Source organism: Leifsonia sp. 2TAF2 (assembly GCF_052115085.1).
Taxonomy (GTDB): Bacteria; Actinomycetota; Actinomycetes; order Actinomycetales; family Microbacteriaceae; genus Leifsonia.
The window spans coordinates 1968698-2023795 of the sequence record NZ_JBFRFY010000001.1 but is presented as its reverse complement, the minus strand read 5'-3'; the positions used below and the strand labels follow the sequence as shown (position 1 = coordinate 2023795).

At 70.1% G+C, this 55098-nt stretch carries 56 protein-coding genes, 2 tRNA genes and 1 riboswitch (1 of these 59 running past the window's edge); of the genes, 37 read left to right on the top strand and 21 right to left on the bottom strand.

What is annotated here, in order from left to right; all coding sequences use genetic code 11:
• On the bottom strand, window positions 1-653 hold the 5' end (the start) of the coding sequence (locus tag AB4Z18_RS09765) for an alpha-1,4-glucan--maltose-1-phosphate maltosyltransferase (RefSeq protein WP_441783003.1). 1330 nt of this gene lie to the left of the window's left edge; 653 of the gene's 1983 nt are visible here — the first part of the coding sequence; it begins with the start codon at window positions 651-653; its stop codon lies beyond the left edge, outside the window.
• Window positions 654-872: 219 nt separating this feature from the next.
• Between AB4Z18_RS09765 and glgP the strand changes: the two genes are divergently transcribed.
• Entirely contained in the window at window positions 873-3446 is a 2574-nt protein-coding gene (glgP, locus tag AB4Z18_RS09760) for an alpha-glucan family phosphorylase (protein WP_441782484.1), read from the top strand.
• A 114-nt stretch (window positions 3447-3560) separates the two neighbouring features.
• Here the strand turns inward: glgP and AB4Z18_RS09755 are convergent, their stop codons facing one another.
• Genes AB4Z18_RS09755 through glgX form a run of 3 tightly spaced genes read right to left on the bottom strand, consistent with a single transcriptional unit; the run spans window position 3561 to window position 6723 of the window.
• Entirely contained in the window at window positions 3561-4118 is a 558-nt protein-coding gene (locus AB4Z18_RS09755; protein WP_441782483.1) for a GNAT family N-acetyltransferase, read from the bottom strand.
• A complete protein-coding gene (gene ybaK, locus AB4Z18_RS09750; RefSeq protein WP_441782482.1) occupies window positions 4115-4603 on the bottom strand; it encodes a Cys-tRNA(Pro) deacylase in 489 nt (162 codons plus the stop codon). The genes AB4Z18_RS09755 and ybaK overlap by 4 nt, the downstream gene beginning before the upstream one ends.
• Window positions 4603-6723, bottom strand: coding sequence for a glycogen debranching protein GlgX (glgX, locus tag AB4Z18_RS09745; RefSeq protein WP_441782481.1), 2121 nt, complete (start codon window positions 6721-6723; stop codon window positions 4603-4605). Before glgX ends, ybaK begins: the two co-directional genes overlap by 1 nt.
• Before the next feature lie 47 nt (window positions 6724-6770).
• Between glgX and AB4Z18_RS09740 the strand changes: the two genes are divergently transcribed.
• The 10 genes from AB4Z18_RS09740 (at window position 6771) to gatB (ending at window position 20877) form a co-directional block, all read left to right on the top strand.
• Window positions 6771-7949: a cysteine desulfurase family protein gene (locus tag AB4Z18_RS09740; protein ID WP_441782480.1), complete on the top strand. Its 1179-nt coding sequence runs from the start codon at window positions 6771-6773 to the stop codon at window positions 7947-7949.
• A 46-nt stretch (window positions 7950-7995) separates the two neighbouring features.
• Entirely contained in the window at window positions 7996-9096 is a 1101-nt protein-coding gene (gene mnmA, locus AB4Z18_RS09735; RefSeq protein ID WP_441782479.1) for a tRNA 2-thiouridine(34) synthase MnmA, read from the top strand.
• Window positions 9097-9169: 73 nt separating this feature from the next.
• On the top strand, window positions 9170-9811 hold the full coding sequence (locus AB4Z18_RS09730; RefSeq protein ID WP_441782478.1) for a hypothetical protein: 642 nt from the start codon (window positions 9170-9172) through the stop codon (window positions 9809-9811).
• Between the two features lie 168 nt (window positions 9812-9979).
• Complete coding sequence (locus AB4Z18_RS09725) at window positions 9980-11707, top strand: beta-propeller fold lactonase family protein (RefSeq protein WP_441782477.1); 1728 nt, start codon at window positions 9980-9982, stop codon at window positions 11705-11707.
• Window positions 11708-11750: 43 nt separating this feature from the next.
• On the top strand, window positions 11751-14006 hold the full coding sequence (gene ligA / locus AB4Z18_RS09720) for an NAD-dependent DNA ligase LigA (RefSeq protein ID WP_441782476.1): 2256 nt from the start codon (window positions 11751-11753) through the stop codon (window positions 14004-14006).
• Window positions 14007-14239: 233 nt separating this feature from the next.
• The gene (locus AB4Z18_RS09715) at window positions 14240-15592 is read left to right on the top strand and encodes an alpha/beta hydrolase (protein ID WP_441782475.1); all 1353 of its coding nucleotides are present in this window, start codon (window positions 14240-14242) and stop codon (window positions 15590-15592) included.
• A 66-nt stretch (window positions 15593-15658) separates the two neighbouring features.
• Window positions 15659-17419: an alkaline phosphatase family protein gene (locus AB4Z18_RS09710; protein WP_441782474.1), complete on the top strand. Its 1761-nt coding sequence runs from the start codon at window positions 15659-15661 to the stop codon at window positions 17417-17419.
• A gap of 68 nt (window positions 17420-17487) precedes the next feature.
• Window positions 17488-17799 carry an Asp-tRNA(Asn)/Glu-tRNA(Gln) amidotransferase subunit GatC gene (gene gatC / locus AB4Z18_RS09705; RefSeq protein ID WP_441782473.1) on the top strand — a complete coding sequence of 104 codons (312 nt, stop codon included), beginning with the start codon at window positions 17488-17490 and terminating at the stop codon, window positions 17797-17799.
• 4 nt (window positions 17800-17803) lie between these two features.
• On the top strand, window positions 17804-19351 hold the full coding sequence (gene gatA, locus AB4Z18_RS09700) for an Asp-tRNA(Asn)/Glu-tRNA(Gln) amidotransferase subunit GatA (protein ID WP_441782472.1): 1548 nt from the start codon (window positions 17804-17806) through the stop codon (window positions 19349-19351).
• Window positions 19351-20877 carry an Asp-tRNA(Asn)/Glu-tRNA(Gln) amidotransferase subunit GatB gene (gene gatB, locus AB4Z18_RS09695; RefSeq protein WP_441782471.1) on the top strand — a complete coding sequence of 509 codons (1527 nt, stop codon included), beginning with the start codon at window positions 19351-19353 and terminating at the stop codon, window positions 20875-20877. The genes gatA and gatB overlap by 1 nt, the downstream gene beginning before the upstream one ends.
• A gap of 51 nt (window positions 20878-20928) precedes the next feature.
• Here the strand turns inward: gatB and AB4Z18_RS09690 are convergent, their stop codons facing one another.
• Entirely contained in the window at window positions 20929-21531 is a 603-nt protein-coding gene (locus AB4Z18_RS09690) for a hypothetical protein (protein WP_441782470.1), read from the bottom strand.
• Window positions 21532-21622: 91 nt separating this feature from the next.
• Between AB4Z18_RS09690 and AB4Z18_RS09685 the strand changes: the two genes are divergently transcribed.
• Genes AB4Z18_RS09685 through AB4Z18_RS09675 form a run of 3 tightly spaced genes read left to right on the top strand, consistent with a single transcriptional unit; the run spans window position 21623 to window position 23662 of the window.
• Window positions 21623-22180 carry a YbaK/EbsC family protein gene (locus AB4Z18_RS09685; protein ID WP_441782469.1) on the top strand — a complete coding sequence of 186 codons (558 nt, stop codon included), beginning with the start codon at window positions 21623-21625 and terminating at the stop codon, window positions 22178-22180.
• A gap of 10 nt (window positions 22181-22190) precedes the next feature.
• Window positions 22191-23108: an oxygenase MpaB family protein gene (locus AB4Z18_RS09680; protein WP_441782468.1), complete on the top strand. Its 918-nt coding sequence runs from the start codon at window positions 22191-22193 to the stop codon at window positions 23106-23108.
• A gap of 26 nt (window positions 23109-23134) precedes the next feature.
• On the top strand, window positions 23135-23662 hold the full coding sequence (locus AB4Z18_RS09675; RefSeq protein ID WP_441782467.1) for a PaaI family thioesterase: 528 nt from the start codon (window positions 23135-23137) through the stop codon (window positions 23660-23662).
• A 14-nt stretch (window positions 23663-23676) separates the two neighbouring features.
• On the opposite strand, the gene AB4Z18_RS09670 is transcribed toward AB4Z18_RS09675, so the two are convergent.
• A complete protein-coding gene (locus tag AB4Z18_RS09670) occupies window positions 23677-25407 on the bottom strand; it encodes a long-chain-fatty-acid--CoA ligase (RefSeq protein ID WP_441782466.1) in 1731 nt (576 codons plus the stop codon).
• 10 nt (window positions 25408-25417) lie between these two features.
• Window positions 25418-26080, bottom strand: coding sequence for an SDR family oxidoreductase (locus AB4Z18_RS09665; RefSeq protein WP_441782465.1), 663 nt, complete (start codon window positions 26078-26080; stop codon window positions 25418-25420).
• A gap of 97 nt (window positions 26081-26177) precedes the next feature.
• Between AB4Z18_RS09665 and AB4Z18_RS09660 the strand changes: the two genes are divergently transcribed.
• The 4 genes from AB4Z18_RS09660 (at window position 26178) to AB4Z18_RS09645 (ending at window position 28489) form a co-directional block, all read left to right on the top strand.
• Window positions 26178-26492 (top strand): DUF6412 domain-containing protein, encoded by a 315-nt coding sequence (locus AB4Z18_RS09660; protein ID WP_441782464.1) that lies wholly within the window; start codon window positions 26178-26180, stop codon window positions 26490-26492.
• An 87-nt stretch (window positions 26493-26579) separates the two neighbouring features.
• Window positions 26580-27353: a YidC/Oxa1 family membrane protein insertase gene (locus AB4Z18_RS09655; RefSeq protein WP_441783002.1), complete on the top strand. Its 774-nt coding sequence runs from the start codon at window positions 26580-26582 to the stop codon at window positions 27351-27353.
• Between the two features lie 35 nt (window positions 27354-27388).
• Window positions 27389-27712 (top strand): hypothetical protein, encoded by a 324-nt coding sequence (locus AB4Z18_RS09650; protein WP_441782463.1) that lies wholly within the window; start codon window positions 27389-27391, stop codon window positions 27710-27712.
• A gap of 81 nt (window positions 27713-27793) precedes the next feature.
• Window positions 27794-28489: a hypothetical protein gene (locus tag AB4Z18_RS09645; RefSeq protein ID WP_441782462.1), complete on the top strand. Its 696-nt coding sequence runs from the start codon at window positions 27794-27796 to the stop codon at window positions 28487-28489.
• 135 nt (window positions 28490-28624) lie between these two features.
• On the opposite strand, the gene AB4Z18_RS09640 is transcribed toward AB4Z18_RS09645, so the two are convergent.
• Window positions 28625-29629, bottom strand: a complete 1005-nt coding sequence (locus AB4Z18_RS09640) for an aldo/keto reductase family protein (protein WP_441782461.1) — start codon at window positions 29627-29629, stop codon at window positions 28625-28627.
• Between the two features lie 172 nt (window positions 29630-29801).
• On the opposite strand from AB4Z18_RS09640, the gene AB4Z18_RS09635 reads away from it, so the two are divergent.
• From AB4Z18_RS09635 to AB4Z18_RS09605, 7 genes are all read left to right on the top strand, one after another.
• Window positions 29802-31076 carry a DNA polymerase IV gene (locus AB4Z18_RS09635; protein ID WP_441782460.1) on the top strand — a complete coding sequence of 425 codons (1275 nt, stop codon included), beginning with the start codon at window positions 29802-29804 and terminating at the stop codon, window positions 31074-31076.
• A gap of 43 nt (window positions 31077-31119) precedes the next feature.
• Window positions 31120-31452 carry a spore germination protein GerW family protein gene (locus tag AB4Z18_RS09630; RefSeq protein WP_441782459.1) on the top strand — a complete coding sequence of 111 codons (333 nt, stop codon included), beginning with the start codon at window positions 31120-31122 and terminating at the stop codon, window positions 31450-31452.
• Between the two features lie 25 nt (window positions 31453-31477).
• Window positions 31478-31588, top strand: a riboswitch (TPP riboswitch).
• Between the two features lie 33 nt (window positions 31589-31621).
• Complete coding sequence (locus tag AB4Z18_RS09625; RefSeq protein WP_441782458.1) at window positions 31622-32245, top strand: ECF transporter S component; 624 nt, start codon at window positions 31622-31624, stop codon at window positions 32243-32245.
• On the top strand, window positions 32242-33759 hold the full coding sequence (locus AB4Z18_RS09620) for an ABC transporter ATP-binding protein (RefSeq protein ID WP_441782457.1): 1518 nt from the start codon (window positions 32242-32244) through the stop codon (window positions 33757-33759). Before AB4Z18_RS09625 ends, AB4Z18_RS09620 begins: the two co-directional genes overlap by 4 nt.
• Window positions 33756-34535 (top strand): energy-coupling factor transporter transmembrane component T family protein, encoded by a 780-nt coding sequence (locus tag AB4Z18_RS09615; protein ID WP_441782456.1) that lies wholly within the window; start codon window positions 33756-33758, stop codon window positions 34533-34535. The genes AB4Z18_RS09620 and AB4Z18_RS09615 overlap by 4 nt, the downstream gene beginning before the upstream one ends.
• Window positions 34519-35175 carry an ATP-binding protein gene (locus tag AB4Z18_RS09610; protein WP_441782455.1) on the top strand — a complete coding sequence of 219 codons (657 nt, stop codon included), beginning with the start codon at window positions 34519-34521 and terminating at the stop codon, window positions 35173-35175. Before AB4Z18_RS09615 ends, AB4Z18_RS09610 begins: the two co-directional genes overlap by 17 nt.
• The gene (locus AB4Z18_RS09605; protein WP_441782454.1) at window positions 35172-35450 is read left to right on the top strand and encodes a hypothetical protein; all 279 of its coding nucleotides are present in this window, start codon (window positions 35172-35174) and stop codon (window positions 35448-35450) included. Before AB4Z18_RS09610 ends, AB4Z18_RS09605 begins: the two co-directional genes overlap by 4 nt.
• A gap of 33 nt (window positions 35451-35483) precedes the next feature.
• Here the strand turns inward: AB4Z18_RS09605 and AB4Z18_RS09600 are convergent, their stop codons facing one another.
• The 4 genes from AB4Z18_RS09600 to AB4Z18_RS09585 all read right to left on the bottom strand — a co-directional run bounded on the left by AB4Z18_RS09600 (window position 35484) and on the right by AB4Z18_RS09585 (window position 39369).
• The gene (locus AB4Z18_RS09600) at window positions 35484-35837 is read right to left on the bottom strand and encodes a metallopeptidase family protein (protein ID WP_441782453.1); all 354 of its coding nucleotides are present in this window, start codon (window positions 35835-35837) and stop codon (window positions 35484-35486) included.
• Between the two features lie 7 nt (window positions 35838-35844).
• Entirely contained in the window at window positions 35845-36936 is a 1092-nt protein-coding gene (locus tag AB4Z18_RS09595; RefSeq protein WP_441782452.1) for a hypothetical protein, read from the bottom strand.
• Between the two features lie 45 nt (window positions 36937-36981).
• Window positions 36982-37785 carry a hypothetical protein gene (locus AB4Z18_RS09590; protein ID WP_441782451.1) on the bottom strand — a complete coding sequence of 268 codons (804 nt, stop codon included), beginning with the start codon at window positions 37783-37785 and terminating at the stop codon, window positions 36982-36984.
• A gap of 336 nt (window positions 37786-38121) precedes the next feature.
• Window positions 38122-39369: an MFS transporter gene (locus AB4Z18_RS09585; RefSeq protein ID WP_441782450.1), complete on the bottom strand. Its 1248-nt coding sequence runs from the start codon at window positions 39367-39369 to the stop codon at window positions 38122-38124.
• Window positions 39370-39444: 75 nt separating this feature from the next.
• Here AB4Z18_RS09585 and AB4Z18_RS09580 point away from each other — a divergent pair, with 75 nt between their 5' ends.
• Window positions 39445-40029 carry an ArsR/SmtB family transcription factor gene (locus AB4Z18_RS09580; RefSeq protein WP_441782449.1) on the top strand — a complete coding sequence of 195 codons (585 nt, stop codon included), beginning with the start codon at window positions 39445-39447 and terminating at the stop codon, window positions 40027-40029.
• Here the strand turns inward: AB4Z18_RS09580 and AB4Z18_RS09575 are convergent.
• From AB4Z18_RS09575 to AB4Z18_RS09565, 3 genes are all read right to left on the bottom strand, one after another.
• Window positions 40022-40097 (bottom strand) — tRNA-His (locus tag AB4Z18_RS09575). The genes AB4Z18_RS09580 and AB4Z18_RS09575 overlap by 8 nt on opposite strands.
• Before the next feature lie 46 nt (window positions 40098-40143).
• Entirely contained in the window at window positions 40144-40767 is a 624-nt protein-coding gene (orn, locus tag AB4Z18_RS09570) for an oligoribonuclease (protein WP_441782448.1), read from the bottom strand.
• A 10-nt stretch (window positions 40768-40777) separates the two neighbouring features.
• A complete protein-coding gene (locus AB4Z18_RS09565) occupies window positions 40778-41584 on the bottom strand; it encodes an SGNH/GDSL hydrolase family protein (RefSeq protein ID WP_441782447.1) in 807 nt (268 codons plus the stop codon).
• A gap of 95 nt (window positions 41585-41679) precedes the next feature.
• On the opposite strand from AB4Z18_RS09565, the gene AB4Z18_RS09560 reads away from it, so the two are divergent.
• The gene (locus AB4Z18_RS09560; RefSeq protein ID WP_441782446.1) at window positions 41680-41982 is read left to right on the top strand and encodes a thioredoxin domain-containing protein; all 303 of its coding nucleotides are present in this window, start codon (window positions 41680-41682) and stop codon (window positions 41980-41982) included.
• Between the two features lie 100 nt (window positions 41983-42082).
• On the opposite strand, the gene AB4Z18_RS09555 is transcribed toward AB4Z18_RS09560, so the two are convergent.
• Both AB4Z18_RS09555 and AB4Z18_RS09550 read right to left on the bottom strand, forming a co-directional pair.
• Window positions 42083-42155 (bottom strand) — tRNA-Arg (locus AB4Z18_RS09555).
• Window positions 42156-42193: 38 nt separating this feature from the next.
• Window positions 42194-43498 carry an MFS transporter gene (locus AB4Z18_RS09550; RefSeq protein ID WP_441783001.1) on the bottom strand — a complete coding sequence of 435 codons (1305 nt, stop codon included), beginning with the start codon at window positions 43496-43498 and terminating at the stop codon, window positions 42194-42196.
• 165 nt (window positions 43499-43663) lie between these two features.
• Here AB4Z18_RS09550 and AB4Z18_RS09545 point away from each other — a divergent pair, with 165 nt between their 5' ends.
• The gene (locus tag AB4Z18_RS09545) at window positions 43664-44518 is read left to right on the top strand and encodes a LysR substrate-binding domain-containing protein (protein WP_441782445.1); all 855 of its coding nucleotides are present in this window, start codon (window positions 43664-43666) and stop codon (window positions 44516-44518) included.
• A gap of 35 nt (window positions 44519-44553) precedes the next feature.
• Here the strand turns inward: AB4Z18_RS09545 and AB4Z18_RS09540 are convergent, their stop codons facing one another.
• Window positions 44554-45774: a cation:proton antiporter gene (locus tag AB4Z18_RS09540; protein WP_441782444.1), complete on the bottom strand. Its 1221-nt coding sequence runs from the start codon at window positions 45772-45774 to the stop codon at window positions 44554-44556.
• A 107-nt stretch (window positions 45775-45881) separates the two neighbouring features.
• On the opposite strand from AB4Z18_RS09540, the gene nadE reads away from it, so the two are divergent.
• On the top strand, window positions 45882-46721 hold the full coding sequence (nadE, locus tag AB4Z18_RS09535) for an ammonia-dependent NAD(+) synthetase (RefSeq protein WP_441782443.1): 840 nt from the start codon (window positions 45882-45884) through the stop codon (window positions 46719-46721).
• Between the two features lie 87 nt (window positions 46722-46808).
• On the opposite strand, the gene AB4Z18_RS09530 is transcribed toward nadE, so the two are convergent.
• Window positions 46809-47513, bottom strand: a complete 705-nt coding sequence (locus tag AB4Z18_RS09530) for a hypothetical protein (RefSeq protein WP_441782442.1) — start codon at window positions 47511-47513, stop codon at window positions 46809-46811.
• Between the two features lie 127 nt (window positions 47514-47640).
• Here AB4Z18_RS09530 and msrA point away from each other — a divergent pair, with 127 nt between their 5' ends.
• The 5 genes from msrA to AB4Z18_RS09505 all read left to right on the top strand — a co-directional run bounded on the left by msrA (window position 47641) and on the right by AB4Z18_RS09505 (window position 51530).
• The gene (msrA, locus tag AB4Z18_RS09525; protein ID WP_441782441.1) at window positions 47641-48165 is read left to right on the top strand and encodes a peptide-methionine (S)-S-oxide reductase MsrA; all 525 of its coding nucleotides are present in this window, start codon (window positions 47641-47643) and stop codon (window positions 48163-48165) included.
• Between the two features lie 126 nt (window positions 48166-48291).
• Window positions 48292-48753 (top strand): single-stranded DNA-binding protein, encoded by a 462-nt coding sequence (locus AB4Z18_RS09520; protein WP_441782440.1) that lies wholly within the window; start codon window positions 48292-48294, stop codon window positions 48751-48753.
• Window positions 48754-48763: 10 nt separating this feature from the next.
• Window positions 48764-49282: a DUF6993 domain-containing protein gene (locus AB4Z18_RS09515; RefSeq protein WP_441782439.1), complete on the top strand. Its 519-nt coding sequence runs from the start codon at window positions 48764-48766 to the stop codon at window positions 49280-49282.
• A gap of 66 nt (window positions 49283-49348) precedes the next feature.
• A complete protein-coding gene (ettA, locus tag AB4Z18_RS09510; protein WP_441782438.1) occupies window positions 49349-51031 on the top strand; it encodes an energy-dependent translational throttle protein EttA in 1683 nt (560 codons plus the stop codon).
• 10 nt (window positions 51032-51041) lie between these two features.
• Entirely contained in the window at window positions 51042-51530 is a 489-nt protein-coding gene (locus AB4Z18_RS09505) for an acyl-CoA thioesterase (protein ID WP_441782437.1), read from the top strand.
• Between the two features lie 38 nt (window positions 51531-51568).
• Here AB4Z18_RS09505 and AB4Z18_RS09500 read toward each other — a convergent pair whose 3' ends face one another.
• Window positions 51569-51997, bottom strand: a complete 429-nt coding sequence (locus AB4Z18_RS09500; RefSeq protein ID WP_441782436.1) for a ubiquinol-cytochrome c reductase iron-sulfur subunit — start codon at window positions 51995-51997, stop codon at window positions 51569-51571.
• A 78-nt stretch (window positions 51998-52075) separates the two neighbouring features.
• Here AB4Z18_RS09500 and AB4Z18_RS09495 point away from each other — a divergent pair, with 78 nt between their 5' ends.
• Window positions 52076-52633: a sigma-70 family RNA polymerase sigma factor gene (locus AB4Z18_RS09495; protein WP_441782435.1), complete on the top strand. Its 558-nt coding sequence runs from the start codon at window positions 52076-52078 to the stop codon at window positions 52631-52633.
• A complete protein-coding gene (locus AB4Z18_RS09490; protein ID WP_441782434.1) occupies window positions 52630-53352 on the top strand; it encodes an anti-sigma factor family protein in 723 nt (240 codons plus the stop codon). Before AB4Z18_RS09495 ends, AB4Z18_RS09490 begins: the two co-directional genes overlap by 4 nt.
• A gap of 26 nt (window positions 53353-53378) precedes the next feature.
• Here the strand turns inward: AB4Z18_RS09490 and AB4Z18_RS09485 are convergent, their stop codons facing one another.
• Entirely contained in the window at window positions 53379-54254 is an 876-nt protein-coding gene (locus tag AB4Z18_RS09485; RefSeq protein ID WP_441782433.1) for an acyl-CoA thioesterase, read from the bottom strand.
• Between the two features lie 42 nt (window positions 54255-54296).
• Between AB4Z18_RS09485 and AB4Z18_RS09480 the strand changes: the two genes are divergently transcribed.
• Window positions 54297-54995, top strand: a complete 699-nt coding sequence (locus AB4Z18_RS09480) for a hypothetical protein (protein ID WP_441782432.1) — start codon at window positions 54297-54299, stop codon at window positions 54993-54995.
• Window positions 54996-55098 lie beyond the last annotated feature (103 nt).

Sequence of the window (55098 nt, the reverse complement as noted above, 5' to 3'; positions counted from 1 at the left end):
GACTGCCAGGAGCCGTCCGCGAGTTTCTTCGCGCCCTCGGACCGGGGGAAGAACTCGTACCAGCTGCCGACCCCGGCGCGCGTCCGCTCCACCTGGATGGCGCGCGTCGCAGAGAGTGTCGGGAGGCTGACCACGGGCCGCTCGGTGAGGACCTGCTGGATGCGCTCGTCGATCGAGGCGGCGAACCGCTCATCCACTGGCCTCTTGGTGTCCGCCACGACCTTCGCCGCCTCGGAGAGGTGCCGGCGCTCGGCCGTACTGCGACGCTTGTCCTTCGAGGCCCGGAGAAGCAGTTCGCGGCCCATCTCCAGCATCAGGTCGACGTCGATTCCGGCGGGGACCTTCACCTCGGCGTTGTGCCGCCAGGTCGCATACTCGTCGGCGTAGGCCTGGACCCGGTAACGCCAGAGGCCGGTCTGCTCGAGCTGCACCTCCACCTCCCACCGGTCGGTGCCGGGAGTGAGCGGGCGCATGTGGTGCTCGGTCTGCACACCGGCAGGGTCGAGCAGGATGAGGTCGACGCCGATCTTGTCGTGCCCTTCCCGGAACGCCGTCGCGCGGAACGGGATGACCTCGCCGCTGAACGCGGTCGCGGCCCAGAGCCCCTCATCCACTTGGGGGGAGAGCTCGAGAATCGGGATGCGCCCGAGCAGAGGCTCGTACGGTCCCGTCTGTGCTGGTCCCGTCTGGGCAGGCGCCGTTACGGGCGCCGTATTGCTCTTCGTTCCTCCGGCGGAGCCGCTCCGGGCGGGAGGCTTCACCGTGGCCGCCTCTGTCGCGGCGGCTGCTGACCTGGTCGCTGCGTTCTTCACCACGTCCCGACCGTACACTCATTAACCTGCTCGTCACGGGGCTCGTTTAGTGTGGACCGAGTGAAGGCCATCCGTAGATTCACCGTCCGAGCAGTCCTCCCCGACAACCTCGCCGCATTGGAGGAGATCGCCGGCAACCTCCGCTGGTCCTGGCATGAGCCCACCAAGGAGCTCTTCGCCCGTATCTCGCCAGAATTGTGGCAGCAGGTGAAACACGATCCGATCGCCCTGTTGGGCGCCGTCGAGCCCGCGCGGCTGGCGGAACTCGCCGCCGACCAGGGCTACGTCGAGTGGGCGAACCACATCCGCGACGACCTGCGTGCGTACCTCAGCGAGCCCCGCTGGTACCAGTCCCTCGACGGGGAGGCGCCGCGCACGATCGCGTACTTCTCGCCCGAGTTCGGCATCGCGGCGACCCTCCCGCAGTACTCCGGCGGTCTCGGCATCCTCGCCGGGGACCACCTCAAAGCGGCGAGCGACCTGGGCGTCCCGCTCGTCGCCGCCGGCCTCTTCTACCGCTCCGGCTACTTCTCGCAGGCGATCACGCCCGACGGCTGGCAGCTGGAGAGCTACCCCGTCCTCGACCCGGACGGGCTGCCGCTGAGCGTGCTCCGCGATCCCGACGGGTCGCCGCTGCAGATCTCGCTGGCGCTCCCGGACGGCGTACTGCACGCCCGGGTCTGGCAGGCCGCTGTGGGCCGTGTGACGCTGCTCCTGCTCGACACCGACATCCCGAACAACGAGGAGCGCCTGCGCTCCGTCACCGACCGCCTCTACGGCGGCGGCGGCGAGCACCGCCTGCTGCAGGAGCTGCTGCTCGGCATCGGCGGCGTCCGCGCGGTCAAGGCGTGGATCGAGCTGACCGGAGCCCCGGAGGCGGAGGTGTTCCACACCAACGAGGGGCACGCCGGCTTCCTCGGCCTCGAGCGCATCTCCGACCTGATCGGCGAGGGGCTCAGCTTCGACGAGGCGCTGCAGGTGGTGCGTGCAGGAACCGTCTTCACCACGCATACCCCGGTGCCCGCCGGTATCGACCGGTTCGATCGGCCGCTGGTCCAGCGCTACTTCTCCACGTCGCTCCTTCCCGGTGTCACCGCCGACCAGGTGCTGCCGCTCGGCGCAGAGGACTACCCGGGCGGCTCGCCGGACGTCTTCAACATGGCGGTCATGGGCCTCCGGCTCGGGCAGCACGCGAACGGCGTCTCGCAGTTGCACGGCGACGTCTCCCGGCACATGTTCAACGGCCTCTACCCGGGATTCGACCCGCAGGAGGTGCCGATCGACTCCGTCACGAACGGCGTCCACGCGCCGACCTGGACCGATCCCATGCTGCGCGCCCTCGCCCTGGAGCGGTTCGGCACCGACGACACCACGCACGCCGACTGGGGAAACTCCTCAGCGGTCGGCGACGCGGACCTGTGGGACGTCCGCAACCGGATGCGCGAGCAGCTCGTGCACGACGCCCGCCGGCGCCTAGCGGCCGCATGGGAGGAACAGAACCCGGGAGGGATCGCGCCGCCCTGGATGGACGACCTGCTCGACCCGGGCGTCCTCACCATCGGCTTCGCCCGGCGCGTGCCGACCTACAAGCGACTGACGCTGATGCTGCACGACCCCGACCGTCTGCGCCGCATCCTGCTGCACGCGGAGCGCCCGGTGCAGTTCGTCATCGCGGGCAAGTCGCATCCCGCCGACGACGAGGGCAAGCGGCTCATCCAGAAGCTCGTGCAGTTCGCTTCGGAGGCCGACATCCGGCGACGGATGGTGTTCCTGCCCGACTACGACATCGGGATGGCGCAGCTGCTGTACCCGGGCACCGACGTGTGGCTGAACAACCCGCTGCGGCCGCTGGAGGCGTGCGGCACCTCCGGCATGAAGGCGGCCCTGAACGGCGGCCTCAACCTGTCCATCCTCGACGGATGGTGGAACGAGTTCTATGACGGCGAGAACGGCTGGGCGATCCCGTCCGCCGACGCCGCCGGTGACGGCGCCGAACGCGACGCCCTCGAAGCCGAGGCGATGTACGACCTGATCGAGCACCAGATCGCCCCGCGCTTCTACGACCGCGACGGCGACAACGTGCCCGGAGCCTGGGTCGAGCGCATCCGGCACACGCTCGCCACGCTGTCCTCCCCGCTGTCGGCCGAGCGCATGGTCCGGGAGTACGTCGAGCGCCTGTACCTGCCGGCGGCCGCCTCCGAGAACCGGCTGAGCGCGGACGACTACGCCGCCGCTCGTGGCCTCGCCACATGGAAGCAGCGCGTGAAAGCCGCCTGGCCTGGCGTCGCGGTGACGCACGTCGACGCCGGCGGGGTGGACGACGTCCCGCAGGTCGGCGACGAGCTGCACGTGCGGGCACTGGTCCAGCTGAACGGGCTCTCGCCGCAGGATGTGGAGGTGCAGGTCGTGTACGGCCGCAGCCCCGAGGGCGACGAGCTCACCGACGTGCACCGTCAGGCGCTCACCGTCGACTCGGGCGTCCCGGGCGGCCACGACGCGTCGGTCGCGCACGAGTTCGTCGGCACGGTCCGTCTCGCCTGGGCGGGCTCGTTCGGCTACACCGTCCGCGTGGTCCCGATCAACGACCTCCTGCTCACCCCCGCGGAGCTGGGTCTGGTCACCACCGCCTCCTGACCCCGACCCCTTCCGCCCGAAGCCAACAGCTCCTGAGTTTTTCGGCCCGCCACCGGCGTGTCGCCCGGAGAAACTGAGGAACTGTTGGCTGGGCGGGGTGGGTGGGGATGGGGGTTAGCGAATCATGCGGACGGCGAGGATGGTGGCGTCGCCGGCGGGATGCGTCGTGGTCGCGCCGTCGCGGGTGAAGCCGTTGCGACGGTAGAACGCCTCGGCGCGCCCGTTGCCGTCCATGACCCACAGGTACGCGGGAGCCGAGCCGATCGCGCAGTCCAACAGTCGCTGCCCGGCGCCCGAACCGTAGACGCGTGCGAGGACGTAGAGGCCCTCCAGCTCGCGGTCTCGTGGTGCGTCGTCGTCGCGCCCGGAGCCGGCTGTCGCCCAGCCGACGATCTCGCCGCCGCCCTCCGCCACGAACACGTCCGTCTCGCCTTGTTCGACGATGTGCCTCCAGCCGGCGGCGCGCCGCTCCACGTCGAGTGACGCCAGGAAGGCTGCGGGCATCCGCCCGGCGTAGGCCTCGCGCCAAGCTGCGACGTGAACCGCCGCGATGCCGTGCGCGTCAGCGGCTGTCGCGCGCCTCACCGTGATCGGACTCACCTCATCCACGCGTCGCGACACGCCGTCGTCGCGGCCGTGATCCGGTGCGTTCCACCCCCGCGGCACAGTCATTTGGCGATGGGGGCGAAGGTCGCGCCCGTGGCGGTGAGGAGATCGGCGGGGGAGAGTTCGATGTCGAAGCCGCGCTTGCCCCCGGAGACGAAGACGGTGTCGAACAGTTGCGCGGTCTCATCGACCACGGTGACGTGCCGCGTCTTCTGGCCGATCGGGCTGATCCCGCCGACCACGTAACCGGTGCGACGCTCCGCGACGGCGGGGTCGGCCATCGTCGCGCGTTTGGCGCCGACGGCCGCGGCGAGCGCCTTGAGGTCGAGCATCCCCGTCACCGGGACGACACCCACGACCAGCCCGAGGTCGGTGTCGGCGAGCAGCGTCTTGAGGACGCGGTCGGGTTCGACGCCGAGGGCTTCCGCCGCCTCCAGGCCGTACGACGGCGCCGACGGGTCGTGCTCGTAGGGGTGCGTCGTGAACGGGATGCCGGCGGTCGTCAGAGCGACCGTCGCGGGGGTGCCCGCAGCGGCTTTCCTGTTCGCCATCAGCCGTGCGTCTCCTGCCCCGCTTCTGTCGGCGCCGCCTGCTCCACGCGAGGCCCGTTCGCTCGGTACAGCTGCATCGACGTGCCGCCGATGAGCCGCTGGGTGCCCGGGGCGAACTCCGTCGCATCCTCCGGGATGGGCACCTCGGTCGCCGAGTCCCACAGCAGCTGGTACGAGGTGACGCCGGGCGCGACGGGGAGGGACACCTCCACATCGTCCTCGACGCCGTGCACGACCAGCAGGATGCGGTTGAACTCCTCCTTGTCGGGAGTCGAGGCCGCCAGGTACTGCAGCGTCCGGTTCTCGGGCGAGTTCCAGTCCTCGTCGTCCATCCGCTGGCCGGTGGCGTCGTACCAGTCCATGTGGCTGGCGTTCGGCGTGGTCTGGCCGTCGACGGCGTACCTGCTGGGGCGGAGGGCCGGGTTCTCCCGTCGCAGCTGGAGGAGGCGCTTGGTCGTGTCGTAGAGCTCCCGCTGCTCGCGCGAGCGCAGCCAGTTGAGCCAGGTGAGCTCGCTGTCGTGGCAGTAGGCGTTGTTGTTGCCGCGCTGGCTGCGGCCGTACTCGTCACCGGCGGTGATCATCGGGACGCCGGCCGAGAGCAGCAGTGTGCCCATCAGGTTCCGGATGGCCTTGGCGCGCGTCATCAGCACGGCCTCATCCACTGTCGGCCCCTCGACACCGTGGTTGAAGGACCGGTTGTTGTCCGTGCCGTCGCGGTTGTTCTCGCCGTTGCCGAGGTTGTGCTTGACGTCGTAGGCGGTGAGGTCGGCCATGGTGAAGCCGTCGTGGGCGGTGACGAAGTTCACGGAGGCGAGCGGACCGCGCTCGGGGGAGAAGGTGTTGGAGGATCCGGCGAGCCGGGTGGCGAAGCCGCCGATGCCGACCGGTGCTTGCCCGTTGCGGCGGGCGTCGGCGATGTCGGCCAGCCAGAAGTTGCGGACGCGGTCGCGGTAGCGGTCGTTCCACTCCGACCAGCCGCCGTGCCCGTCCACCGGCCCGGGGAAGTTGCCCGTCTGCCAGCCGCCGAGGCCCACATCCCACGGCTCGGCGATCAGCTTGACGCCCTGCAGAGCCGGATCGGCCTGAGCGGCCAGCAGGAGGGGGTGGTCACGGTGGAACGAGGCATCCGCCCCACGGCCCAGGGTCGCGGCCAGGTCGAACCGGAACCCGTCGATCTGCATCTCGTTGGCCCAGTAGCGCAGCGAGTCGAGCACGAGGCGTTGCGGGACGGGGTTGCCGAAGTCGACGGTGTTGCCGCATCCCGTCACGTCGATGTACGCGCCGGTCTCGTCGTGGCGGTAGTAGGTGGCGTTGTCGATCCCGCGGAAGCTGCTGCGCGGGCCACCGATGCCCTCCTCGGCGGTGTGGTTGTAGACCACGTCGAGGATGACCTCGATGCCGGCCAGGTGGAGCAGCTTGACCATGCCCTTGAACTCCGCCAGCACCGCCTGCGGCCCGGCCGCCTGCGCCGCGCGGGAGGCGTACGGCGTGTGCGGGCTGAAGAAGTTGAGGGTGTTGTAGCCCCAGTAGTTGGTGAGCCCCTCCTGCAGCAGACGCTGCTCGGAGACGAATGCCTGCACCGGGAGCAGTTCGACGGCGGTGACGCCCAAGTCTTTCAGGTACCCGATCGTCGACTCGTGGGCGAGCCCGGCATAGCTGCCGCGCAACTCCTCCGGCACAGCGGGATTCTGGTGGCTGATGCCCCGGACGTGCGCCTCGTAGATCACGGTGTGATCGAGCGGGGTGTTCGGCTTGGCCGCCTCGCCCCAGTCGAAGCCGTCGGAGACGACGACCGAGCGCCAGCCGTCGCTGGCCACGCGCACCAGGCCCCGTGCGTATGGGTCGAGCAGCAGCGCCTCCGGGTCGAACATGTTGCCGGGAGCAGTCGGGCCGGAGGCACGCACCGAGTAGCGGGTGCCGACGCTGAGGGACCGCGAGCGGCCCACCCAGACACCGTTCGCATCCCGCGTCATCGGCACGGTCTTCACCAGCCAGTTGGGGTCGTGCTCGTCGAACAGGCACAGCTCCATGGCGTCCGCATTCGCGGAGGAGACCCTCAGCTCGCCCGCCTGCGGCCCGATGCGTACACCCAGGTTGCGCAGGGGATCGGTCGAGGTCATGCGATCTAGAGTAGTGACACACGCCTGGACACAGCTCGGAGGGCACCGTGCCGGTCTACCTCGACCACGCCGCCACCACGCCGATGCGCCCGGAGGCGATCGCCGCCTACACCGAGGCCATGGGCGTCGTCGGCAACCCCTCCAGCATCCACAGCCAGGGGCAGCAGGCCCGGCGGATGCTGGAGGAGGCCCGCGAGACGGTGGCCGCCACGCTGGGCGCCGACCCCATCGAGGTCGTCTTCACGTCGGGCGGGACCGAGGCCATCAATCTGGCCATCAAGGGGATGTTCTGGGCACGGAACGCCGGAGCGCGCCGACCGCGCATCCTGGTCCCGGGCGGAGAGCACCACGCCACGATGGACACGGTCGAGTGGCTGGAGCGGGCGGAAGGGGCCAAGGCGTCGTGGCTGCCGCTCGACGCCGAGGGACGCATCGGCGTGCCGGACGCGCTCGCGGGCGAAGACGTGGCGCTGCTCACCTTCCTCGCGGTGAACAACGAGGTCGGGACCATCCAGCCGGTGCGGGCGCTCGCCGAGGCGGCGCACGCCGTCGGGGTCCCGGTGCATGTGGATGCCGTTGCGGCGTACGGGCATCTGCCGATCGATTTCGCTGGGCTCGGGGTGGATGCGCTCAGCGTCTCCGCGCACAAGATCGGCGGACCGGTCGGCATCGGCGCGCTCGTGCTGAGTCGTGCCTCCACCGTGGTGCCGCTCATCCACGGCGGTGGGCAGCAGCGGCAGGTGCGGAGCGGGACACAGGACGTGGCGGCGGCCGTCTCGTTCGCGACCGCCGCGCGGCTGGCGGAGGCGGAGCGCGAGGCGGAGTCCGCGCGGCTCTCCGCGCTGCGGGACCGGCTGATCCGGGGTGTCCGCGAGGCTGTCCCCGCGGCGGTGCTGAGCGGGCCGGAGCCGGAGTCGGGGGAGCGTGTCGCGTCGAACGCGCACTTCACCTTCCCGGGAGCGCAGGGCGACTCCTTGCTGTTCCTGCTCGACATGGCGGGCGTGTCGGTCTCGACGGGATCGGCCTGCCAGGCCGGCATCCCGGAGCCGTCGCACGTGCTGCTGGCGATGGGACGCGGCGAGCAGGATGCGCGGGGCGCTCTACGGTTCACGCTCGGCCGCACCTCCACCGAGTCCGACGTGGATGCGCTGCTCGCGGCGCTGCCCGCGGCGTACGCGCAGGCGGAGCGGGCGGGCCTCGCGGAGCGGGCGCCCCGGCTCGGCTGAGCGGGATCGGGGCGGCCGCGTGGGCCGGCGCGGGTAGAATCGCCGGGTGAAAGTACTTGCGGCGATGAGTGGCGGTGTCGATTCCGCCGTGGCGGCGGCGCGCGCCGTCGAAGCGGGGCACGACGTGGTGGGTGTGCATCTGGCGCTCTCGCGCATGCCCGGGACGCTCCGGACGGGCAGCCGCGGCTGCTGCACGATCGAGGACTCGATGGATGCGCAGCGCGCGGCGAACATCATCGGCATCCCCTACTACGTGTGGGACTTCTCGGAACGCTTCAAGCTGGATGTGGTGGACGACTTCATCGCCGAGTACAGCGCCGGGCGCACCCCCAACCCGTGCATGCGCTGCAACGAGCGGATCAAGTTCGCCGCCCTGCTGGAGAAGGCGCTCGACCTCGGCTTCGACGCCGTCTGTACGGGTCACTATGCGGCCATCGTCACGGACGCTGAGGGCAACCGTGAGTTGCACCGGGCCAGTGCGTGGGCCAAGGACCAGTCGTACGTCCTCGGCGTACTGACGACCGAACAGCTGGCCCACGCCATGTTCCCGCTCGGCGCGACCCCGTCGAAGGCGGAGGTGCGCGCGGAGGCCGCCGCTCGCGGGCTGAGCGTCGCAAACAAGCCGGACTCTCACGACATCTGCTTCATCCCGGACGGCGACACCCGCGGCTGGCTCGCCGAGCGAGTGGGAACCGCGACGGGCGACATCGTCGACCGTGACGGCAACCGTCTCGGCACGCACGAGGGCGCGCACGCGTACACCGTCGGACAGCGCAAGGGGCTCAACGTCGGCTATCCCTCGCCGGACGGCCGCCCGCGGTTCGTCCTGGAAGTGCGACCGAAGGAGAACACGGTCGTCGTCGGCCCTCGGGAGGCGCTCGACATCGCCGAGATCGCGGGCTCGCGGTTCACCTGGGCGGGCCTGCCGCCGGAGGATCCGGCGACGCCCTTCGCGTGCGAGGTGCAGATCCGCGCCCACGCCGACCCCGTGCCCGCGGTGGCGTCGGTGACCGGCGGTGAGCTGGTCGTGCGTCCCGACGTGCCGCTCAACGGCGTCGCGCCGGGACAGACCGCGGTCGTGTACGTCGGAACCCGCGTGCTCGGGCAGACCACGATCGACCGGACCGTCTCCGCCGTTCCGGCCTGAGTGCTTCCCCGACCTGACATCCCGGCCTGAGTCCGCCGGTGCGGCAAAGCGCCGGAAGCTCTATGCTCCGGGCATGACCGCAGAGCGAGCGATCCGCCTCCGGCGCGAGGCCTGGGGGTTCGCGATCGGCTCGCTGTTCTTCGTCGTGGGTGCTGTGCCCTTCTTCCAGCGTGCGGTCGGGGACGTCATCACGAACCTGACGTTCTTCGTCGGCGCGCTGTTCTTCACGGCTGCCGCCTTCATCCAACTGGCGCTCAGCGGTCGGCACCCGCCTCGTCGCGGCGCGGATCGCGCCGAGCTCTACGACTGGTGGGCGGCCGCCGTGCAGTTCGCCGGAACCCTTCTCTTCAACGTCAGCACCACGGTGGCGTTGATCTCTGCAGCCGATACCGACGCGCCGGTCGGGGACGGCTGGCGCCCGGACGCCCTCGGCTCGGTCTGCTTCCTCGTGGCGAGCGGGCTCGCCGTGCGGGCGACCGTCGACCGGGAGCGGCTCTGGGATCCGCGTGCGCGTACCTGGCACGGCGCGTGGCTGAACCTGGTCGGCTCGGTCCTGTTCGGCGTATCGGCGATCGGCGCGTACACGCTTCCGGCCAGCGGCGACCTGGTCAGCCTGTTCTGGGCCAATCTCGGCACGCTGCTCGGCGCCGCGTGCTTCTTCGTGGCGGCGGTGCTCAGCCGGCGGTCGGTGCCGGTGAGGGTGCGCACCGCGTGAGCGCTGGCGATTCCTCCGTGCGACTGCCAGTATTCGAGTAAGCGCCGTCCGGTTGGTCTCACGGACTCGACGGTCCGCTTTCCGTCGAGTGGTTGAGACGGGAGAGGACGCTCGTCCTCTCCCCGGGGAGGACGAGCGATGCGCTCACGAAGTGTCGGGGCTACCGCTATGCACAGGCGTCTACGCCTCGGGTCGGTGGCTGTGGTGGTGGGCGTGGCTCTGGCGTTCGCCGCGCCGGCGATGGCGACAGCGGACACGGTGGTCGCCACCGTGCCGGTCGGTTCGACAGCTTCAGCCTCATCCGCGACGGTACTTTCGCCGGACGGCAGCCGGCTTTACGTCTCCGACTCTGCTGGGCTGGTCTCGATGGTCGACACGGCAACGAACACCGTCGTCGGCAGCGTGCCGGTAGCGAGTGCTCTCGGGTTGGCTGTCTCTCCCGACGGGTCACGGCTCTACGTGGCATCCTCGAGCACCAACACACTCGCCGTGGTCGATACGGCAACTCTTACTGTTCTGACCTCTGTGCCCGTCGGCTCTGCACCGTTCGGCGTCGCGGTGTCCCCGAACGGGTCGCGGGTATACGTCACGAACGTGAACGGGGCAATCACCTCCACCACCTCTGTGATCGATACGGCGACCAACACGGTGGTGGCGACGATCAGTGCTGCGATCGGCCCCCGGTCGATCATCGCGTCTCCCGACGGCTCGCGGCTCTATCTCGCGCACGTCGCCCCGGCCAGTCATGACATCTCGGTGGTGGACACAGTCACGAACGCCGTGATCGCCACCATCCCGATGGGCGTCTTCGCGAACGCGGTGACCGGATTCGCCATCTCCTCCGATGGTCACACCCTGTACGCCGCCAGCACCAACGCCGACACCGTCCGGGTGATCGACACGGCGACGAACACGATCACGGCGACGCTCGACGCCGGTGCCGGCGACGGCGCCTACGGGTTGGCACTCACGCCGGACGGCACCCGCCTGTACGTGACCAACGCCCTCGCGAACACCGTCTCCGTGTTCGACACGGCCACCAACGCGATCGTCTCCACCCTGGCGGTGGGGAGCACGCCGCGCACCATCCGCATCTCGCCTGACGGTGCGTTCGCTTACGTGGCGAACACGGCTTCGGACACGGTGTCGGTCATCGCCATCGACACCTTCCCGGCCATAACGACCGTGACAGTGCCGGGCGGCACCATCGACGCGGCCTATTCGACCCCCATCGCCGTGACGGGCACTCCCACGCCTACGCTCTCTGTCACCGCCGGGAGCCTCCCGCCCGGCGTGACGCTGAGCGGTACGACACTGACGGGCACCCCCACCGCCACCGGGACGTACACCTTCACGATCACCGCCAGCAGCAGCGTCAGCGGCATCCCTGCAACCGCGGACCAGACCTACACCCTCGTCGTCGCAGCGGTGGCAGCAGACGCACCGATCGGGCTGACCGCGACGTACGCCAGCGCCACGGCCGCGCTGACGTGGGCCGCCCCGGCTTTCGATGGGGGAGAAGCGATCACCGGGTACCGGATCGAGCGCAGTACCGACGGGTCGCCGTTCGCCACGCTGGTCGGCGACACCGCAACCACCGCCGTGACTTACGCCGACGCCACCGTCGCCGCCGGTCACACTTACGCGTACCGCGTGTCCGCCCTCACCGCTGTCGGCGCGAGCGTGCCCTCGAACATCGCGAGCGTCACGGTTCCAGCGGCCAGCACCCCCGCTGGCCCGGCATCGCCGACGCCTGCCGCCACCTCGCCGGTCGCCGCGCGCCGAGGGCTGGCAGACACGGGAAGCGACTCCACGACCCCGCTGCTTGTGGGACTCGGTCTCCTCGTCGCGGGCGCGGCGACGGTTCTCGTACGCAGGCCGGCCCGCCAGTCTTAGCCGTCGCAACTCGGACGTCAGGGGTCGCGAATAAGCTGGGTGCGTGGCGATCGAGACGACGACCGACGACCAGCTCGCTGATGCGCGGAGTGAGGCGCAGCAGCTGACCACGCGCATCCTGGAGCTGCGCGACGCGTACTACGAGCGCGATACCGTGCTCGTCAGCGACGAGGAGTACGACCGCATGATGCGGCGGCTGGAGGAGCTCGAGCGGCTCTACCCGGAACTCCAGTCGCAGGACAGCCCGACGCAGACCGTCGGCGGGCGAGCGCAGACGACCCTTTTCGCGCCGGTGGAGCACGCCGAGCGGATGCTCAGCCTCGACAACGTGTTCTCGATCGAGGAGTTCGAGGCGTGGGCCACCCGTGTCGAGCGCGACGCGGGCCGGCGGGTCGACTACCTGTGCGAGCTCAAGATCGACGGTCTCGCGATCAACCTGCGCTACGAGAAGGGCGTACTGGTCTCCGCTGCGACCCGCGGCGACGGCGTCGTGGGGGAGGACGTGACGGAGAACATCCGCTGGATCCCCGCCATCCCGACCCGGCTCGCCACCGATCAGCCGCCGGCGCTCGTCGAGGTGCGCGGCGAAGTGTTCTTCCCGGTCACCGAGTTCGAGGAGCTCAACGCTCACCAGCAGGATGCGGGCGAGCGCGTCTTCGCCAACGCCCGCAACGCCGCGAGCGGCTCGCTTCGGCAGAAGGCCGAGGGCAAGAACCCGGCGCAGCTGGAGCTGATGCGCAACCGGCTCCGCCGCCTCCACATGCTCGTGCACGGCATCGGCGCCTGGCACAACCCGCCCGTGGATGCGCAGTCGAAGGTCTATGACCTGCTGAAAGAGTGGGGCCTGCCGACCTCCACCCACTACCGCGTCGTCGACGACGTCAAGAAGGTCGACGAGTTCATCGAGTACTACGGCGCCCACCGCGGCGCGGTCGAGCATGAGATCGACGGCATCGTCATCAAGGTGGATGAGCTCGCCCTGCACGACGAACTGGGGGCGACGAGCCGCGCGCCCCGCTGGGCCATCGCCTACAAGTACCCGCCCGAGCAGGTGAACACGAAGCTGCTCGACATCGTCGTCAGCGTCGGCCGCACCGGGCGCGCGACGCCGTTCGCCGTCATGGAGAAGGTGCGCGTCGCCGGTTCCGAGGTGCGCCAGGCGACCCTGCACAACCAGGAGGTCGTGAAGGCGAAGGGCGTGCTCATCGGCGACACCGTGGTCCTGCGGAAAGCCGGGGATGTGATCCCCGAGGTGCTGGGGCCTGTGGTCGAGCTGCGCGACGGCACCGAGCGCGAGTTCGTGATGCCCGAGAACTGCCCCGAGTGCGGCACCCGGCTGGCCCCCGCCAAGGAGGGCGACATCGACCTCCGCTGCCCGAACGCGGAGTTCTGCCCGGCGCAGGTGCGCGGGCGCGTGGAGCACATCGGTTCCCGCGGGGCACTCGACATCGAGGCTCTTGGTGAAGTCGCCGCTGCGGCGCTCACCCAGCCGCGGTTCCCCGAGGCGCCGCCGCTGCCGACCGAGGCCGGACTCTTCGGACTGCAGCTGGCCGACCTGTTCCCGATCGAGGTCGTGGTGCGGGATTCCGAGACCGGACTGCCCAAACTGACCGACGCCGGCGAAGAGAAGGTAGACACTCCGTTCCGCCGTCGGCGCCAGAAGAAGGACGGCCCGTTCGACCCCGCCGCGGACTTCGACGGCGACGAGCTGTACGTCCCATCGAAGAACGCGATCGAGCTGCTCACCAACTTGGGGGTGGCGCGCGAGAAGCCCTTGTGGCGCATCCTCGTCGCCTTGAACATCCGCCACGTCGGCCCGGTTGCTGCACGCGCCCTCGCCAACCACTTCGGTTCGCTGGATGCCATCCGCTCCGCCTCTCGCGACGAGTTGGCCGCGGTGGATGGTGTCGGCGGCATCATCGCAGACGCTGTCCTCGCCTGGTTCGACATCGACTGGCACCGCGAGATCGTTGAGCGGTGGGCGGCGGATGGCGTCCAGTTCGCGACTCCGGGGCACCCTGGTCCCGGCAAAGCGGACGAGGCCGGGGGAGTGCTCGCCGGGCTCACGGTGGTCGCGACGGGATCGCTGGAGGGGTACACGAGGGAAGGCGCACAGGAGGCGATCATCGCCGCGGGCGGTAAGTCGGCGTCCAGCGTCTCCAAGAGGACCGACTTCGTGGCGGCGGGCCCCGGTGCGGGCTCGAAACTCGCGAAGGCGGAAGAGCTGGGCCTCCGCATCCTCGATGCGGCGCAGTTCAAGGTTCTGGTCGAAGAGGGGCCCGCAGCGCTCGATTTGTAACGTTTTGGTCCTCCTTACCGCGGACAGGATGCGAATTCTCCCCCTGAATCGGGGGTAGAACGGCTTGCCGTCGGCCACCCATTCATGGGTAGAGTCGAGGAGTGCGCTCCCCCGGGCGCACTTTTGCAAGGGCTTAGCTCGCTCACTCTCGGAGGGACCCGGACGGAGTGCTGGTCGGCTTTGCAGCTGTTGTCACCGTAACCTCGGTAGTCTCCGGACTCACCGGGGCTTTCGTGCTGCCTGCCGACGTGGCGTCCGCGGCGGCCGAGACGGCATCCGTCACTTCGGTGCAGACGGGGTACACGCACGCCTCCGCCGAGGCGGGGTACACCCTGGCGCCCGCATCGGTCTCGCCGGCATCCATCCCGGCTGCATCCGGCTCACTGTCGGCGGGTCGTGGCGCAGCCGTCTCCGGCCCGGTCTCGGACGTGCCCGCCGGCGCCGCGGGGCGCTCGGCGTCGGCCGCCCTCCTTGGTGCGGTCGCTGCCCTCAACACATCGGCGCTGCCGTCGTTCCTGGATGCCAACCGCGCCAAGCTCGACGCCCTGCTGGTGAACCCGCCGACCGCCCGCGATGTCAGCCGCCTGTGGAACCTGATAGATCCGGACAAGCAGGCGACGCTCATCCGGGCCGCGCCGCACGTCGTCGGCAACCTCGAGGGCGTGCCGTACGACGTGCGCGGCCGCGCCAACTCGCTCGACCTCAAGCGCACGATCGCAACGGTCACGAAGACTCTCAAGTCGCAGCACGGCCGTGCCGAGCGCGTCGCCCTGCAGCGCCAGCTTGTGACGCTCGGCAACGTCCTGAAGGCCCTGTCGAAGCACGACGGGGTGAAGCGCACGCTGGTCGCCCTGGATCCTGCCGCCGACGCGAAAGCCTCGATCGTCGTCGGCGACCTGCGCACCGCGACCTACGTCAGTGTCCTCGTGCCGGGTATGTACATGTCGGTCGGCGAGCAGATCGAGTCGTGGGCGAAGGTCGCGCAGGAACAGTACGACCTGCAGACCGGGTATCTGCGCCGCATCCTCGGCACCCGCGGAGGGACCGGCGCTCCCGGCGTCGCCGTGGTCGCCTGGATCGGCTACCAGACGCCCGTGCTGACCAACATCGGCGGCACGGCGCTGGCGACGCAGGGCGCCGACGGCCTGGAGCGCACCTTGGAGGGTATCCGCAGCCTCCGCACAGCGAACCAGCCCTACCTGAGCGTGTTCGCCCACTCGTACGGCTCCACCGCCGCCCTGATGGCACTTCAACGCCACACGGTGACGGTGGACGCTTTGGCGCTGATGGGCTCGCCGGGAAGCGAAGCGCAGTCGGTCGCCGGGCTGTCGGTCACGGGCGGCAACGTCTTCGTCGGGGAGGCCGCGCTCGACCCGATCGTGAACAGCGCGTTCTTCGGCAGCGACCCCGGCTCGCCCGGGTACGGCGCGAAGCCGATGGGCGTCGGCGGCGCCGTCGACCCGATCACGCACGCCACCCTCACCGGTTCGTCCGGCCACAACGAGTACTTCACGGCGGGAACCGAGTGCATGCGCAACCTCGCGATGATCGGCATCGACCGCGGCGAGCTCGTCATCGGCCACTGAGGGGCAGTTCTCCACAACCAGGGGATCTGGCCGGGCTTCGTCGGGGGTGACGCCCATAATGAGGGGATGCGACCTGCCGACGAGCTTCCTCCCGAGCGACAGGCTGGCGCGAGCCGCCGCGCGTTCCTGAAGGGTGCGGGACTCGTCGCCGCCGGTGCGGTCGCGGGAGGAGCGGCCGGAGGCGCTGCGGGCGCAGCTCTCGGCGCATCCGCCGGGCAGGCCTCGGTGACGGCGGATGAATCAGGCGAGGAGTACCCGCCCCTGCCCCCGAGGAGCGGCGGTCCGGGCTTCGACCACCTGGTCGTGCTGATGTACGAGAACCGCTCCTTCGACAACCTCCTCGGCCATCTGTACGACGAGCAGAACCTCCCGCGGGGCGCGCGATTCGAGGGGCTGGCGTTCGGCGAGTACAGCAACCCGGATCCGGCCGGCGGCCCGGACATCCCGGCACACGTCTATGAGGGAACGACCGACTTCGTCATGCGCCAGCCCTCGCCCGATCCCGGCGAGGTCTACCCGCACGTCAACACACAGTTGTACGAGGTCGTCGATCCACCCGCGAACGCCGACGCCCGGCTCCGCGAGATGCTTCCGCCGTACAACGCGCCCGCGCCGGGCGCCAAGCCGACGATGCGCGGGTTCGTGCGCGACTACATCGGCGTGCTGCGCAAGGACACCGGCCGTGAACCTGTTGTCGACGACTACCGCCGGGTCATGGGCGGCTTCACGCCCGACATGCTCCCGGTGTTCTCCACGCTCGCGCGGCAGTTCGCGGTCTACGACGACTGGCATTCCGCCGTCCCGTCGCAGACCTTCTGTAACCGCTCCTTCTTTCATGCCTCCACCTCGCACGGCTACGTCGACAACGGCGGAGCGGAGGGGCTGCGGAAGTGGTTCGATCCGAAGAACGACGCGCCGACCATCTTCAACCGGCTGGAGGAGGCGGGCCGCAGCTGGCGCGTCTATTTCGACGACCGCCAGCTCATCTCGCTGACCGGCTTCATCCACGCGCCGGCTCTGCAGCCGTTCTGGAAGACGCACTTCCGCACGATGTCGCAGTTCTATGTGGATGTGGCCGAGGGCACCCTGCCCGACTACGCCTTTGTCGAGCCGCGCCTGCTCTACGACCACAACGACATGCACCCGCCGGGCGGTCCAATGACGGAGGAGGATATCGCGGGCGACGTCGTCGTCGGCGGCGCGATCTCCGACGTGCGCGCCGGCGACCTCCTGCTGCACCGGGTCTACTCCGCGATCCGCTCCGCCCGCAGCGCCCGCGGCTCGAACGCGCTCAACACCATGCTGCTCGTGACCTTCGACGAGCACGGCGGGACCTACGACCACGTGCCGCCGGGCCCGGCCACGCCGCCCGACGACAGCGGGCCGGGGGAGAACGGGTTCGGGTTCGACCGCCTCGGCGTCCGCGTGCCCGCCATCGCGATCTCCGCCTACACGGAGCGCAACACGATCATCCATGACGAGATGCACCACGCCGCAGTCATTGCGACGCTGTGCAAGAAGTTCCGGATGAAGCACCTGACCGAGCGCGATCGCGGTGCGCGCACCATCGACAATGCGATCAACCGGACGAGCCCGCGCCAGCCAGGGACGTGGCCGGACACGCACCCGCAGTACCTTCCGGCCAACCCGGAGGCGGACGCGCCCGCCCCCGAGGACGAGGACCGCCCGCTCAGCCCGCCCGGCGTCGGACTCGTCGGACTGCTGATGGCCCGCTACGGCGCTCCGGGCGCGAAGGTTCCGCGCACCTACAAGGAGGCCTATCAAGCGGTCACCGGTCTGGGGCGCGGGCTGTTCGGGTCGCCCTAGAATCGAAGTGGCGCCGCTCGCGTTCCGAGCGCGGCCACCCCACCACCGAATCCCACGGAGACGCACCCTTGTCTGAATCAAGCGCAGGCGACATCAGCGCGGAGCAGGTCGCACACCTGGCGAACCTCGCCCGGATCGACCTCAGCCCGGAAGAACTCGAGAGCCTCACGAAGGAGCTCGGCCAGATCGTCGAGTCCGTCGCGAAGGTGCAGGAGGTCGCGGGGCCCGATGTGCCCGCGACGAGCCACCCGCTGCCGCTCACCAACGTGTTCCGGGCGGACGAGGTCCGTCCGTCGCTGACAGTCGAGCAGGCGCTCTCCGGCGCCCCGGCGCGCGAGGGCGACCGCTTCAAGGTGGCCACCATCCTGGACGAGGAGTAAGCGCATGACCGACCTGACCAGGCTCTCGGCCTCCGACCTCGCCGGGAAGCTCGCGGCGGGCGAGGTCTCCTCCGTCGAGGCCGTCCGCGCCCACCTCGACCGCATCGAGGCCGTCGACGCCGACGTCCACGCGTTCCTCCACGTCGCAAGCGACAACGCGCTTCGCACCGCCGCCGAAATCGACGGCCGGCGTGCCGCGGGTGAGCCGCTCGGCGCCCTCGCGGGCGTCCCGATCGCGATCAAAGACGTGCTCGCCACCCACGACATGCCCTCCACCTCCGGATCGAAGATCCTCGAGGGCTGGATTCCGCCGTACGACGCGACCGTCGTCCGGAAGCTCCGTGAGGCCGACCTCGTGCCGCTCGGCAAGACCAACATGGACGAGTTCGCGATGGGCTCCTCCACCGAGCACTCCGCCTACGGGCCGACACGGAACCCGTGGGATCTGGAGCGCATCCCGGGCGGTTCGGGCGGTGGCTCCGCCGCTGCCGTCTCGGCGTTCGAGGCTCCGCTCGCACTCGGCTCCGACACCGGCGGGTCGATCCGTCAGCCTGCCGCTGTGACCGGATCGGTCGGGGTGAAGCCGACCTACGGCGGCGTCAGCCGGTACGGAGCGATCGCCCTCGCGAGCTCGCTCGATCAGGTAGGCCCGGTGTCGCGTTCGGTCCTGGATGCGGGCCTCCTGCACGACGTCATCGGCGGCCACGACAAGTTCGACTCCACCTCGCTGACCGACACCTGGCCGTCGATGGCGGACGCCGCCCGGGCGGGCCGTCGTGACGGCGCGCTGAAGGGCGTGCGCGTCGGCGTCATCCGCGAGATCGCGGGCGACGGTTTCCAGGCGGGCGTGAAGCAGCGCTTCGACGAGTCGCTGGCCCTGCTGGAGTCCGCGGGCGCCGAGATCGTGGAGGTGAGCGCGCCCAGCTTCGAGTACGCCGTCTCCGCGTACTACCTGATCCTCCCGGCGGAGGCCTCCAGCAACCTGGCGCGCTTCGACTCGGTGCGGTTCGGTCTGCGGGTCGACCCGGCCGACGCTCCGGTCACCGTCGAGCGCGTGATGGCCGCGACTCGTGACGCGGGCTTCGGGCCCGAGGTCAAGCGACGCATCATCCTCGGCACCTACGCCCTGAGCGCGGGCTACTACGACGCCTACTACGGCAGCGCGCAGAAGGTGCGCACGCTCATTCAGCGCGACTTCCAGTCGGCGTTCGAGAAGGTGGATGTGCTGGTCAGCCCGAGCGCGCCGACGACCGCGTTCAAGCTGGGCGAGAAGATCGACGACCCGATGGCGATGTATCTCAACGACATCACCACCATCCCGGCCAATCTCGCCGGTGTGCCGGGCATGGGCCTGCCGATCGGCCTCGCGCCGGAGGACGGCCTCCCCGTCGGGATGCAGCTGATGGCGCCCGCCCGCGCGGACGCCCGCCTCTACACCTACGGCGCGGCGCTCGAGCAGCTGCTCGAGGAGCAGTGGGGGGCGCCGCTGCTCAGCCAGGCGCCCGACCTGAGCGCCACCGAGATGTTCGCGAGCGAAGAGGGAGCCGTCTGATGGCGAACGCCACCGCCCAGAAAGTCCAGCTGATGGACTACGACCGAGCCCTGGAACTGTTCGAGCCGGTGCTCGGGTTCGAGGTGCACGTCGAGCTGAACACCAAGACCAAGATGTTCTGCGGCTGCGCCAACGAGTTCGGCTCCGGCGCCAACACGAACACGTGCCCGACCTGCCTCGGCCTCCCCGGCGGCATGCCGCAGGTCAACGAGAAGGCGATCGAGTCGAGCATCCGGCTGGGCCTCGCCCTCGGCTGCGAGATCGCCGAGTCGAGCCGCTTCGCGCGGAAGAACTACTTCTACCCGGACCTCGCGAAGGACTTCCAGACCTCTCAGTACGACGAGCCGATCGCCCATGACGGGACCATCACGATCGAGTTGGAGAGCGGTCGCGAGATCACCATCGCGATCGAGCGCGCCCACATGGAGGAGGACGCCGGCAAGCTGACGCACGTCGGAGGCGCGACCGGCCGCATCCAGGGCGCCGACTACTCGCTGGTGGACTTCAACCGCGGCGGCGTCCCGCTGGTCGAGATCGTCACGAAGATCATCGAGGGCACCGAGGCGGACGCTCCGGAGGTCGGCCGTGCGTACGTGCGGGCGATCCGCGACATCGTCAAGGGTCTGGGCGTCTCCAACGCCCGGATGGAGGAGGGCAACGTGCGCTGCGACGCCAACATCTCCCTCCGCCGCCGCGGCAGCACCGAGCTCGGCACCCGTACCGAGACCAAGAACGTCAACTCGCTGCGTTCGATCGAGCGCGCGGTGCGCTACGAGATCCAGCGCCAGGCGGCGATCCTCGAGGCCGGCGGCACGATCATCCAGGAGACCCGGCACTGGCACGAGGACTCCGGTACCACCAGTGCCGGGCGCCCGAAGTCGGACGCGGACGACTACCGCTACTTCCCGGAGCCGGACCTCGTGCCGGTCGCGCCGAGCCGCGACTGGGTGGAGGAGCTGCGCGGCACGCTGCCGGAGCAGCCGGCCGCCCGCCGCAAGCGTCTCACCGCCGAGTGGGGCTTCACGCCGCTCGAGTTCCAGGACGTCGCCAACGCCGACCTGCTGGACGAGGTCGAGGCCACGATCGCCGCAGGCGCGAGCCCCGCGGCCGCACGCAAGTGGTGGACGGGCGAGATCGCCCGCCTCGCGAACGCGCAGAACGTGCCGGCCGGCACCCTGGTCAGCCCGCAGAACGTGGCGGAGCTCGCCGGGCTCATCGACGCCGGAACGCTGACCGACCGCCTGGCCCGCCAGGTGCTCGAGGGCGTCATCGCGGGTGAGGGACGTCCGCAGGAGGTCGTCGATGCGCGTGGCCTCGCGGTCGTCTCCGACGACGGCGCGCTGATCGCCGCGATCGACGAGGCCCTTGCGGCCCAGCCGGACGTGCTGGCGAAGATCCGCGACGGCAAGGTGCAGGCCGCCGGTGCGGTCATCGGCGCGGTCATGAAGGCGATGCGCGGCCAGGCGGACGCCGCCCGCGTCCGTGAGCTGGTCCTCGAGCGCGCGAGCGCGACAGCAGCGGAATAGGTCCGACCCGGGGCGGTCACGCGGCCGACGTGACCGCCCTTCTGGCAAAGCTCAGAGCATCCAGCTGGTGCAGTTGCCGTCCTCGTCGTGGCTGGAGCACTGCCACGACGGCTCGCAGCGTAGGAGCCGCCCGGTCTCGTCCCGATACGCAACATCGGGAGCGGGGCAGTCCGACTGGTCGTCGGATCCCGCGTCCTGACCAGGGTCCGGATCGGGCGCTGGGTCATCTACGGTGGGCGACGGGGAACCGTCCGGAGTGGCGGACTGCTGCCCGGTGCCTGCGTCGTTCGCGGAGTCGTCGGCTGCAGCCTGCGCTGCAGCCTGCGCTGCCGCAGCCGCCTGCGCTGCCGCTTCGGCGGCCGCCTGCGCCGCGGCCTGCGCCGCGAGCTCCTGCTGCTCGGCGGTGAAACGAGCGGGAAGCGTGCTGCGGTAGGCGCGCTGGTCCTGACGCAGCGAATCGACGACGGAAGCCTGCGCCGCGGCGATGCGGGACTGGTCCTGGGCCTCCGCGGCTGCTTGGCTGGTGGCGATGAAGAGCGAGGCGGAGACGCTGAGCGCCGTCACGACCACGGCGCCGGTCACTGTCATCACGAGCTTCTTGTGCGCGGCCAGGCTTTTCGCCCAACGGCCCGCGTCGTTCCCCCGAACACGCATGCCGGAAGCATACCGCCCGGTGTGATTGTGGGCCAGAGGTACTTCGTGTGCGGTTTTGCTGACTCCCAGCCGACGCGTGCAGAGTAGGCGTATGGGCGTCTTCACTCTCGGTGGCCTGACCACCGCTCCCGCTTCGTCCCACACCGAGCTGCTCGCGCCGCCCACGCTGGCGGCGCTGGATGCGCTCGGCTGGCTGGACGAGGTCGGCGTGGTGGAGATCGACCCCGACATCTCCGACACTGCCGCCACCCGTGACGAGTTCGGGCTGGATGCGTCGAACCTCGCGAACTGCGTGGTCGTCGCGGGCAAGCGGGAGGGCATCGAGCGGATCGCCGCATGCGTCGTGCTCTCGACGACCCGCGCAGACGTCAACAGCACCGTCAAGCGCCTGCTGGATGTGCGCAAGGCGTCGTTCCTGCCGATGGACCGTGCGGTCGAGCTGACCGGCATGGAGTACGGCGGGATCACCCCGATCGGCCTGCCCGACGGCTGGCCGGTGCTGGTCGACGCGCGGGTGCTGGATGCCGGCGTCGTGATCATCGGCTCTGGGGTGCGTCGCTCCAAGATCCTCCTGCCCGGCCGGCTGCTCGGCGAGCTGCCGAACGCCCAGGTCATCGAGGGCCTGGGGCTGGAGGCACCGGCGTCGTGATCGTGTCGTCATGACCGGAACGGCTGACCGCATCCTCGCCCCGGTCCGAACCCGCCTGATCGAGACCCTCGCGGGCCGATCCGACGAGGTCCCCGCGTGGATCCTGCGCCTCGAATTCGGCGAGGACGAGGGATTCTTCGGGCCGGACAGCGCTGCGTGGGCGGTACACGGCGGCATGCCGACGCTGGTCGCAGGGGTCCGCGCTCTGCTGCTGCAGGCGCTCCACCCGGGCGCACTGGCCGGGGTGCGCGACTTCTCCCGGTACCGTGAGGACCCGCTGGGCCGCCTGGCCGGTACCATCCAGTGGATCCACACCGTCACCTTCGGCAGCCGCGATCAGGCTGTCGCCGGTTCGGAGATGGTGCGCAGCCTCCACCGCCGCGTGCAGGGCACCTTCGTCGATGGCCACGGTGTCGAGCGAACGTACTCCGCCAACGATCCCGAACTGGCGCGCTGGGTGCACCTGGCGTTCACCGATGCCTTCCTGACCGCCCATGAGCACTGGGGCGGCGCCATCCCCGGCGGGTCGGACAGGTACGTAGACGAGTGGGCGATCGCGGCCGAGCTGATGGGTGTCCCGGACCCGCCGCGCACCGCGGCGGCGCTCCGGTCCGAGATCGATGCGGTCACCGATGCGGGGGAGTTGCGCGGAGGGCCGGAGGTGGAGGAGATCGTGCGGTTCATCCGCCGCGCTCCGCTGCGCAGGATGCTGCGGCCGTCGTACCGGATCGTCTTCCGCGCAGCCGTGTCGACGCTGGAACCGCGCCACCGGGCGCTGCTCGGGCTGCCGCCTGGACCGGCGGAACGGATGCTGCCCTTTCACGGCGCCACTTCGGCCGTGCTGAGCGGTGCGCGGACGCTGCTCGGACCGCAGCCCCAGGCGGAGCTCGCCGCCCGACGGCGGCTCGACCGGCTCGCCTCCGCCTGAACCGCGCCGCGTGCGAGGATGACGGCATGGATGACGGCATGGATGAAGCCCGCACGGACCACACCACCGACCGCACCCGGACCGTCACCTGGGAGGACCCGGCCCCGGGCGTCGCACTGATGCCGACGATGACGGGCCTGGAGTACCTCCGCACGATGCTCCGCGGCGAACTCCCGCCGCCTCCGATCACGGCACTGATGCGGATGACGCTCGTCTCTGCGGACCCCGGCACCGCGACCTTCGTCTGCGAGCCCGACGAGTCGCACTACAACCCGATCGGTTCGGTGCACGGCGGCTACCTGTGCACGGCCCTCGACTCGGCGCTGGGCTGCGCCGTGCAGACGACCCTTCCGCAGGGGCAGGGCTACACGTCCATCGAGATCAAGGTGAACTACCTCCGGCCGGTCTTCGCGCACACGGGCGCGCTGACCTGCACCGCGACGGTCACCAAGCCCGGCAACCGGGTCGCCTTCGCCGACGGCGTCATCACCGACGGGTCCGGGAAGACGGTGGCCACCGCGACCGGATCGCTCCTGGTGTTCCCGATCGCCTGAGCGGTTCTGCCGGGCTACTTGCCCAGGTCCGTGAGCAGCTTCTCCCGGACCTTCCGCCGGATGACCTTGCCGACGATCGACCGCGGCAGTTCGTCCAGCTGGTAGACGTGCTTGGGCACCTTGTACGGGGTGAGGCAGTCCCGGCCGAACGCGCGGATCGCCTCCTCGTCGAAGGATGCGCCCGCCTCCATCACGACGGCGGCCACCACATCCTCGCCCCCGCGGCGGTGCGGGAGCCCGACCACCGCGACATCGGCGACGCCCGGGTAGGAGCGGAGCGCGTCCTCGACCTCGCTCGGCGACACGTTGAACCCGCCGGTGACGATGAGCTCCTTGATGCGGTCGACGATGCGGACGAAGCCGTCTTCATCCATCGTCACGATGTCGCCGGTGCGGAACCAGCCGTCGTTCGAGAAGACCTTCGCCGACTCGTCGGGCTTGCGCCAGTATCCCGAGAACACTTGCGGCCCGCGGGCGAGCAGTTCGCCCTCCTCGCCGAAGGGGCGGTCGACCGACGGGTCCTCCGGGTCGGCGACCCGCAACTCGGTGCTCGGCAGGGGGAGGCCGACGGTGCCGGCCCGGCGGGTCGCGCCGACCGGGTTCGCCATGAGCACCGGCGAGCACTCCGACAGGCCGTAGCCTTCGACCAGATATCCGCCGGTCTTGTCCTCCCAGAGGTCGACGATGCCCTGCGGGAGGCTCATCGCGCCGGAGATCGCGATCTGGATCCCGGAAAGCGAGACCTTCCGCTCCTGCGCCGCCTGGACCAGCCGCTCGTAGATCGGCGGGACGGCGGGGAGGAAGGTGGCAGGCCGCTTCTTCATCACGTCGAGCACGAGCTCCGGATCGAATTTGGGGAACAGGACGAGTCGCGCGCCCATGCTCATCGCGAACGTCAGGCACAGGGTGAGCCCGTACGCGTGGAAGAGGGGGAGGACCGCGTAGACGACAGAGCTTCCGCGCTCGATCGTGGGCACCCAGGCCCGCGCCTGGGCGGCGTTGACGGTCAGGTTCCCGTGGCTGAGCATCGCGCCTTTCGGCAGCGCGGTGGTGCCCGAGGTGTACTGGATGAGCGCGAGATCGTCGCGCTCCGGCCGGGGGTATGAGGCCTTCAGCCGGCGGGAGGCGACCAGCGAATCCCAGCCGATCGTGCCGGAGACCTTCGCGGTCAGCTGCTCCCGTGCCGTGCGGGCGGCGCGCACCGGCAGGCGCAGGGCGAAGCGCTTGGACGCGGGCATCGCCCGCGTCAGGTCGACGGAGATGACGGTGGTGACGCCGAGGTCGGCCGGAAGTGCCTGGACCGTGGCCGCGACCTTGTCCCAGACGATCGCCACAGCGGCGCCGTGGTCCTCGAACTGATGGCGGAGTTCGCGCGGCGTGTAGAGCGGGTTGTGCTCGACCACGACGGCGCCGAGACGAAGCACGGCGTAGAAAGCGGCGACGTGCTGCGGGCAGTTCGGCAGCACCAGGGCGACCCGGTCGCCCTTCTTCACGCCCAGCTTGCGCAGCCCCTCGGCCGCGCGGACGATCTGGTCGCCCAGCTCGGCGTAGGTCGTCGTGGCGCCAAAGAACTCCAGTGCGACATGACGGCCGTAGGTCGTCACCGATTCTTCGATCAGGTGGGCGAGGGAGCCGTCGGGCAGCTCCACCTCAGCGGGCACGTCAGGCGCGTAGTGGGCCACCCAGGGCTTCGCGTCGTAGGGAGGGTGCTCGTGGCTGTCGCTCGTCGCGCTGTCCGTTGTCACGGGCGCAAGCCTACGCGGGCGCGGACAGCGCTCGCACGGCCTCCTCGATGCGGGTGTCGCCGCCGATGACCTCCCACTGCTTGCCGATGCTCCCCGCCTCGGCGAGGGCGGCGGCGATCAGGGTCGCGACGTCCTCCCGCGCGATGCTGCCGCGCGGGACGCTCTCGCCGAGAGTCACCCGGCCGGTGCCCTCCTCTGTGGTGAGGCCGCCCGGTCGCAGGATAGTCCAGTCGAGGGTGGATTCGCGCAGCGCCGTGTCGGCGTCCCGCTTGGCCTCGACGTACGCCTTCCACACGGGGTCCGTATCATCGACCGGCGCATCCACGCCCCAGGCGGAGACCTGCACGAAGCGCTGGATGCCGGCCTGCGCGGCCGCCTCCTGCGCCTTCACCGAACCGCCGTAGTCGACCGTCCGCTTGCGCTCAATGCCTGAGCCCGCGCCCGCGCCGGCGGTGAACACCACGGCGTCGCAGCCGGAGATCGCGGCGGCGAGCTCGGAAGCCTCGGCCTTCTCGATGTCGACGAGGGCGCCCTCGCCGCCCAGACGGTAGACGTCGTCGGCGTGCTCCTCGTTGCGGACGACACCCACGAATTCGTCACCGCGGTCGTAGAGCACCCGCATGAGCTGCTGGGCGACTTTTCCGTGGGCACCGATGATCGCGACTCGAGTCATATCCCCATCCTTCCACCGAGGCGCGGGACGTGCGACACGCGTCCGCCTCGCGCGAACGCTCTGGGCTGCCGCGACTCGTTCTGTTACGGTCGTGACCATGACCGCCCTGCTCGAGCTGCTCGGACGCGCCCTCGCGTCGGCGCTCGGCATGCCCGGACTCGGAGCGCACGGCGGTAGCCCCGCCGGCGTCGTCGCCCTCGCCGGTGTGGCCGGTGCGCTGGGCCTCGTCGCCGTGGTCGCGGCGGCTGCGTTGCGGTCGGTGGCGGCGCTCGCGGCATCGCTCCGCCTCCGCTCGGTGTGGTCGCGGCCCATCGAGCCGGTCGCCGGATGGCTGGCGGAGAGCCAGTCCGACCCGGATGCGGACGGTCGTCCGCGCCCCAGGGCGCCCGGCGCCCCCCTGCCGGTCGCGTAGCCGCGCGTCGCATCCCGCCTCGGCGGGCGACGTCCCTCGCGACCAGACGTGTCCTCACTCGTCCTCATCGCAGGGAATCACTCACTCATGGACTTCTTCTCCTGGCCGCCGATCGCGGCCATCCTCGACGGCGCCTACGGCCTCGTCACCGCCCTCTCCACCGCCGTCGAGCCGTTCGCCGGCACTGCGGCCGGTCTCATCGCCGTCGTCGTCCTGACGATGCTCGTCCGCATCCTGCTCATCCCGGTCGGCGTCAGCCAGGTTCGGGCCGAGTTCCACCGTCGTCGCCTCGCGCCGCAGCTCGCCGAGCTGCAGCGCCGTCACGCGGGTGACCGCGAGACGCTCGCCCGCAAGACGATGGAGCTGTACCAGGCGGAGCAGGTCTCGCCCTTCGCCGGGATGCTGCCGCTGCTCGCACAGATTCCCGTCATCACGCTCCTCTACGCGGTGTTCACGCATCCGACCATCGCCGGGCACGCCAACACGCTGCTCACGGAGCGCGCGTTCGGCGCGCCGCTCGGCACCAGCTTCGTCGGCCTGACCGGTGCCGGGGCCGGAGTCTGGCCCGCGATGCTCGTCTACCTGGGCGTGCTCGCGCTGATCGCGGTGGTGACGACCGTGTCCCGGCGCGTCCTGACGCTGCCGCAGCCGGAGGGCGCCTCGACGCCGGCCGGGATGCTGCGGGCGCTGTCGTTCCTGCCGTACGTGACGGTGGTGTTCGCAGCCTTCGTCCCGCTGGCGGCAGCGGTCTACATCCTCACCTCGACCGCGTGGACCGTCGCCGAGCGCTGGACGCTCCGCCGGCTGCTCGATCCGGCCCGCGGGACGGGGGAGAGCGCCCGGCCGACCACGTCGCACTGAGCGCATCCACACGTGGGAATGGCACGATGAGAGGCATGTGGAGACGCACGCAGCATGATCGGCCGGCAGACGACGCGGGCGCGGCCCGGCGCAGCGGGCTCGGGCTGGGCGTCGGCGTGCAGGTGTACGTGCGGGAGCGCATCCCCGTCGGAAGCGACGACTGGGTCGACGAGCCGACGGGCGTGATCATCGCCCCCGGCGACCGCAGCCTGCGGAACGTCTACGGCCCGGCCGACGGACTGACGACGTGGACCGTGGCCTTCTCGGAGCCGCAGTACCGTCGCGACGGTCGCGGGCCGTACGAGACCGCGATCGTGCCGGCGTCGCTGCTGGTCGCCGAGGAGCCGTTCCCCGGCTGACGCCGTGCCGACGAGCGATACCCGACTGAACCGGTTCGGCACCCACTACCTCCGCACGGCGCGCGAACCTACAATGACGGCATGTTCGTCGAGGGCACCCTTCGATGGCAGGTCACGGAAGACTGCCCGTGGGACCTGCTGATGGCGCTCGCCATCCGCGACCTCGCCGGCTTGAGCGGACGGGTGCAGCCGATCCTGCCGCCGCTCGAACCGGCGGTGTCCCCGGCGTTCCAGACGCACCCAGCGGAGCCGTCCGGGGGGCCGATGCGGATGCGCCCGGCCCAACTCGGCGGCTCGCGGCCGGCCCACCACGGTGAGCGCGGCGAGGGCGCGGACGACGGCCGGACGGACGCGCTGGCGCGCCAGTGGCAGGCGTGGTTCGACGTCGCGGCCGATCGTCACAGGAGGCAGAATGCCCCGCTGCTCCGACCGCCGCACTTCGAGGCCTTCGACCGGGCGATCGAACTGCAGGATGCGGTGATCGCGCACTACGACGCGGCCGCCGGCTGGACGGCCGAACGCCACGCTGACTACGTCGCCGCCACGACGGACTCCCACGCCCGCCGGGCCGCCGACATCGTCGACGTGGTGCGCGAGCGCGAGCACGAACTGCGGCGGCAGGCCGGATACTTCCGGCTCGACATCGACGTGCTCCCGCTGGCCGAGAAGGGCGCGTGGATCGTCGGACCGCACACCGTGGCGATCAGCGCGACCCTGCGCGACGACTCCGCCGCGTTCCGCGACTGGCTCCGCCCGCTCGTGGCGGCTCTGGTCTGACGCGCCCGCCGCATCCGCACCCGGAGCCCTCGCCGAGCGGCGACAAGATGTCACCACTCGACGAGGATTCCGACAACGACTCACCACTCACGGGCGCCTCGGCCGCATCCGGCCGCCCAGGGCGCACCTAGCGCGTCACGCGGGGCGCTTGGACGGTGATGCGGTGAGCGCCGGGTCGGTCTGCGCCACATCCCCGACGGCCTCGTCGATGCGCGCCATCACGTCGCCGGTGAGCTTGACGCCCGCCGCCGCGGCGTTCGAGCGCACCTGCTCCGGTCGCGACGCACCCACGATCGCGCCAGACACGTTCTGGTTCTGCAGCACCCACGCCACGGCGAGCTGCGCCATGGTGATGCCGAGCTCGTCCGCGATCGGCTGCAGCCCCTGGACGGCGGTGAGCACGTCCTCCCGCATGAAGCTGCGGATGGCGTCCGCCCCGCCCTTGTCGTCGGCCGCGCGGCTGCCCTCGGGCGCCTGCTGACCCGGCTTGTACTTGCCGGTCAGCACACCCTGCGCCACCGGTGACCAGACGATCTGAGAGATCCCGAGCTCGCCCGAGGTCGGGATGACCTGCTTCTCGATGACCCGCCACAGCATCGAGTACTGCGGCTGGTTCGAGATGAGCTGGATGCCGAGCTCCTTCGCGAGCGCGTGTCCCGCCCGCAGCTGGTCGGCCGTCCACTCGCTGACGCCGATGTAGAGCGCTTTGCCGTGCCGGACCACGTCCGCGAAGGCCTGCATGGTCTCCTCGAGCGGCGTTTCGCTGTCGTAGCGGTGCGCCTGGTAGAGGTCGACGTAGTCGGTGCCGAGACGCTGCAGCGAGCCGTCGATCGACTCGAGGATGTGCTTGCGCGAGAGCCCGGTGTCGTTGTGGCCCTTCGGGCCGGTCGGCCAATACACCTTCGTGAAGACTTCGAGCGACTGGCGGCGCTGACCCTTCAGTGCATCGCCGAGGACCTGCTCCGCTGCCGTGTTGGCGTACGCGTCGGCCGTATCGAAGGTGGTGATGCCCGCGTCGAGGGCGGCATGCACGCTCTGCGTGGCGATGTCGTTCTCGACCTGGGAGCCGTGGGTGAGCCAGTTGCCGTAGATGATCTCGGAGATCTTGAGTCCGCTGTTGCCGAGGTACCTGAATTCCATGGCTCCAACGTATCCCCGTCGGGCCACCCGTTCGCCCGCCATCCGCCGAGGTGCTCGTTGTTGTGCCTACGACCGGCGTGTCGGCAGCATCTACGAGCACCTCACCGCATATCGAGGGGAGGGGTGCGTGAACGGAGACCCCGGTGTCGGCCGCAGGTGAGAAGCTGGAGGGGTGGGACGAGCGGATGGCAGCGAGCGGCAGGTCAGCGCATCCGATGTCGACGACTCGGAGGCGGGCATCCTGCACGTCGACATGGATGCGTTCTTCGCCTCCGTCGAGCTGCTGGAGCGCCCGGATGCGCGCGGCAAGCCCGCCATCGTCGGCCACGCGGGCGGCCGTGGTGTAGTGACGAGCGCCACGTACGAGGCGCGCCGCTACGGCGTCCGGAGTGCGATGCCGATGTCGCAGGCCCTCCGTTTGTGCCCGAACGCGATCATCCTGCCGCCGCACTACGAGCGCTACACCGAGTACTCCGCGAAGGTGATGGACATCTTCCGCGAGGTCACCCCGCTGGTGGAGCCGCTGAGCATCGACGAGGCGTTCCTCGACGTGCGGGGCGCCCGCCGGCTGCTCGGCTCGCCGCGCCGGATCGCCGAGCTGATCCGCTCGCGCGTGCAGGAGGAGACCGGCCTGACCTGCTCGGTGGGGGCGGCGGCGACGAAGTTCATGGCCAAGCTGGCCTCGGGCCGTGCGAAGCCCGACGGTCTGCTGGTGATCCCGCGGTCGGAGACGCTCGCGTTCCTCCGTCCGCTGCCCGTCGGCGCGCTCTGGGGGGTCGGGGCGAGCACGCAGGCGGCGCTCGAGCGGATGGGCCTTCTGACCGTCGCAGACCTGGCCGATGCCCCGCTCCACGTCCTGCAGAAGGCGGTCGGCGACGCGAGCGGTCGCAAGCTGCACGAGCTGGCCAACGGGCGGGATGCGCGCCGCATCGTCACCGAGTCGCGCGAGAAGAGCATCGGGCACGAGAACACCTTCGGCACCGACGTCGACGATCCGGACATGCTCCGCCGCGAGCTCCTCCGGCTCTCCGGCCGTGTCGGGGAGCGGCTCCGGAAGCACGCGATGGTCGCGCGGACGGTGTCGATCAAGGTGCGCTTCTCCGACTTCCGGACCATCACGCGGTCGCGGACGCTGGCCGAGCCGACCAACGTCGGCAGGCGGCTCTTCGAGGAGGCGTGGGATGTGTTCGGCGCGCTGGGCCTCGACGTGCGGCAGACGCCCATCCGGCTCATCGGCGTTCGTGCCGAGCAGCTTCTGGACGCGGGCGGCGACGCCCTCGCGCTGTGGGACCCGGACGAGGAGTGGCGCGAGACTGAGCGCACCCTGGATGCGGTGAGCGCGCGGTTCGGCCGCGGCATGATCGGGCCGGCCTCGCTGGTCCGGCGTTCGCGCGACGCGGACGAGGAAGAGCAGGACGGGCGCAACCCGAAGTACGTGAGCGACTGATCGAGCCTGGTCAGGCCGCGAACCGCGCGCTACGGTGGCTTGCATGACGAACATCTCGCTCAAGCTCGCGGAGACCCTCAGCGGCTCCGGCATCAAGTCGGTCTATGGCGAGCCCGTCGTCGTGGACGGCACCACGGTCGTGCCGGTGGCTGCCGTGCAATTCGGCTTCGGCGCGGGCTCCGTCGGCGAGGGCGGCGAGGACGCGCCCGGTGGCGGTGGTGGCGGTGGCTGGGCTGTCCCGTTCGGCGCCTACATCTCGGACGAGACCGGCGTGCGGTTCCGGCCGAACCTGATCACGCTGCTCGCGGTCGGCATCCCCTTCGTCTGGGTCGCGGGCCACGCCTGGGCTCGCGTGATCCGCGCGCTGAAGAAGTAGCGCCGCCGCCGCTCCGGACTACACTGGAGGCGAACACGGGAGTCCGGTGAGCCGGGCTGAGAGGAGACTTCTCCAAGTCTCGACCGTCGAACCTGATCTGGGTCATGCCAGCGCAGGGAGGCCTTCTCACATCCCGTGCCCTGTTTCGCAGAATGAAAGGGCACGTCCAGTGCATGCAACCATTACGTCCACGGGCGCGCGTACGCGCGTCCTCCGCTGGCGGGTCGTCGACATCGTCGTCGCCAGTGTCGTCGCCGTCGCATCCGGCGTCGTCTTCTGGGTCTGGGGCGTCGTCCAGAACCCGATCTCGGGCCCGGTCGGGGCCCTCCTGCCCGGTTTCCAGGGCATCCTGAACGGTCCGTGGCTGTTCGCCGGAGTGCTCGTCGCGCTCATCGTGCGCAAGCCCGGTGCTGCCCTGTTCGGCGAGCTGGTCGCCGCGATCGTCTCCGCTCTGATCGGGACGCAGTGGGGCTTCGCCACGCTGCTCTCCGGTGTCGTGCAGGGGCTGGGCGCGGAGATCGTCTTCGCGCTGTTCCTGTACGCGAACTGGCGGCTGGTGCCGGCGATCCTCGCTGGTGCGGGCGCCGGGCTGGCGGAGTCCATCCTCGACCTCCTCTACTGGTACCCGGGTTCGAAGCCGGAGTTCGCCATCACGTATGCCGTCACGACGACCGTGTCGGGTGCCGTCGTTGCGGGCCTCGGTTCCTGGCTGCTGGTGCGAGCGCTGGCGCGGACCGGGGCGCTGAGCCGATTCGCAGCGGGTCGCGAGGCGCAGAGGGCCTCGCGGGTGTGACGACCGTGTCGCTCGGGCTTCCGGTCGCTGCCGCCGCCGCCGTTCGCGTGGACGGCTGGGGCTGGCGTTACTCCGGCCGTAGCGCGTGGGCGGCTCGGGGCGTCGACCTGCGCATCGAACCGGGGGAGCGCGTTCTGCTGCTCGGCGCCTCCGGGGCGGGCAAGAGCACGCTGCTGGCCGGGCTGGCCGGTGTGCTCGGCGGGGACGACGACGGCGAGGCGGAGGGGTCGCTCACCGTCGCGGGGCGTTCGCCGGCGGACGCGCGGGGGAGTACGGGGCTGCTGCTGCAGGATCCGGACGCCCAGGTCATCCTGGCCCGCGTCGGCGACGATGTGGCCTTCGGCTGCGAGAACCTCGGCGTGCCGCGGGACGAGATCTGGTACCGGGTGCGGGCGGCGCTGAGGGAGGTGGGGCTCGACGTCCCGCTCGACCGATCGACCGCCCAGCTGTCCGGCGGCCAGAAGCAGCGGCTCGCCCTGGCGGGGATCCTCGCCATGCGGCCCGGCCTGCTGCTGCTCGACGAACCGACGGCGAACCTCGATCCGGAAGGGGTGCTGGAGGTCCGGGATGCGGTGCGCGCGGCGCTCGACGCGTCCGGCGCCACCCTCGTGGTGGTCGAGCACCGCGTCGCGGTCTGGCGTGACCTCGTGAACCGTGTGGTCGTGCTCGGCGCCGACGGCGGCGTGCTGGCCGACGGCGCGCCGGATGCGGTCCTGGCCGACCGCGGCGGCGAGCTTCGGCGCGCCGGCGTGTGGCTGCCGGACACCGCCGTTCCGGAGGCACCCGTCGTGCGTGAGGGCGACCCGCTGCTGACCGGCCGATCGCTCGTGTTCGGACGCGGCCCAGCGGCCACTCGTCGTCGGCGCCGTGACCGGATGGTCACGGGGACGCCTGTCGGCCTGCCCGTCGACGTCGACGTGCGGGAGGGCGCGGCGCTCGCCCTCACAGGCCGGAACGGTGCGGGGAAGTCGACGCTCGCGCTCACGCTCGGCGGCCTCCTTCCCGTGCTCGGCGGCTCGCTGACGGCGGAGCCGATGCTCGCCGACGACGCGTCGCCCGAGCCTGCTGCCTGGCGCTCGCGCGAGCTGCTGACCCGCATCGGCAGCGTCTTCCAGAACCCGGAGCATCAGTTCATCGCCTCCACCGTCCGTGAAGAGCTCGCCGCTGGGCCGCGCGCCCTGCGCCTGCCCGAGGACCAGGTTCAGCAACGGGTGGAGGAGCTGCTCGATCGCCTGACGCTGGCCCGATTCGCCGAGGCGAACCCGTTCACGCTCTCGGGCGGCCAGAAACGACGGCTCTCCGTCGGGACGGCCCTGGCGACCCGGCCGCGCGTGCTGGTGCTGGACGAACCGACATTCGGACAGGACGCCCGCACCTGGGACGGGCTGGTGCGGATGATCTCGTCGCTTCGACAGGAGGGTCACGCGATCGTCGCGGCCACCCACGATGCCGAATTCGTGCAGGCGGTGGGGGCCGCGGCGCTCCGGCTTGATACGGCGGAGGTGGACGCGTGACGCTCCTTGCACCGGTGCGGACCGGTCCGCTCGCCACCCTGAACCCCGTCGCGAAGCTCGGCGCCGCGATGATCGTGACCGTCGCGCTGCTGCTGTCGATCGATCCCGTCTCGGCCAGTGTCGCGCTGGCGCTGGAACTGGTGCTGCTCGCGTTCGCACGCCTGCCGCTGCGTGTCATCCTGGCCCGCACGGCTCCCGTCTGGATCGCCGCTCCGCTCGCCGGGCTCACCACCGTTCTGTACGGCCAGAGCTCCGGCACCGTCTACGTGCAGTGGTGGGCCGTCGAGATCAGCGACGGATCTCTGGCGCTCGGGGTGGCGACGACGCTCCGCGTGCTCGCCATCGGCTTACCCGCGGTGCTCCTGTTCGTGACCATCGACCCGACCGACCTGGCCGATGGGCTGGCGCAGTTGCTCCGCCTCCCTGCCCGGTTCGTCATCGGCGGCCTCGCGGGCCTCCGACTGGTGGGCCTGTTCGCCGAGGATTGGCGCGCGCTCACGCTCGCCCGCCGCGCGCGTGGGGTCGCCGAGTCGGGGGCCGTGCGCCGGTTCCTGGGGCAGTCGTTCGCTCTGTTCGTGCTGTCGCTCCGTCGCGGAACGAAACTGGCGACGGCGATGGAGGCCCGCGGATTCGGCGCCTCCCGCGTCCGTACATGGGCTCGTCCGTCGGTGTTCCGGCCGAGGGACTGGGTGACGCTGGTGGTGGCGGTGCTGGTCGCGGCGACCGCGATCGGGGCGGCCGTGGCGACGGGGAGCTGGAATGCGCCGCTGTCGTGACGTGGATGCGCTGGATGCGCTGGATGCGCTGGATGCTGCCGTGACCGCCGCCGTTGACGCCGCACGCGCGCTCGGTCGCACTCCGGTGATCCTGATCGACGGTCCGAGCGGCGCGGGCAAGAGTTCGCTCGCCGACCGAATGCTCGCCGAGTGGCCTGCCGCGGGCCGGCCGCGGCTGGTCCGGATGGACGACCTCTATCCGGGATGGGACGGCCTGGACGCGGGCAGCGCCGCGCTCGGGCGTGGCCTGCTCGAGCCGCTGCGCACATCCGGAACCGGGAGCTGGGAGCGCTGGGACTGGGCGGCCGAGCGCCCGGCAGGCCGAGTGATGGTCACCGGCCGTGAGCCCCTGGTCGTGGAGGGATGCGGCACGCTGTCCCGCGCGAACGCTGGGAACGCCGACCTGACCGTGTGGCTGGAGGCCGACGACATCCTGCGGAAGGGTCGTGCGCTCGCCCGCGACGGAGAGACGTTCGCGCTCCAGTGGGACCGTTGGCAGGCCGAGTTCGAGCGATTCGTCGCCCGCGAGCGTCCGGTGGAGCGCGCCGGGCTGGTCCTCGACGTGTCCGCCCTGGATCTGACCGGCGGCGCGACCGGCGGCGCGACCGACGCCCCAACGGGGACTACGGTGGAGTCATGACCGAAGCACGACAGGACCCCGAATACATCGTCGAGTACGCCGACGGGCCGCTCGTCGGCCAGACCGACCGCCGTTTCCTGGTGGACGGCAAAGTGGACGAGCGCATCGGCGTCATCGCGGCTGTCGAGGGCCTCGAATCGACGTTCTGGTACGTCCTGAGTGAAGAGCGTGACGTGGAGGGGCAGCGCCTGGCGTCGTACCGCTTCGACGCGCCGGACTCCGACCCGGTGGAAGCCGACAAGGAAGACGAGTCGATCTTCGGCAACGGCGCCTGATCGCGGCCTGAGGAGCGGCGCGGACCTCGGCGGCTACGCCCAGCCCAGGTCGTGCAGTCGCTCGTCGTCGATGCCGTAGTAGTGCGCGATCTCGTGCACGAGAGTGACGTGGATCTCGTCCCGTAACTCGTCCTCGTCCGCGCTGATCGCCAGGAGCGGTTCCCGGTAGAGCACGATGCGGTCCGGCATCTCGCCGAACCCGTACGTGTCGCGTTCGGTGAGGGCCACGCCCTCGTAGAGGCCGAGCAGGTCGAGCGAGCCGTCCTCCGGGCGATCCTCGACCACGAAGACGACATTGTCGAGACCGTCGACCATCTCGTCCGGCAGCAGGTCGAGCTCGTCGGTGACGATCCTCTCGAACGCGTCCACACCGATGTCGAGGGTCACCGGCGGGTCACCAGGCCTCGGCGACCGCGGCGTGCAGGTCGAGCAGGGATGGCGTCCGCTCGCTCGGACCCCGGCCGAACCCGCACTCGCTGCCGACGCCGAAGCGCTGCACCGCCGTCGCTGCCGCCTGGGCCCGGCGCCGGGCGCCGTCGACGCCGTCCTCGTGGTGGATGAGGCCCAGGTACAGCTCCGTCTCCGCCGGGACCTCGACCGCAGCAAGCGGTGCGAAGTACGCGGCGTCGTCGCGCTCGATCGGCACGGGGAGGTGCACCCAGGTGACCGGGCGAGCGGCGCCGGCCAGGATGCCGCTCAGCACCTCGGCGAGGTGCCCCGCGTCGGCCGGCTGCACGAAGTGCTGCTCCTCGACGTCGCCATAGCAGAGGTGGTAGCCCACCTCGACGCTCGCGGGCACGGCCGCTGCCTGGCGGATGGCGCGTTCGAGGACGCCGGCGAGCACGTCGTCGCCGAACCAGGATGGCATCCGTCCTTCCAGCAACGCGAATTCGACCGCGGTATCCCACTGGATCGCGAGGTCCTCGTGCGGGATTCCGTCGAGGATGCGCTGGAGCTCGGCGAACAGGGCCCTCTCGTAGGCGGGCTCGAAGGCGGCGCGGTCCTCCGCCACGATGAACGGGCCGACCACGCCGGCCGGGGTGGGCAGCGACACCTGGAAGCGCGTTCCTGCGGTGATCACGCCCTCGTCGCGAAGGCGGCGGAAGACGTCGTAGGAGTCGAGTGCGGCCTCCGCGTAGCCGAGGTCCGGGAACACCAGTTCGTCGGCGGAGACGCCTTCGTCGAGACGGAACGGCCGGCCGTCGAAGACCTCGCGCAGGTAGAACGGGTCGACGGGGATGCGGGAGATCCCGTCCATCGCATCCAGCCGGTTGGTCTGGAACTGCACCCAGTAGAAGCGTTCGCCCACCTCGCCGTCCGGAATACGAAGCATCCGGTCGCCGAGGTGGGCGCTCACGGTACGGAACACGCTCTCCGAGTCGGGCAGGTTGACGCTGCCGACGAGGTGGGCTCCGCGGATGACGGGGGAGGCCTGGTCGCCGCGGATGACGGGGGAGGCGGGGTCGCTGGGAGTGCTCGTGCTCACTCGCGCGAGTCTACCGGCGCATCCCGCAGCCTCCCCGGCCGCCGATCAATACCAGTTGACGGACTCCGAGTGACCCCACGCACTGCACGGGGTGCCATAGCCGCGGGAGATGTAGTCGAGGCCCCACTTGATCTGGGTGGTGGCGTTGCTGGCCCAGTCGGTGCCGAACGACGCCATCTTGCTGCCGGGCAGCGCCTGCGGGATGCCCGTGGCGCCGCTGCCGGAGTTGGACGCCTGGTAGTTCCAGCCGGACTCGCGCTGCCACAGCTTGTCGAGGCACTGGAACTGGTCGGCGCCCCAGCCGTACTGGCTGGCGGCGAGGCTGGCCGCGAAGCTCTTCGCGCCGGCGGGGGTGTTGGCCGCGGCGAGGGCGGCTGCCGCATCGGCGGCGGCCTTGGCGGCCGCGGCGGCTGCACGGCGGTCGGCCTCGGCGCCGGCGGCGGCCAGGGCGTCGGACGCGCTCTTGGCCGTGTCGATGCTGTTGCGCAGCTTGGTGTCGCCGAGCTTGGTGAAGTCGCTCAGGCCGGCGATCGCGGTCTTGGCGGCGGAGACGTCGGCCTTGGCCTGGTTGGCGGCGACCGTGGCCTGGGCGCCGGTCAGCGTCGCCTTCGCCTCACGCTCGAGGCGATCGCGCACGATCGAGTCGTAGACGGAGAGCTGGTCGTGGTGCATCCCGGTCGCCTGCGAGAGTTCGCGCGTCTGGCGCTCGCTCTCCTGCTGCTGGGCGATCGCCGGGGCGAGCAGGCTCGCGCCCATGATCACGGCGGCGGCACCGGAGACGATGCGTCCGAACGGGACGGGACTGTTCTTGACGGAGGTACGGAGGGACGTGCGAAGGGAGTTCAGCATGCTTTTCCTGGATGGGGCTTCCCCGCCTGACGCGTTTCGGCACCGTGGGAGCGAACGCGCCCGGGCCCCGTTTCGGGAGGGGCTCTGCGGGCTGACAACCGCGCGGCACGTGCGGAAGCGCTCGTGGACCCGGGGTCCGGAAGGCGCGACGCGAAGCGCGGGTGTGCCGGGCGACCATGGCGGACATCCAGGGGTGGGCGTCGGGGGAACGCCTCGGGGGGTTGGGGGGCTGGATGCGCCTGCGCGGCACGGACGGCTGTCGATGCCGTCGGAAATGAACCCTAGGCGCTGTTTCTGGACGGTTCGGGCATAGAGCCTGACAAAGTCGTGTACGCGTCAACGACCGGCGACGGTCTCCTCCACCTCGACGGCGGCCTCCGCTTCGTCCATCCGGCGGTTCGTCACCCACATCATCGGGATGAGCTGGAGCACGACGAGACCGCCCATGATGAGGAACACCCAACGGACGCCGAGGAGCTGCCCGATGATGCCGCCGGCCGCAGCGCCCAGGGGCATCGTGCCCCAGGCGAGCAGCCGGTAGGCACTGTTCAAGCGCCCGAGCAGCCGGGTCGGCGTGATCCGCTGGCGGAGCGACACCGTGATGACGTTCCAGACGGACACGGTCACGCCGCCCAGTAGCAGCCCGGCGCCGATGACGAAGGGATTGTCGGTGAAACCGGGCGTCGCCACGGTGAGCAGCGAGCCGAGAATGGTGATGACGAGCGCACGCGAACGGCCGAGAAACCGCTCCGCCGGTTCGGCGAGGAAGGTGCCGAGTACGCTCCCGATGGCGGATGCGGTCAGCAGCAGGCCGTAAGCCGGGTCGGTCAGCTGCATCGCCGACTGCGGACCGACGGCGTACAGCACGAAGACGGTGAAGACGGCGGAGCTCGCGAAGTTGAAGACGCCGACCATGATCGCGAGCGTCCGCAGCACTGTGCTCCCGCGCAGGAAGCGGAGACCCTCGGCGATGTCCGCGCGGATCGTGGTCGGCTCGCTCCGCTCGGCGCGGAAGCGGCCGCGCAGGAGCAGCAGGACGCCGATCGCCGCGACCCACAGCAGCACGGGTGTGCCGAAGGCGAGCGCGACGCCCGCCGCCACGAGGAACCCGCCCAGCGGCGGCCCGATGAACTGGTTGGCCGTGAGTTCGGCAGCGTACAGGCGGCCGTTGGCTCGGGAGAGACGGTCGCGCGGCACCAACTGCGGAAGGATCGACTGCGCCGACGTGTCGTAGACCGTCTCGGCCACGCCGATGCAGAGGGCCGCTGCGTACAGCAGCCAGATCGAGCCCGCGCCGGTCAGAGAGACGATGGTGAGGCAGGCGAGGAACAGCGCGCGGGCTCCGTTCGCGACCAGCATGAGCCGCCGCCGGTCCAGGCGGTCGGCCAGAGCTCCCGCGGTCAGCGCGAAGAGCAGCCAGGGGAGGGTGAAGGCGAAGGCCAGTCCGGCGATCACGGCGGGGGAGTCGGTGTAGCGCACGGCGACCAGCGGCAGCGCGACCTTCATCACGCCGTCGGCAAGGTTGGAGAGCCCTGCGGACGTCCACAGCTTCGCGTACGGAGCACCGAGTCCTTGTGCGGTCATGGGTCCAGCCTTGCACGCTGATTGAGAAAACTCAATCGATGGGAGGAATCCCAATTGAAGGACTACAGTGGGGCCATGACCGACGATCGCCGCGCTGACCCGGACGCCAAGCGGCGCCCGGCGACGCCGCAGGAGCTGAAAGCGATGTCCCATCCGCTGCGTGTTCGCATCCTGCGCCTCTGTGGCGATAGTGAGCTCACCAACAAGCAGCTCGCCGACCGGCTCGGCGTCGACCCGGGAACCGTTTACTACCACGTGCGCCAACTCGTCGATGCGGGCTTTCTCGAGCCCGCCGAGGTGCGGACGGGCGAGAGCGGCGCGCTCGAGAAGCCCTACCGCTCCACCGGTCGCACCTGGTGGCTGTCCGTGTCCCTCGACGACCTCGACCTCAGCGAGGGCCTCGCCCCGGTGGATGCGTTCCAGCAGGAGCTGGCCGAGGCCGGGCCCGAATCGATCGCCACCTACGCGCGGTTCTCTCTGCACCTGTCACCGGAGGACGTCGCGGAGCTTGATCGCCGCATCGTCGCGGTCATCGACGAGTACGTCGAGAGCGATCGTGAGCGGTCGCACCTGCCGGCGCACGGCGGGATCTTCCTGATGCATCGCGCTGCAAAGGGAAAAGACCCGGGATCGTCCGATCCCGGGTCTTCAGTGGGGTGAGTAACGGGGCTTGAACCCGCGACCTCCTGGACCACAACCAGGCGCTCTACCAACTGAGCTATACCCACCATGGCGCCCCGCGAGCCTGTCGGCCCTCGAAGCAACTCATCGATTCTAGCCCATCAAAGGAGCCCATTTTTCCACCACACCCGCGGCCAGCGCCTGGGTGTCTTCGGTGGTGGGGCCGGGCGGGGCGACGAACGCGGCGGACCGGTAGTAGTCGAGCTCACGGATGGACTCGAGGATGTCGGCGAGCGCGCGGTGGCCGCCGTTCTTCTCCGGCGCGTTGAAGTAGATGCGCGGGAACCAGCGGCGGGCGAGCTCCTTGATCGAGGAGACGTCGACGTTGCGGTAGTGCAGGTGGTTGTCGAGCCGCGGCATGTACTTGGCGATGAACATGCGGTCGGTGCCGATCGTGTTGCCGGCGAGCGGAGCGGTGCGTGCGGTCGGCGCGAACTTCAGCACGTACTCCAGCACCTCGTACTCGGCCTCCGCCAGGCTCTTGCCGTTCGGAATCTCCTCGATGAGGCCCGAGGTGGTGTGCATCTGGCGCACGAACTCACCCATGTTCTCCAGAGCCGATGCATCGGGCTTGATGACGATGCTGAGGCCGGGGTCGAGCACGTTCAGCTCGAAGTCCGTGATCACGACCGCGATCTCGACCAGCTCGTCGACCTCGAGGTCGAGGCCGGTCATCTCGCAGTCGATCCAGACCAGTCGATCCGAGGAATTAGCCATACCAGCGAGTCTAGTAGGGGCCTCCGACAGGGCCGGTCACGCGCTGCGGCACCGGGAGCTTGGGCCCCATCCCGTCGCCGGCGGAGACGTGGCGGAGCCGCCGGCCGATCCACGGGATCGCGTACACGCGCACCCACGTCCGCAGCGGGACGGAGTCCGGAGGCGACGGCGGCTCGTGCGGTGCCGCCGTCTCGGGGCCGCCGATCTCGGCGTACGGCACGCCGAGCGCATGCGCCGCATGCGCCGCGAGCAGCCGGTGCCCGCGCGTGCTGAGGTGCACCCGGTCGGACGCCCACATCGCCGGGTCGCGGAACTCGCGCACGCCCCAGACATCGAGCACCACGGCGCGCTGGTCGCGCGCGATGCTCCAGATGTTCGCGTTGAACACGGCCGCCCGGCCGCGGAACGGCTTCAGGAAGAACGCGAACTGCGGGTCGAAGATGTTCGCGAGCAGCACCGTCGCGCCCGACACCCGCAGAGAACGGATGCCGTCCTCGAGCCGGGCGGCCAGCGCGTCCGGATCGGCGGCCGGGCTCATCAGGTCGTTTCCGCCGATCATCACGGAGACGAGGTCCGGCCGCAGCTCGAGCGCATGCGGGATCTGCGCATCCACGACGTCGGCGATGCGGCGCCCGCGCACGGCGAGGTTCGCGAACTCGACGGTCGCGCCGGCGAGCCGTGCGTCGCCATCGAGGATGCCGGCCAGGCGGTCGGCCCAGCCGAGGAACGCCCCCGGCTGTCCGGGCGCGTGGTCGCACAAGCCCTCGGTGAGCGAGTCTCCGAGGGCGACGTATCGCGTGAAGGTCGTTCGGCTCACGTCTCGATTGTGTGCGCACCGCCGACGAACCGCCGCGCCGCAGGGCCCCCACCGCTCGATGGTCGCCGCGATTTCTTCCGACGTACACTGGCGAGGTGGATTCGACACCGGCCGTTGACCCGGAGGCCACCGGCGACGCGCAACTGACCCTGTACACGTCGGCCTTCTGCGAGCCGTGCATGCAGACGCGCGCAGTGCTCTCCGAGGCCGCGCGGCTCGCCCCGCGGATCGCGGTGACCGAGTTGGATGTGGCACGCAACAGCGAACGCGCCGAGCAGGACCGCATCCGCGTAACGCCGACCGTCATCGTGCACGGAGCGGACGGCAGCGAGGTCTTCCGGGCCGAGGGCGTCCCGACCCTCGCCCAGGTGCTGGCCGCCGCCGCCAAGGCCCTCTGACTCAGTTCGCAAGCCCCAAGCCAACAGCTCCTGAGTTTTTCGGCCCAGTCCGACGTCGCGATGCGAAAAACTCAGGAGCTGTTGGCTTGGGGAGGGGAGGTGCCCCCGGCAGGAATCGAACCTGCGACCAAGAGATTAGAAGGCTCCTGCTCTATCCGCTGAGCTACGGGGGCGGCACTTCCACGATACCGGAGGCGCGCAGGGCGCCCCGTCAGAGCGTTGCGCCGCTTTTGCCTGCGCGGGTGACGATCGCGATGACGGGCCGGCGGCCGCGCAGCCCGAACTGCAGCCGGAGGCTCGCCTGGCGGGCGATCAGCACGGCGACGACCGCGGCCGCCGCGGCGGGCACCAGTCCGGAGATCGCCATCGCGATGTGCGGCCCGACCTGCTCGACGATCCAACCCATGAGCGGCCCGCCGAGCGCCTGCCCGCCGAGCAGCACCAGGATGTAGAGGGAGATGACGCGTCCGCGGATCTGCACGTTCGACGACATCTGCACGAGGGAGTTCGCCGCCGTGATGAACAGCAGGTTGCCGATCCCGACGCACACCAGCAGCAGTCCGAAGGTCAGCTCGCTGGGCGCGAATCCGGCCACGGCCTGCACCACGCCGAGCGCCGCAGCCGTGCCGACCACCATCGAGAGCCGCACGCTGGTCCGGCGGGTCGAGGCGAGCGCTCCGGTGAGCGCACCGGCCGCGACGAGGGCGTTGAACATCCCGTAGCCCTGAGCCCCCACGTGGTAGACGTTGTTCGCGTACGCCGCCAGGAACACGGGCATGTTGAAGGCGAAGACGGCGATCACGGCGACCATCACGACGGTCCAGAAGATCACCGGCTTGCGGCGCACGTAGCGCATCCCCTCCTTCAGCTGGCCTTTGCCGCGCGGGGCCGCCGGGGAGGCGTGCAGCTCCGAGCGCTTCAGCGTGGCGACCGCGAAGACGACGGCGAGACAGGCGACGGCGTTGATCGCGAACGACCAGCCGCCGCCGACCGCGGTGATCAGGATGCCGCCGACGGCGGGCCCGATCAGCCCGCCCAGCTGGAAGATGGAGGAGTTGAGGCTGATCGCGTTGCGCAGGTACTTCGGGCCGACCAGCTCGTTGACGAACACCTGCCGCGCCGGGTTGTCGACGACGGTGACGAGCCCGAGCACGAACGAGATCGCGTAGACGTGCCACACCTCGATCACGCCGGTGAGGGTGAGCACCGCGAGCAGGCCGGCGAGCCCGGCCGCGCACGATTGCGTAATGACGAGCAGGCGCTGCTTGGAGTATCGGTCAGCGATGACCCCACCCCAGAGGCCGAAGAGGAGCATGGGAGTGAACTGCATGAAGACGGTCACGCCGACGGCCGCGACGCTCCCGGAGAGTTGGAGCACCAGCCAGTCCATCGCGATCCGCTGCATCCACACGGCCGTGTTGGCGACCAGGTTGCTGGCGGCGAACCGGCGGTAGTTCGGCACTCGCAAGGAGGCGAAGGTCTCGCGCCACGGCGGTCGGGCGGAGAGGACCGGCATGGGTCCGGTGGGCGGGGCCGCTGCGGGGGAGTGCGCCACGTGCGTGTTACCTCGATGTCGTCGCTGGTTCCGTATGAAGTCTCGTTATCGACCCTACGCAACCGGCGCTATTCTTGGAGCCGATCATGGCTATAAGTCCCATTGGCTTTTCGAATGGATGCGCGAATGTTCGATCCTGTCCTGCTGCAGACCTTCCTCGCGGTCGCCGACACCCGCAGCTTTACCAAAGCGGCCGGCCGGCTCGGCATCAGCCAGCCGACGGTGAGTCAGCACATCCGCAAGTTGGAGCAGGCGGCGAAGCGGCAACTGATCGCGCGCGACACCCGTGAGGTGCGGCTGACCGACAACGGGGATGCGATGGCCGGCTTCGCCCGCACGATCCTGGCGGCCCACGCCGAGGCCGAGAGCTACTTCAGCGGTTCGGCGATGCGCGGGCGGCTGCGGTTCGGCGCGGCGGACGACCTCGCCATCACGACGCTCCCGCGCGTCCTGCGCCACTTCCGTCAACAGAATCCGCAGATCAACCTCGAGCTGACCGTCGATCAGTCCGCTCCACTCCACCGGAAGCTGAAGGCCGGCCAGCTTGACCTGATCTTCATCAAGCAGACGCCAGGCACCACCGAGGGCGCGGTCGTCGCCACCGACGAGCTGGTGTGGATGGGGCAGGAGAAGACCATCCTGGACCCCGATGGGCCGGTGCCGCTCATCTCCTATCAGGGGCCGAGCCTCAGCCGTCAGGTGGCGATCGATGCGCTGGAGGACGCAGGACGCACCTGGCGGATCACCTGCAACACCCGCGAGGTGAACGGCGTGCTGGCAGCAGTGCGGGCGGGTATCGGCGTCGCGGTGTTCCCCCGCTCGCTCATCCCGACGGACCTGATCAAGGTGACGAACCGCTTCGGGCTTCCGGACCTCGGCCACGTCGACTTCACGCTGCTCTCGAACCCGTCGGCGGCGCGGGAGCCGGTGGATGCGCTCACCACGGCGATCCTGGCGCGGGCGGTGAGCCGGGTGGCGTGAGCCGGGCCGGGCCGGGTCATCTGACGCGTTAGCGGCTAGCCCTCGATCGGCACCGCATCCGGATCGGCCGGGCGCACACCGCCGTCGGACGAGCGACGGCGGAGCGTCAGCGCGATCAGCGGGTACAGCAGCACCGACAGCATCCCGGCGCCGACCAGTGCCGTCGCTGTGCCGACAGGGAGGTCGTGCTCCCGCACTCCGATCGCCGTCACCGCGACGATGATGGGCAGACCTGTGGCGCTGAACAGGGTGAACGAGGCGCGGTCGCGGAACGTCGATCCCGGCGGAACGGAGAACGAGGACGCAGGAATGCCTCGGACCAGGATGAGAAGGACCAGGAAGATCGGCAGCAGGATCAGGGCCCGCGGATCGGTGACGAGCGCCTTCAGATCGAACCCGATCCCGGTGTTGATGAAGAAGACCGGCACGAGTACACCGAACGCCACGGCCTCCAGCTTGCTCTCGATGTGATGCGCGTCCGCCGGCTCCGCCCCGGCGAGCAGGATGCGGCTCAGCACGCCCGCCGCGAAGGCGCCGAGCAGCATGTCGAGGCCGACGGCGATGCTCAGGCCCACCAACGCGGCGATGACGAGCACGACGAATCGCACGGCGAACTGCCCGCTGGTGTGCAGGGTTGCCCGCACGAGAGCGTGGAACCGCGGGTGCACGCCGCGAGAGGCGAACCAGATCGCTCCTCCGGCGATGATTGCGAACCCGATCAGCACCAATGCCGCCGCGAGAGGCTTGCGCCCGCTGAGGAACAGCGAGATGGCGAGGAGCGGTCCGAACTCGCCCACCGCGCCGACCGCCGTGAGGGCCCGGCCGAACGGCGTGCGCAATTCGCCGGCGTCGCGTAGCACCGGCATCAGAGTCCCGAGTGCGGTCGAGGTGAGCGCGATACCGATGTAGACACCCCTGATCAACTCGCCGGCGATGAGCGTCGCGAGCACGACGGCGAGAACCAGGGACAGCACCCAGCTGAGGGATGCCCGGCGGAGGTGGCGGGCTCCGATCGCCGCGAAGTCGATCTCGTTGCCGGCCATGAAGAAGAGGAAGGCGAGGCCGAAGTTGGCGATCATATCCAGCGCGTCGGTCTCGGGTATCCAGCCGAGGACGCTCGGACCGACCAGCAGCCCCAGGACGATCTCGAAGACGACCAACGGGATCTTCGCGAAGCGCCCCACCGCCGTCGTGAGCAGCGCAGCGCCCACGGCCAGCAGAGGCACGAGCACGATGGTGGAGACGTGGGCGTCCATGCGCCGCATGCTAGCGACGAGGACCGCACCCGCGGCAGACCCTGTCGCGCGAGGTGCTCGCACGAGGTGTTCACACGTCCGAAATCCGGCGGGGATATGGTGGCGTCATGCGTGAACTGCAGGCACAGATCATCGAAGAGCTGAACGTCCGTCCGGAGGTCGATCCGGCCGCCGAGGTGGAGCGACGGGTCGGGTTCCTCGTCGACTACCTCCGCTCGACCGGGGCCGCCGGGTTCGTCCTCGGCATCAGTGGTGGACAGGACTCCACCCTCGCCGGACGCCTCACCCAGCTGGCGGTAGAGCGGCTCGCCGCCGAGGGCACCGAGGTCGATTTCGTGGCCGTCCGGCTTCCGTACGGGGTGCAGCGGGACGAGGAGGACGCGCAGCTCGCGCTGTCGTTCATCCGGCCGAAGAGTTCGGTCGTGTTCAACATCCAGCGCGGCACCGACGGTGTCGAGGACGAGTACGCGGACGCCGTCGGCGAACCGATGACGGACTTCGTCAAGGGCAATGTCAAGGCGCGCATCCGCATGGTGGCGCAGTACGCGATCGCGGGTCAGCGCGGGCTTCTCGTGATCGGCACGGACCATGCGGCGGAGGCGGTCACCGGGTTCTTCACCAAGTACGGCGACGGCGGGACGGACATCCTCCCGCTGAGCGGTCTCACCAAGCGTCAGGGCAAGCAGCTGCTCCGCTTCCTGGATGCGCCGGCGCGGCTGTACGAGAAGGCGCCGACCGCCGACCTGCTCGACCTGAACCCGGGCCAGACGGACGAGGACAACCTTGGCCTGTCGTACGAGGACATCGACGACTTCCTCGAGGGCAAGGACGTGTCGGACGAGGTGACCGAGGCTCTCGAGGCGCGGTACCGGTCGACCGAGCACAAGCGGCAGCCTCCGGCGAGCATGTTCGACACCTGGTGGGGTGAAGGCTCCTACAGCCGCTGACCCCATCCGCGGAGAAGCACGAAGGGCGCCGGCCTAAGCCGGCGCCCTTCGTTTCGGGTGGAGTGCTGTGCCGCGTGCGCGGTCAGGTCAGACGGGCTGGCCCAGACGTGTCGTGGGGGAGGTGTCCTCGTTCTGGGTGCCGGCCGCCGCGGTCGTGACGAACGGGTTGGGCTCGGCCGGCTGGTCGGGCGCGGGCGTCGCGGCTGCTGCTGCACCGGCGGGTGCCGTGTACTGGTCGTGGTGCTGCTGCGCGACCCAGGCATCCTGCTGGTCGATCAGTCCGCGGTCGGGGTCGTTGCTCTCGAACCGCCACCGCTCCAGGTCGTTCTGGAAGATCTTGCGGGCGCGCCGCGGGTTGTTCTGCCATTCGAGCAGGCGGTCGCGGAACTCGGCGATGGCCGGATCCAGCTGGTAGCCGAAGGTCGCCGAGGCGCGCTTCATCTCGGCGAGCTGGTGGCCCGCCCAGTTGGCGGCGAGCCCGGCGCTCTTGATCGGGAGGAGGCGGACCATGATGTCGGCCTGCCCGACCGCGCGGTCGGAGAGCACCTGCTCGCCCGGCGTGAGCGAGTTCCACACGGAGGCCTCGGTCGCGGCGTCGACGAGCGCGGCGATCGCGGACGCCTTCTGCGCGCGGTCGGTACGGGAGAGGAGGCCCTTCAGGGCGCCCCGGGCGATCCACGCGGCGATCAGGCCGGAGAGGATCACGGCGACCGCGAGGACCGCCGCGTTGAAGAGGGCCGGCCGTGCGGCCGGCGACGTGAGCCAATCGACGAAGTCATTCCACCACTGCATGCCGTGATGGTAACGGCCATCCAGTGGTCGGCCGGGGACCGCGGGCGTCGTGTCGCCAAGCCGGGCATCCGGCGCAGGCCGAAAAGGTTCGCGCAAGAATGGTGACAGCGGATCGAGAGGACGACTCATGCAGACCTTCGTGGTGGCCGGCGGATGCTTCTGGTGCCTGGATGCGGTGTACCGCGTTCTGCGCGGTGTGCAGGATGTGGTGTCCGGCTACACCGGCGGAATCACCGTCGAGCCGAGCTACGAGGACGTGTGCACCGGCCGCACCGGGCACGCGGAGGCGGTCGCGGTGACCTTCGACCCGGAGGTGATCCCGCCCGAGGTGATCCTCGACGTGTTCTTCACCCTGCACGACCCGCGGCAGCTGAACCGGCAGGGCAACGATGTCGGCACCCAGTACCGCTCGGCGATGTTCTACGACAGTGAGCACCAGCGTGAGCTGTTCGAGGCCGCACGCGACCGTGCTTCCGAGTACTGGGATGGCGGGATCGTGACCACGATCGAGCCGCTCGGCCCGTTCTACCGCGCCGAGGAGTACCACCAGGACTTCTTCGCAAAGAACCCTGGGCAGGGCTACTGCCTCGCCGTGGCGCTCCCGAAGGTGAACAAGATCCGCGCGTCGTACGCCGATTACGTCGCGGCGTGATTCCGTCCCCTTTCCTGCTCCGGGGCTGATTCTCCACAGAGTGCGCTTGGTGCTGGGTCCGTTCCTCCGGCGCCCGCGAGAGTGGTTCCGGGCCCACCACAGCGGTGGGTCCGGAAGGGGAGAACAATGTCCGACACCGTCGCCGTTCGCGGCTTCGTCGCCACCGATCCGCGCCACCTCGTGACCGAGGGCGGCCTGCCGATCACGAGCTTCCGGCTCGTGACCACTCATCGTCGCTACAACCGCCAGGCGTCGGCCTGGGAGGACGGCGGCAGCAACTGGTACACCGTGAGCGCCTTCCGCCGGCTGGCGGTGAGCGCCGCGGACTGCATCGCGAAAGGCGACCCCGTCCTCGTCTCCGGCCGGCTCTGCCTGAGGGAATGGACAGGCGACAAGCAGGGCATGACCGTGGAGATCGAGGCCGAGTCGATCGGGCACGACCTGACCTGGGGGCGGTCGGACTTCACCCGGGCGGCGGCCGGAGAGGGGACGGCTGACGGGAGGGCCGACGGGACAACCGTGGCGACCGCCGAAGGGACGGACAATGCGGCCACACCGCCCGAGGGAATCCCAGCGGCCTCCCCGTAAGATTCGGGGCATGTCGTTCTCCGTGGTCCGCCGGGCCAGACCGTTCGCCCTGTCCGCTGCGGCCTCGGTGGCGGGGCTGAGCGTGGCGCTGGCGCTGACGGGATGCACGGGTGGACCGGCCCCGACGGCATCCCACACAGCGGCGCCGACCGTCGCCACGGCGACGCCGACTCCTACAGCACCGACGCCCGCACCCATCGCGCTGGTACCCGGCGGCACCGCCCAGGAAAACCTGCCGTTCTTCGACAAGGTCAATCAGGCGACGTTGGCGGCGAATCCGAACGCGCAGGGCCGCGACTTCATCGACGCGCTGGTGGCGGCCGGTTTCACGAAGGCCGACATGCAGGTGACCGTCGACACGACGACGATCGGGCTGAAGGCGAACTCCATCCAGTTCTCGGTGCGGATGGGTGACACCTGCCTGATCGGCCAGAACGGAGCCGACGCCGGCGGATACTCCAGCCTCGTCGCACCCGTGCTGTCCACCGGGGCGTGCCTTATCGGGGACACCCGCCCGATCGACTGGTAGGTCACGGACCGCTCCCGACGCGATCCCTGAACATTGCGGCCTTTCGGCCCAATTAGAATGGATGTCATGGCCGAATACATTTACTCGATGGTGCGCGCCCGCAAGGCGGTCGGCGACAAGGTGATCCTCGACGACGTCACGATGGCGTTCCTGCCCGGAGCGAAGATCGGTGTCGTGGGACCGAACGGCGCCGGTAAGTCCACCATCCTGAAGATCATGGCCGGTCTGGACACGCCCTCCAACGGCGAGGCCAAGCTGAGCCCCGGCTTCAGCGTCGGCATCCTCATGCAGGAGCCCCAGCTCGACGAGAGCAAGACGGTGCTCGAGAACGTGCAGGAGGGCGTCGGCGAGATCAAGGAGAAGGTCGACCGCTTCAACGAGATCTCCGGGCTCCTCGCAGACCCCGACGCCGACTTCGACACCCTGCTCGCCGAGATGGGCACCCTGCAGGAGCAGATCGACGCCGCCGACGCCTGGGACCTCGACTCCCAGCTCGAGCAGGCGATGGATGCTCTCCGCTGCCCGCCGGCCGACTGGCCGGTCAACACGCTCTCCGGTGGAGAGAAGCGCCGCGTCGCCCTGTGCCGCCTCCTGCTGCAGAAGCCGGACCTCCTGCTCCTCGACGAGCCCACCAACCACCTCGACGCCGAGAGCGTGCTCTGGCTCGAGCAGCACCTGGCCAAGTACCACGGTGCCGTGCTCGCCGTGACCCACGACCGGTACTTCCTCGACCACGTGGCCGAGTGGATCGCCGAGGTCGACCGCGGTCACCTCTACCCGTACGAGGGCAACTACTCGACGTATCTGGAGAAGAAGCGCGAGCGCCTGGAGGTTCAGGGCAAGAAGGACGCCAAGCTCGCCAGGCGCCTCACGGAGGAGCTCGACTGGGTTCGTAGCAACTCCAAGGGACGTCAGGCGAAGTCCAAGGCGCGTCTTGCCCGCTACGAGGAGATGGCGGCCGAGGCGGAGCGCACAAGGAAGCTCGACTTCGAGGAGATCCAGATCCCGCCGGGTCCGCGCCTCGGACAGATCGTCATCGACGCGAAGAACCTCGAGAAGGGCTTCGCGGATCGCAAGCTCATCGACGGCCTCACGTTCACCCTGCCGCGCAACGGCATCGTCGGCGTCATCGGCCCGAACGGCGTCGGCAAGACGACCCTGTTCAAGACGATCGTCGGCCTGGAACCGCTCGACGGCGGAGACCTGAAGGTCGGCGAGACCGTCCAGATCTCGTACGTCGACCAGTCCCGTGGCGGCATCGACCCCAAGAAGAACGTGTGGGAGGTCGTCTCCGACGGGCTCGACTACATCCAGGTCGGTAAGACCGAGGTGCCGTCGCGCGCGTACGTCTCCACCTTCGGGTTCAAAGGACCGGACCAGCAGAAGAGGGCCGGCGTCCTCTCCGGTGGTGAGCGCAACCGCCTCAACCTGGCGCTGACGCTCAAGCAGGGCGGCAACCTGCTGCTCCTCGACGAGCCGACCAACGACCTCGACGTCGAGACGCTCTCGAGCCTCGAGAACGCGCTCCTCGAGTTCCCCGGATGTGCCGTGGTCATTACCCACGACCGGTGGTTCCTTGACCGGATCGCGACGCACATCCTGGCGTACGAAGGCACGGAGGAGAACCCGGCCGACTGGTATTGGTTCGAGGGCAACTTCGAGGCGTACGAGGAGAACAAGGTCGAGCGTCTCGGGCCGGACGCCGCCAAGCCGCACCGCTCGGCGTACCGCAAGCTCACCCGCGACTGAGGCCGCTGCGATGCGACTCCACGTTCCGATCAAGCTCCGCTGGAGCGACCTCGACGCCTACGGACACGTCAACAACGCCGAGATGCTGCGGCTCCTCGAGGAGGCGCGCATCGAGGCGTTCTGGGCCACCGACGACTCCGGCGAAGGCAGCGGGGAGGCCGTCGGCGGCTCCACGGCGGTGCTCGACGGCCGCCCCGGAGCGGACACGCTGACGCTGATCGCGCGGCAGGAGATCGAATACCTCGCGCCCATCCCGTACCTCCGGCAGCCGCTGGACGTCCAACTGTGGCTCGGGCGTCTCGGCGGAGCGAGCCTCGAAGTCTGCTACGAGGTGTGGTCGCCCGACGGCACGGAACCGCGGACGCTGTTCACCCGCGCGGCGACCACGATCGTGCTCGTCGACGCGACCAGCCAGCGGCCCCGCCGCATCAACGAGCGCGAACGGGACGCCTGGACGCCCTACCTCGACGAGCCGGTGCAGTTCACCAAGCGGGCCTGACCGCGCATCAGGGCGTCGGAGCCGGCGCATGGCGAGACCTACTCGGTGACCGTGACGGAGTCGCCGGAGACCTTCGCCGACAGCTTGGGAAGCGGGTCGCGTGCGGGTCCGTTCAGCACGTCGCCCGTCGAGGCGTCGAAGCGCGACCCATGGCACGGGCAGTCGAATTCCTTGCCCTGCGGCGCCACCGTGCATCCCTGGTGCGTGCAGACGGCTCTGAACGCGACCACCTGACCTGCGGAGGGCTGCGAGACGACGATGGGCTTGCCGCCGAGCGTCGCCGACACCGCACCGCCCACCGGGATGGACGCGAGCGACACCTCCGTCGAGCCGCCGCCGCCGCCGGAGGACGAACCGTTCGCGTCGTTCGCCCCGCCCGGCGTACAGGCGGCCAGGAGGAGCGCGCCGGCGGAGGCACCGCCGATCGACATGAGAGTGCGGCGGGTGAGCGGTGCGCGGTCGTTCATTCGGATTCCTCCCGATCGGTGGATGCGTCTTCTACGGTATTCACGAGACAGTACTTCGGTCGGTTCACACGATGGCGTGTGAACCTTTCCGCGGGCTGCATCGTGTACGTGATGGAGGTGAACATGCCGGAGGAGGACGCCCGACTGCTGCGCGAACTGCACGATCAGCACGCGCAGGCCGTCTGGCGATACGTCGTGCACCTCACCGGCGATCGCGCGATGGCCGACGATGTGGTGCAGGAGACGCTCCTGCGCGCCTGGCGCAAGCCCTCCGTGCTTGACCAGTCGCAGCAGTCCGCCCGCACCTGGCTGTTCACCGTCGCGCGGAACCTCGTCATCGACGGACGGCGCAGCGCCCACTACCGCCACGAGTTCGGCACAGACACCCTCCCTGAGCGCCCGTCGCCGGACAGCGAAGCCGACGCGGTCCTCGACTCCTGGCTGGTCTCCGACGCACTGGCGGAACTCAGCGCCGAGCACCGGTCCGTCATCGTCCACGCATACTACGGCGGCCGGTCCGTCGCCGAGATCGCCCGAGAGCTCGACATCCCGGAGGGCACCGTGAAATCCCGCCTCCACTACGGTCTGCGTGCCCTGCGGCTCGCGCTGCAGGAGAGAGGGGTGACCGAACGATGACGAGCCACGACGAATTCGCCACGTGGGATGCGGCCTACATTCTCGGCGCGCTCTCGCCCACCGAGCGCCGCGAGTACGAGGTGCACCTCCGCGAGTGCGAGCGGTGCACCGAGGCGGTCGGCGAGCTCGCCGGCATGCCCGGCATCCTGAGTCGTGTTCCGCACGAGCAGGCCATGGCGTTGCTCGGTGAGGATGCCGTGATGGCGTCGGACGCGGAAGGAGCGGCCGAGCAGGGTCCTGGTCCTGACATGCTGCCGTCCCTGCTGCACCGGGTGCAGCGTCGCCGAGTGCGCTCCCGCTGGCTCGTCGCCGCCCTGTCCGCCGCGGCGGCCGCCGTGGTGGTCGGTATCGGCGCCTTCCTGCTCCCGACGGCACTGCATCCCGACAGCACGCCCGTGGCCAGCGTCGTGATGGACCAGGTCGAGCCGAGCGCTCTCACGGCCGACCTGCGGCTGACGGAGGAGCCGTGGGGCACCCGCATCGACTCGAAGTGCCGCTACGCCCACGTCGGAGCCGCGGACGGCGGCCACTCCTGGACGTATGCGATGGTCATCACCGACCGCGCCGGGAAGCAGCACGAGATCTCGACCTGGACAGCGGACGAGGGCACAACGGCGACACCGGTCGCGACGACGAGCATCCCGCTGTCCGACATCGCCTCAGTGGACATCCGGTCCGCCGGCGACGGCACCGTCCTGCTGCGCAGCACTTTCGGGTAGCGTCGGCCGCGCGGCCGCGCGCCGGCTCAGTCCTCCGGCTGCGGCAGGCGGATGGTCGCCTCCTGCGCGACGCTCGCCACCAAGCGGCCGTCGCGGCTGAAAATGCGACCCTGCGAGAGGCCGCGCCCGCCGCCCGCGGTAGGCGACTCCTGCACATACAGCAGCCATTCGTCCACCCTCGCCGGGCGGTGCCACCACATCGCGTGGTCGAGGCTCGCGGCCTTCAGCCCCGGCGTCGCCCAGGCGATGCCGTGCCGGCGCATCACCGACTCCATGATCGTGTAGTCGCTGGCGTACGCGAGCGCTGCGCGGTGGAGGCCCGGGTCGTCGGGCATGTCGCCGATGGTCCGGAACCACACGGCCTGCTGCGCCACGTGCTCGCCCTCCACCGACACATAGATCGGGGAGGTGACATGGCGCATGTCGAATGGCCGCTGGCTGGCCCAATACTGAGCTACGGGATGCCGCACATCCTCCAGCGAGGACGCGGTCGAGGGCAGGCTCTCGGGGTCCGGAAGCCCCTCCGGCATCGCATCCTGGTGCTCGAATCCCGTGTCCTCCGTCTGGAAGGACGCGATCATCGACAGGATCGGCAGCCCGTTCTGGTACGCCTGCGTGCGCCGCGTGGAGAAGGAACGGCCGTCGTGGATGCGGTCCACCGAGAACGTGATCGGGAAGTTAACGTCGCCCGGGCGCAGGAAATAGCCGTGCATCGAGTGGATGTGGCGGTCGTCCTCCACCGTCCGCGTCGCCGCCACGATGGACTGCGCGAGCACCTGTCCGCCGAAGACGCGGCCCAACGGCATCCACTGGGAAGGACCGGTGAAAATGTCTTCACTGGTGCGGGCGCCGGTGTCGGTCAGATCGAGCGCGGTCAGAAGAGAAGCCAGGGGCTCGGTCACGGTGCCTCCAAGTCGGTGGTCTGTTGGTAGTTTAGACAACCGATGAGCCAGTCGTTTTCTCTAGTGGACGCCCTCGCCGTCGCCGATCTGCAGACCTATCTGTCGAGGGCGGCCCGTGTCGAGGAGGGATCCGTGCGCCTGATCGCCGGTTCCGGGGTCCTGGCCGTGTACACGGCGATCCTGTACCCGCGCGGTCTGCTCGACGAGACGCCGACCGTGCTGGGCCTTCGCACCTTCGCGACCCGCGGCGACGTGGAGTTCGACGCGGTCGTGCCGATCCGCTCGCTGCTCGACCGGGTCGCGCGCGCCCGGGAGGGCGCCGAAGCTGCGGTGGAGGCGGGGGAGGCGGATGCCGGCCCGATCGAGATCCGGTTGCCCCTCGAAGTCTCCACCGTCACCTGGGCGGGCATCTCGCCGCCGCGGGGCGGCTGGCAGAAGGTCGGCGAGACCACGTCTGCGCTGCTGCAGTCGACCGCGCAGGCCGGCGTCGCCGAGGTCGCGGAGGCCGTGCCGACGGGAACGGGCGAACAGCTCGTGCAGCGGGTGCGGGCGGAGGTGTGGGGCCGTCCGATCGACGGACTTGAGTACATCCCGAGCGGCGCCGCCTTCGCCGCGGACAGCCTCGGCTTCGTCGGTGACGACGACCCGGTCACCATCCACGAGACCGGCACCTGGACGCGTCTCACGACCCGCCGCGGCCACACCCTCGTGCGCCGCGTCTCCTGGTCCCTCCGCCGCTAGCCCCCTCCCGCCCCAAGCCAACAGCTCCTGAGTTTTTCGCCTCGAATCGTCGATTTAGTGCGAAAAAGTCAGGAGCTGTTGGATGGAGTCGCTGGGGGAGGGA

What these genes read in the sequence shown, in the direction of transcription:
- AB4Z18_RS09755 (WP_441782483.1), bottom strand. Translation starts at nt 4,118, where the DNA reads ATGACTGTGCCGCGGGGGTGGAACGCACCGGATCACGGCCGCGACGAC.
- ybaK (WP_441782482.1), bottom strand. Translation starts at nt 4,603, where the DNA reads ATGGCGAACAGGAAAGCCGCTGCGGGCACCCCCGCGACGGTCGCTCTG.
- glgX (WP_441782481.1), bottom strand. Translation starts at nt 6,723, where the DNA reads ATGACCTCGACCGATCCCCTGCGCAACCTGGGTGTACGCATCGGGCCG.
- AB4Z18_RS09730 (WP_441782478.1), top strand. Translation starts at nt 9,170, where the DNA reads ATGACCGCAGAGCGAGCGATCCGCCTCCGGCGCGAGGCCTGGGGGTTC.
- AB4Z18_RS09725 (WP_441782477.1), top strand. Translation starts at nt 9,980, where the DNA reads ATGCACAGGCGTCTACGCCTCGGGTCGGTGGCTGTGGTGGTGGGCGTG.
- AB4Z18_RS09710 (WP_441782474.1), top strand. Translation starts at nt 15,659, where the DNA reads ATGCGACCTGCCGACGAGCTTCCTCCCGAGCGACAGGCTGGCGCGAGC.
- gatA (WP_441782472.1), top strand. Translation starts at nt 17,804, where the DNA reads ATGACCGACCTGACCAGGCTCTCGGCCTCCGACCTCGCCGGGAAGCTC.
- gatB (WP_441782471.1), top strand. Translation starts at nt 19,351, where the DNA reads ATGGCGAACGCCACCGCCCAGAAAGTCCAGCTGATGGACTACGACCGA.
- AB4Z18_RS09690 (WP_441782470.1), bottom strand. Translation starts at nt 21,531, where the DNA reads ATGCGTGTTCGGGGGAACGACGCGGGCCGTTGGGCGAAAAGCCTGGCC.
- AB4Z18_RS09685 (WP_441782469.1), top strand. Translation starts at nt 21,623, where the DNA reads ATGGGCGTCTTCACTCTCGGTGGCCTGACCACCGCTCCCGCTTCGTCC.
- AB4Z18_RS09680 (WP_441782468.1), top strand. Translation starts at nt 22,191, where the DNA reads ATGACCGGAACGGCTGACCGCATCCTCGCCCCGGTCCGAACCCGCCTG.
- AB4Z18_RS09675 (WP_441782467.1), top strand. Translation starts at nt 23,135, where the DNA reads ATGGATGACGGCATGGATGAAGCCCGCACGGACCACACCACCGACCGC.
- AB4Z18_RS09665 (WP_441782465.1), bottom strand. Translation starts at nt 26,080, where the DNA reads ATGACTCGAGTCGCGATCATCGGTGCCCACGGAAAAGTCGCCCAGCAG.
- AB4Z18_RS09660 (WP_441782464.1), top strand. Translation starts at nt 26,178, where the DNA reads ATGACCGCCCTGCTCGAGCTGCTCGGACGCGCCCTCGCGTCGGCGCTC.
- AB4Z18_RS09655 (WP_441783002.1), top strand. Translation starts at nt 26,580, where the DNA reads ATGGACTTCTTCTCCTGGCCGCCGATCGCGGCCATCCTCGACGGCGCC.
- AB4Z18_RS09650 (WP_441782463.1), top strand. Translation starts at nt 27,389, where the DNA reads ATGTGGAGACGCACGCAGCATGATCGGCCGGCAGACGACGCGGGCGCG.
- AB4Z18_RS09645 (WP_441782462.1), top strand. Translation starts at nt 27,794, where the DNA reads ATGTTCGTCGAGGGCACCCTTCGATGGCAGGTCACGGAAGACTGCCCG.
- AB4Z18_RS09640 (WP_441782461.1), bottom strand. Translation starts at nt 29,629, where the DNA reads ATGGAATTCAGGTACCTCGGCAACAGCGGACTCAAGATCTCCGAGATC.
- AB4Z18_RS09630 (WP_441782459.1), top strand. Translation starts at nt 31,120, where the DNA reads ATGACGAACATCTCGCTCAAGCTCGCGGAGACCCTCAGCGGCTCCGGC.
- AB4Z18_RS09610 (WP_441782455.1), top strand. Translation starts at nt 34,519, where the DNA reads ATGCGCCGCTGTCGTGACGTGGATGCGCTGGATGCGCTGGATGCGCTG.
- AB4Z18_RS09605 (WP_441782454.1), top strand. Translation starts at nt 35,172, where the DNA reads ATGACCGAAGCACGACAGGACCCCGAATACATCGTCGAGTACGCCGAC.
- AB4Z18_RS09590 (WP_441782451.1), bottom strand. Translation starts at nt 37,785, where the DNA reads ATGCTGAACTCCCTTCGCACGTCCCTCCGTACCTCCGTCAAGAACAGT.
- AB4Z18_RS09585 (WP_441782450.1), bottom strand. Translation starts at nt 39,369, where the DNA reads ATGACCGCACAAGGACTCGGTGCTCCGTACGCGAAGCTGTGGACGTCC.
- AB4Z18_RS09580 (WP_441782449.1), top strand. Translation starts at nt 39,445, where the DNA reads ATGACCGACGATCGCCGCGCTGACCCGGACGCCAAGCGGCGCCCGGCG.
- orn (WP_441782448.1), bottom strand. Translation starts at nt 40,767, where the DNA reads ATGGCTAATTCCTCGGATCGACTGGTCTGGATCGACTGCGAGATGACC.
- AB4Z18_RS09550 (WP_441783001.1), bottom strand. Translation starts at nt 43,498, where the DNA reads ATGCCGGTCCTCTCCGCCCGACCGCCGTGGCGCGAGACCTTCGCCTCC.
- AB4Z18_RS09545 (WP_441782445.1), top strand. Translation starts at nt 43,664, where the DNA reads ATGTTCGATCCTGTCCTGCTGCAGACCTTCCTCGCGGTCGCCGACACC.
- AB4Z18_RS09540 (WP_441782444.1), bottom strand. Translation starts at nt 45,774, where the DNA reads ATGGACGCCCACGTCTCCACCATCGTGCTCGTGCCTCTGCTGGCCGTG.
- nadE (WP_441782443.1), top strand. Translation starts at nt 45,882, where the DNA reads ATGCGTGAACTGCAGGCACAGATCATCGAAGAGCTGAACGTCCGTCCG.
- AB4Z18_RS09530 (WP_441782442.1), bottom strand. Translation starts at nt 47,513, where the DNA reads ATGCAGTGGTGGAATGACTTCGTCGATTGGCTCACGTCGCCGGCCGCA.
- msrA (WP_441782441.1), top strand. Translation starts at nt 47,641, where the DNA reads ATGCAGACCTTCGTGGTGGCCGGCGGATGCTTCTGGTGCCTGGATGCG.
- AB4Z18_RS09520 (WP_441782440.1), top strand. Translation starts at nt 48,292, where the DNA reads ATGTCCGACACCGTCGCCGTTCGCGGCTTCGTCGCCACCGATCCGCGC.
- AB4Z18_RS09515 (WP_441782439.1), top strand. Translation starts at nt 48,764, where the DNA reads ATGTCGTTCTCCGTGGTCCGCCGGGCCAGACCGTTCGCCCTGTCCGCT.
- ettA (WP_441782438.1), top strand. Translation starts at nt 49,349, where the DNA reads ATGGCCGAATACATTTACTCGATGGTGCGCGCCCGCAAGGCGGTCGGC.
- AB4Z18_RS09505 (WP_441782437.1), top strand. Translation starts at nt 51,042, where the DNA reads ATGCGACTCCACGTTCCGATCAAGCTCCGCTGGAGCGACCTCGACGCC.
- AB4Z18_RS09500 (WP_441782436.1), bottom strand. Translation starts at nt 51,997, where the DNA reads ATGAACGACCGCGCACCGCTCACCCGCCGCACTCTCATGTCGATCGGC.
- AB4Z18_RS09490 (WP_441782434.1), top strand. Translation starts at nt 52,630, where the DNA reads ATGACGAGCCACGACGAATTCGCCACGTGGGATGCGGCCTACATTCTC.
- AB4Z18_RS09480 (WP_441782432.1), top strand. Translation starts at nt 54,297, where the DNA reads ATGAGCCAGTCGTTTTCTCTAGTGGACGCCCTCGCCGTCGCCGATCTG.